At 39.2% G+C, this 48,078-nt stretch carries 41 protein-coding genes and 1 pseudogene; 8 read left to right on the top strand and 34 right to left on the bottom strand.

Annotated features, from left to right (window positions below):
• Positions 1 to 255: 255 nt before the first annotated feature.
• From EO122_RS08325 to EO122_RS04940, 6 genes and pseudogenes are all read right to left on the bottom strand, one after another.
• A complete protein-coding gene (locus tag EO122_RS08325; protein WP_240632661.1) occupies positions 256 to 2,433 on the bottom strand; it encodes an AAA family ATPase in 2,178 nt (725 codons plus the stop codon).
• Between the two features lie 109 nt (positions 2,434 to 2,542).
• Positions 2,543 to 3,493 carry a HaeIII family restriction endonuclease gene (locus tag EO122_RS04960; RefSeq protein ID WP_127009638.1) on the bottom strand — a complete coding sequence of 317 codons (951 nt, stop codon included), beginning with the start codon at positions 3,491 to 3,493 and terminating at the stop codon, positions 2,543 to 2,545.
• Positions 3,494 to 3,543: 50 nt separating this feature from the next.
• On the bottom strand, positions 3,544 to 4,527 hold the full coding sequence (locus EO122_RS04955; RefSeq protein ID WP_127009640.1) for a DNA cytosine methyltransferase: 984 nt from the start codon (positions 4,525 to 4,527) through the stop codon (positions 3,544 to 3,546).
• A 281-nt stretch (positions 4,528 to 4,808) separates the two neighbouring features.
• Positions 4,809 to 5,747: pseudogene (locus tag EO122_RS04950) on the bottom strand (2-hydroxyacid dehydrogenase).
• An 83-nt stretch (positions 5,748 to 5,830) separates the two neighbouring features.
• Positions 5,831 to 7,189: a PFL family protein gene (locus EO122_RS04945; RefSeq protein ID WP_127009637.1), complete on the bottom strand. Its 1,359-nt coding sequence runs from the start codon at positions 7,187 to 7,189 to the stop codon at positions 5,831 to 5,833.
• A 12-nt stretch (positions 7,190 to 7,201) separates the two neighbouring features.
• Entirely contained in the window at positions 7,202 to 7,471 is a 270-nt protein-coding gene (locus EO122_RS04940; RefSeq protein WP_126937741.1) for an ACT domain-containing protein, read from the bottom strand.
• 144 nt (positions 7,472 to 7,615) lie between these two features.
• On the opposite strand from EO122_RS04940, the gene pyrF reads away from it, so the two are divergent.
• On the top strand, positions 7,616 to 8,335 hold the full coding sequence (gene pyrF / locus EO122_RS04935; protein ID WP_127009636.1) for an orotidine-5'-phosphate decarboxylase: 720 nt from the start codon (positions 7,616 to 7,618) through the stop codon (positions 8,333 to 8,335).
• Complete coding sequence (gene pyrE / locus EO122_RS04930; protein ID WP_127009635.1) at positions 8,332 to 8,919, top strand: orotate phosphoribosyltransferase; 588 nt, start codon at positions 8,332 to 8,334, stop codon at positions 8,917 to 8,919. The genes pyrF and pyrE overlap by 4 nt, the downstream gene beginning before the upstream one ends.
• A gap of 221 nt (positions 8,920 to 9,140) precedes the next feature.
• Here pyrE and EO122_RS04925 read toward each other — a convergent pair whose 3' ends face one another.
• From EO122_RS04925 to EO122_RS04910, 4 genes are all read right to left on the bottom strand, one after another.
• Entirely contained in the window at positions 9,141 to 10,397 is a 1,257-nt protein-coding gene (locus EO122_RS04925; protein WP_127009634.1) for a Glu/Leu/Phe/Val dehydrogenase, read from the bottom strand.
• Positions 10,398 to 10,599: 202 nt separating this feature from the next.
• Positions 10,600 to 11,370: an iron export ABC transporter permease subunit FetB gene (gene fetB / locus EO122_RS04920; protein ID WP_127009633.1), complete on the bottom strand. Its 771-nt coding sequence runs from the start codon at positions 11,368 to 11,370 to the stop codon at positions 10,600 to 10,602.
• Positions 11,357 to 12,022 (bottom strand): ATP-binding cassette domain-containing protein, encoded by a 666-nt coding sequence (locus EO122_RS04915; RefSeq protein ID WP_127009632.1) that lies wholly within the window; start codon positions 12,020 to 12,022, stop codon positions 11,357 to 11,359. The genes fetB and EO122_RS04915 overlap by 14 nt, the downstream gene beginning before the upstream one ends.
• Positions 12,023 to 12,043: 21 nt before the next feature.
• Positions 12,044 to 12,799, bottom strand: a complete 756-nt coding sequence (locus tag EO122_RS04910; protein WP_127009631.1) for an exodeoxyribonuclease III — start codon at positions 12,797 to 12,799, stop codon at positions 12,044 to 12,046.
• Between the two features lie 329 nt (positions 12,800 to 13,128).
• Between EO122_RS04910 and EO122_RS04905 the strand changes: the two genes are divergently transcribed.
• Positions 13,129 to 14,196, top strand: coding sequence for a DUF389 domain-containing protein (locus tag EO122_RS04905; protein ID WP_127009630.1), 1,068 nt, complete (start codon positions 13,129 to 13,131; stop codon positions 14,194 to 14,196).
• Between the two features lie 211 nt (positions 14,197 to 14,407).
• On the opposite strand, the gene argH is transcribed toward EO122_RS04905, so the two are convergent.
• Both argH and EO122_RS04890 read right to left on the bottom strand, forming a co-directional pair.
• Positions 14,408 to 15,829 (bottom strand): argininosuccinate lyase, encoded by a 1,422-nt coding sequence (argH, locus tag EO122_RS04895; protein ID WP_127009628.1) that lies wholly within the window; start codon positions 15,827 to 15,829, stop codon positions 14,408 to 14,410.
• The gene (locus EO122_RS04890; protein WP_127009627.1) at positions 15,829 to 17,043 is read right to left on the bottom strand and encodes an argininosuccinate synthase; all 1,215 of its coding nucleotides are present in this window, start codon (positions 17,041 to 17,043) and stop codon (positions 15,829 to 15,831) included. Before EO122_RS04890 ends, argH begins: the two co-directional genes overlap by 1 nt.
• A gap of 238 nt (positions 17,044 to 17,281) precedes the next feature.
• Between EO122_RS04890 and EO122_RS04885 the strand changes: the two genes are divergently transcribed.
• Entirely contained in the window at positions 17,282 to 18,082 is an 801-nt protein-coding gene (locus EO122_RS04885; RefSeq protein WP_127009626.1) for a transglycosylase domain-containing protein, read from the top strand.
• Between the two features lie 153 nt (positions 18,083 to 18,235).
• Here the strand turns inward: EO122_RS04885 and EO122_RS04880 are convergent, their stop codons facing one another.
• Complete coding sequence (locus tag EO122_RS04880) at positions 18,236 to 19,015, bottom strand: hypothetical protein (RefSeq protein WP_127009625.1); 780 nt, start codon at positions 19,013 to 19,015, stop codon at positions 18,236 to 18,238.
• Positions 19,016 to 19,218: 203 nt separating this feature from the next.
• Here EO122_RS04880 and EO122_RS04875 point away from each other — a divergent pair, with 203 nt between their 5' ends.
• Positions 19,219 to 21,303 carry an OPT family oligopeptide transporter gene (locus tag EO122_RS04875; protein ID WP_127009624.1) on the top strand — a complete coding sequence of 695 codons (2,085 nt, stop codon included), beginning with the start codon at positions 19,219 to 19,221 and terminating at the stop codon, positions 21,301 to 21,303.
• A gap of 139 nt (positions 21,304 to 21,442) precedes the next feature.
• Here EO122_RS04875 and EO122_RS04870 read toward each other — a convergent pair whose 3' ends face one another.
• The 7 genes from EO122_RS04870 to EO122_RS04840 all read right to left on the bottom strand — a co-directional run bounded on the left by EO122_RS04870 (position 21,443) and on the right by EO122_RS04840 (position 28,276).
• Positions 21,443 to 22,282 (bottom strand): metal ABC transporter permease, encoded by an 840-nt coding sequence (locus EO122_RS04870; protein ID WP_127009623.1) that lies wholly within the window; start codon positions 22,280 to 22,282, stop codon positions 21,443 to 21,445.
• Positions 22,279 to 23,127 (bottom strand): metal ABC transporter permease, encoded by an 849-nt coding sequence (locus tag EO122_RS04865; protein ID WP_127009622.1) that lies wholly within the window; start codon positions 23,125 to 23,127, stop codon positions 22,279 to 22,281. Before EO122_RS04865 ends, EO122_RS04870 begins: the two co-directional genes overlap by 4 nt.
• 8 nt (positions 23,128 to 23,135) lie before the next feature.
• On the bottom strand, positions 23,136 to 23,885 hold the full coding sequence (locus EO122_RS04860; RefSeq protein WP_127009621.1) for a metal ABC transporter ATP-binding protein: 750 nt from the start codon (positions 23,883 to 23,885) through the stop codon (positions 23,136 to 23,138).
• Complete coding sequence (locus EO122_RS04855; protein WP_126937759.1) at positions 23,882 to 24,823, bottom strand: metal ABC transporter solute-binding protein, Zn/Mn family; 942 nt, start codon at positions 24,821 to 24,823, stop codon at positions 23,882 to 23,884. The genes EO122_RS04860 and EO122_RS04855 overlap by 4 nt, the downstream gene beginning before the upstream one ends.
• A 588-nt stretch (positions 24,824 to 25,411) precedes the next feature.
• Positions 25,412 to 26,587 carry a metallophosphoesterase gene (locus EO122_RS04850; protein ID WP_127009620.1) on the bottom strand — a complete coding sequence of 392 codons (1,176 nt, stop codon included), beginning with the start codon at positions 26,585 to 26,587 and terminating at the stop codon, positions 25,412 to 25,414.
• A gap of 22 nt (positions 26,588 to 26,609) precedes the next feature.
• Positions 26,610 to 27,752: an A/G-specific adenine glycosylase gene (gene mutY, locus EO122_RS04845; RefSeq protein WP_127009619.1), complete on the bottom strand. Its 1,143-nt coding sequence runs from the start codon at positions 27,750 to 27,752 to the stop codon at positions 26,610 to 26,612.
• Entirely contained in the window at positions 27,749 to 28,276 is a 528-nt protein-coding gene (locus tag EO122_RS04840; RefSeq protein WP_127009618.1) for an 8-oxo-dGTP diphosphatase, read from the bottom strand. The genes mutY and EO122_RS04840 overlap by 4 nt, the downstream gene beginning before the upstream one ends.
• 89 nt (positions 28,277 to 28,365) lie before the next feature.
• Here EO122_RS04840 and EO122_RS04835 point away from each other — a divergent pair, with 89 nt between their 5' ends.
• The 3 genes from EO122_RS04835 to EO122_RS04825 are packed head-to-tail and all read left to right on the top strand — an operon-like array spanning position 28,366 to position 30,088.
• Positions 28,366 to 29,148: a DUF4931 domain-containing protein gene (locus EO122_RS04835; protein ID WP_127009617.1), complete on the top strand. Its 783-nt coding sequence runs from the start codon at positions 28,366 to 28,368 to the stop codon at positions 29,146 to 29,148.
• On the top strand, positions 29,148 to 29,861 hold the full coding sequence (locus tag EO122_RS04830; protein WP_127009616.1) for a metallophosphoesterase: 714 nt from the start codon (positions 29,148 to 29,150) through the stop codon (positions 29,859 to 29,861). The genes EO122_RS04835 and EO122_RS04830 overlap by 1 nt, the downstream gene beginning before the upstream one ends.
• The gene (locus EO122_RS04825) at positions 29,858 to 30,088 is read left to right on the top strand and encodes a hypothetical protein (RefSeq protein ID WP_127009615.1); all 231 of its coding nucleotides are present in this window, start codon (positions 29,858 to 29,860) and stop codon (positions 30,086 to 30,088) included. Before EO122_RS04830 ends, EO122_RS04825 begins: the two co-directional genes overlap by 4 nt.
• 263 nt (positions 30,089 to 30,351) lie before the next feature.
• Here the strand turns inward: EO122_RS04825 and EO122_RS08435 are convergent, their stop codons facing one another.
• The 14 genes from EO122_RS08435 to EO122_RS04760 form a co-directional block, all read right to left on the bottom strand.
• Positions 30,352 to 30,432 (bottom strand): putative holin-like toxin, encoded by an 81-nt coding sequence (locus EO122_RS08435; protein WP_370447269.1) that lies wholly within the window; start codon positions 30,430 to 30,432, stop codon positions 30,352 to 30,354.
• Positions 30,433 to 30,925: 493 nt separating this feature from the next.
• A complete protein-coding gene (locus EO122_RS04820) occupies positions 30,926 to 31,606 on the bottom strand; it encodes a PepSY domain-containing protein (RefSeq protein ID WP_127009614.1) in 681 nt (226 codons plus the stop codon).
• A 334-nt stretch (positions 31,607 to 31,940) separates the two neighbouring features.
• The gene (locus tag EO122_RS04815) at positions 31,941 to 33,572 is read right to left on the bottom strand and encodes an L-lactate permease (protein WP_371413187.1); all 1,632 of its coding nucleotides are present in this window, start codon (positions 33,570 to 33,572) and stop codon (positions 31,941 to 31,943) included.
• 216 nt (positions 33,573 to 33,788) lie between these two features.
• The gene (locus EO122_RS04810) at positions 33,789 to 34,952 is read right to left on the bottom strand and encodes an Ldh family oxidoreductase (RefSeq protein ID WP_240632658.1); all 1,164 of its coding nucleotides are present in this window, start codon (positions 34,950 to 34,952) and stop codon (positions 33,789 to 33,791) included.
• Between the two features lie 365 nt (positions 34,953 to 35,317).
• Complete coding sequence (locus EO122_RS04805; RefSeq protein WP_164725965.1) at positions 35,318 to 36,412, bottom strand: M48 family metallopeptidase; 1,095 nt, start codon at positions 36,410 to 36,412, stop codon at positions 35,318 to 35,320.
• A gap of 172 nt (positions 36,413 to 36,584) precedes the next feature.
• Entirely contained in the window at positions 36,585 to 37,937 is a 1,353-nt protein-coding gene (gene dnaB, locus EO122_RS04800; protein WP_126937769.1) for a replicative DNA helicase, read from the bottom strand.
• A 46-nt stretch (positions 37,938 to 37,983) separates the two neighbouring features.
• A complete protein-coding gene (rplI, locus tag EO122_RS04795) occupies positions 37,984 to 38,430 on the bottom strand; it encodes a 50S ribosomal protein L9 (protein WP_126937770.1) in 447 nt (148 codons plus the stop codon).
• On the bottom strand, positions 38,427 to 40,451 hold the full coding sequence (locus tag EO122_RS04790) for a DHH family phosphoesterase (RefSeq protein ID WP_127009611.1): 2,025 nt from the start codon (positions 40,449 to 40,451) through the stop codon (positions 38,427 to 38,429). Before EO122_RS04790 ends, rplI begins: the two co-directional genes overlap by 4 nt.
• 15 nt (positions 40,452 to 40,466) lie before the next feature.
• A complete protein-coding gene (locus EO122_RS04785) occupies positions 40,467 to 41,414 on the bottom strand; it encodes a YybS family protein (RefSeq protein WP_164725964.1) in 948 nt (315 codons plus the stop codon).
• A 110-nt stretch (positions 41,415 to 41,524) separates the two neighbouring features.
• Positions 41,525 to 43,450 (bottom strand): ribonuclease J, encoded by a 1,926-nt coding sequence (locus EO122_RS04780; protein ID WP_127009609.1) that lies wholly within the window; start codon positions 43,448 to 43,450, stop codon positions 41,525 to 41,527.
• Between the two features lie 570 nt (positions 43,451 to 44,020).
• Positions 44,021 to 44,719 (bottom strand): uracil-DNA glycosylase, encoded by a 699-nt coding sequence (locus tag EO122_RS04775; RefSeq protein ID WP_127009608.1) that lies wholly within the window; start codon positions 44,717 to 44,719, stop codon positions 44,021 to 44,023.
• Between the two features lie 10 nt (positions 44,720 to 44,729).
• Positions 44,730 to 46,334 carry a glycosyltransferase family 39 protein gene (locus tag EO122_RS04770; protein ID WP_127009607.1) on the bottom strand — a complete coding sequence of 535 codons (1,605 nt, stop codon included), beginning with the start codon at positions 46,332 to 46,334 and terminating at the stop codon, positions 44,730 to 44,732.
• A 9-nt stretch (positions 46,335 to 46,343) separates the two neighbouring features.
• The gene (locus tag EO122_RS04765; RefSeq protein WP_127009606.1) at positions 46,344 to 46,937 is read right to left on the bottom strand and encodes a DedA family protein; all 594 of its coding nucleotides are present in this window, start codon (positions 46,935 to 46,937) and stop codon (positions 46,344 to 46,346) included.
• Positions 46,938 to 46,970: 33 nt separating this feature from the next.
• Positions 46,971 to 47,921, bottom strand: a complete 951-nt coding sequence (locus EO122_RS04760) for a cation diffusion facilitator family transporter (RefSeq protein ID WP_127009605.1) — start codon at positions 47,919 to 47,921, stop codon at positions 46,971 to 46,973.
• Positions 47,922 to 48,078 lie beyond the last annotated feature (157 nt).

The following is a 48,078-nucleotide window of genomic DNA, read 5'->3' as shown; positions in this document are numbered from 1 at the left end:
GGTTTAGCAACTTTCATTATAACAGAGAGCCTTCTTATTTTTTTATTTTTTTGTCACAAATGTATTATACCCTTACATATAGTACAATTACACTGAATTTTTAAAATGCCTAACCCTTCAGTAGCAGTTTCTGAAAGGCTAGGCATAATGTACATCTATGTAGTTATATATAACTTTGAATTAACCTCTACCATTTATTTTTAGCTAAATTTATCTATAATCCCTATTAATAGGCACCTCAATATTCACAAAAAATTAATTGTTCGGTAAATTTTTTAAAAAATCTATTATATCTTTAGCTTCTTTTTCTAATAGCTGATTTGTAATATCAATTGCAGGTTGAAAAATACTTAAATTTCCTTCAAAATGATTAAATTCATTAAGCAATGTTTTCTTAGTGGTAAGGAAAACTCTTTTCTTCATAGTATCCTTATCAGAGCTGTCAGGAAATGCTTTAGAAATTATTTGTCCTAATTGCTTAGCTCCATTTCGTCCCTCTGTATTTATCTTATATTTCGAAACCAAAGCTTTTTCTATCAATAACCTCAAATATAAATATATAAAAGAGTGTCTTAATGTACGATTTAATAATGGGTACTTTTCATTATCTACTATTTCACATTCCTCAATCGATTGATTCAAAATTGAATCAACCGACACCTCATATTGTTCATTAATACCATCATGTTTTCCAAATAATACTTGATAACATGCTCCAATATCTACAAGTTCATCTTTAAATCCATGCATAACTTGCGTCAGATTCTCTTTAACATCTTCATTATTAATAATCGTTGCATATCCACGCATAAACGGAATTAAAGAAATTAAAAATAACTCTTTATTTTTTACATATTTATAAATTTTAGTCCTAAATGCTTTTAACAATGTATCTAAACTTATGAGCATATCCCGCTCATCAGGTTTCAACGGTATAAACCCATTTTCCTCATTTTCAGTATTATTAAATAGAAAAAGATTAAAGCATTTTTTCAGTTGTCCATCTAACAATCTCAATAAGTCGACATTATGGGTTAAGATAACCCTTTTCTTTTTATCTAAAATTTTAATAATTGCATATACAATTTTATTTTTATAAATAGAGTCAAAACTAGAGATAGGATCATCTAAAATTACAATAGGTTTATCAGAATTCTTCGCTTTTAAAAACTCTAATGTTAATGACAAAAAGTTTTGTTCTCCCGAACTTAAAGGCAATTCCTCTCTATCAATTCCTAGAAACTCTTTATCCTCTATTAATATCTGAATATTCTTCTTATCATCTCTACTAATCTGAATCTTTTTAAACATACTATTATTAATAATCTGTTCAATATACAAGAAATCTTCATCATTAATTTCTGGCTTTTCATTTATTAATTTTTTATACTCTTCATTTTTATCCTTAATATCTGAACTATTCAATATTTCTAGTAATTCATTTATAACTTTTTTTACGAATATATCCCTATATTTTTGAATATCCTCTTTTAGATTATAAATTCCTTCTAATTCACCTGTTTCGATAGCTGCCATCAAGATATTTTTTATATCAAAAGGATCCTTATCTGCACTATTAGAGGATAATTTTTCTAGAATTTCTTTTATTTTAGGCTCTAATGTTTCTAGAATATTATTTTTATTTTCAGTTTTTCTAGCTAATAGATTTTCTCTACCTATATTTATCGAATCACAAACGATACACTCTTCTGTATCACAAAAGTGTGATAATATCCTAATCGCTTCCGTATTCCTTTCCACCTCACGAATACGTCTATTCTCAGTTAACGTCGTTGTATCTATACTTTCGACCTCAAGAATCAATGATTGTGAGGTAGACAAATCACTCATAAAATACTCTAATTTATCTTCATCATAAGCTGAAATCTCGTATAGGCTACATTTACTCCACTCTGCAATATATTTATCTACCCCTATGCTCTTACCTTTAGATTTATTATTAGACAATTCACTTATAGTCCCTTTAATATCATTTACTTTTGAAAAGCCATTTATTAAATTGCTTTTTTTGGAAGCAATTTTAAACTTTTCTTTTAAAGTTTTATTGCTAAGTTCACAGATTCTTCCATACTCTTGAGTAATATATTCATATAACTCATTCTCTCTTTTGATATTATCCCCTAGTAAAAAATCCGAGGTCTCACCTTTTATAATGTTTCTATTGTTTTGATCATTAATTACTATAAATTGCGAATCATCACTATACGCTATACCATTATATAAATATTGAACAGCAGTTCCTTCACCATTTGATAAAGCTTTCACTAGGCTAGTTTTACCGGTTCCATTAGGTCCATAAACAACAGCAATTCCACTATCAGAAAATTCTATTTCGTTGTTTTTTATAAAATTATCATAGTCTTTTGCAAAAATATTTTCATTTTTTATCTTTTTAAAGATAAGCTTATTCATTTTCTCTCCTTTATTTCTCTAAAATTTTATAAACACTAGCTGACTCCTTACACTTTTATTTTCTTTATTGTCATATTCTTTGCTATACACCAATAATATTATCTATGCCTTATTTCCACTTACAATCTATCGAAACTATCGATGTCGGCATACCGATAATTTGTATATCAAATTTTAAGCTCGATTCAACCTTACTCGATGCATTATGGATTCTAAATGTAAATTGCCAACCTCTATCTAAATATAACTCCAAAGTATTATTGCTATCAGGTTTAAATTCTAAGTTCACAATCCGTGTAGGCAATGAAGCGACAGGTAATTTAATACTTCTTTTTCGTTTTTTCCCTTCCTGATTTAAGGTTCCCCTTAAGTTATAGCTCTGAATCTGAGTCGTTCTTTTACTATCTATGCCAATAACCTTATAAAAATCAAATTCTCCAAGAAGATACTCAACTAACATTTTTGCAATATTTGCAAATTCCTTCTGTCTATCTAGCTCTTCTTTAAATGCTATTAGCAAAGGTTTATATACATCCTCTTCTTTATTTGGTAAATCTTTCCATAAGGTTTGTTTTGCTTTTTCTACATCCAAATAATCAAAAATAGGCTTTATATCTGACCAATACTTATCGGAACATTCTATTCCATACCATTTTTTACCAAAGTCTAACCTTTTTGATAATCTACTATGCTTAACTGCAAAATGATTATGCTTTACACTAATGCCAATTTCCCATTCAATATCTTTACGAATGATTAGAACATCCCTTACATCTCCATCTTCACCATTATCATCAGATTGAAGTTTTAATTCTAATTCTCCATCTCCATCGTCCAAGATTAATGGTTCAAGCTCTAAGATTGTATTAGTTCCTGCTAATGCACTGATTCTATATATATTCTTTTCTGACTCCTCTAACGTATTCCATGCCCGTTTTGCTACTTCATAGGTTGAATTTTTCTCAATCTTTGAAACTCTATACTTAGATATTTCTTCATGCAACGTATTCAAACACGCAAACTCATACGCTCTCCCTTGATTATTACTTTTAACGCTCATATTTGCCCTCCCATAATTAATTGTCTCTATCTTTACATCAGTTCTATTCTTTACTTTTCATTTAATGCTACTAAAATTGACTTCGCCATCTCATAAGCCAAATTTACGGGTACCGCATTACCGATCATTTTATATGCATCATTAAGATTTGTATAATAAAACTTAAAGTCATCTGGGAAGCCTTGAACTCTAGCACACTCTCTGATGGTCAACCTTCTATAAAGCTCTTCTTTTCCGGGCTCAAATATATTTTTATTTTTTTCTACTTTAGGCATTACTGGTGCTTGAGGGTGTAATTGACACTGTCTCCCTGACGCTTGAACCGTAAATGCTGGTTCATCCCATTGTCTAACTCGATTTCTACTCATAAACATAGGGGAATACGCTCCAGTAAAATATTCATGATTTAAAACTTTACACTTATCACCATTAGTTTTATTTTTTTCTAAAGCTGGAATTGCCGAATCTTTTAAATCAAAAATTGCATCCTTGAATGTTTTTTTAGTTTCATGCGGAGTAGGTGGCTCAAACTTAACATTTAAATCCTTTCTAAAGCCTACATAAAACACTCGTTTTCTGTCTTGAGGTACACTATAATCACTGGCATTCAACAAACAAATAAAGACATCATATCCAGCTTCTTCAAATTGAGAAATTATATTTTCCACTGCGGTACTATGACGTTTTGCCATCATACCTTTCACATTCTCTGCAAGAAAAAATTTAGGTCTCTTATCTTGTAAAATACGTATATATTGATAAAACAGCTGCCCTCTTGGATCATCAATACCTTTTAAAGACCCAGCCTCACTCCAAGATTGACATGGCGGACCACCTATAATGCCATCACATTCTGGAAACATATCTGAAGAAATATTGCAAATATCTCCTTTTATAAGTTCAGCCTCATGATTGTTCTCATAGGTTTCCCAAATTGTTTTATCATATTCATTAGCTGCAACTACATTAAATCCAGCTTTTTCAAACCCTAAATCTAATCCTCCAGCACCTGCAAACAAACTTATTATATTCACTCTAAATTTTCCTCCAATCAATCTTTAACTTTCATCCATTATATATTGATTTAAGTTTTTAATACTACTTTTTTTATTTATATTATAACACACAAATACGTATTTAAATAAACCTATTTCGAACATTTTTTCGAATTTATTTTGATGATAAAAAGAGACTATAACAATAGCATTCAACTATTATCATAGTCTCTTCCATTTTAGTTAGACACTAACTTTCAAACTATCTATTCAATAACTCTTATTGAAATAACAAAGCTAAATAGTTTATATCCCTCTATTTAACACACTCGATTGATAGGTTTCCCTTGTAAAAATGCCACGATATTATCCATCACCATATGAGCTCGTGTGACAAGCGCTTCTTGGCTCGCAAAGGCGATGTGTGGTGTTAACACCGTCCGTGGTGCATCACATAATAGATGGTCTGTCGGAATTGGTGGTTCTACTTCGAACACATCAATGCCAGCGCCTCATAATTTGCCTGCTTTCAATGCCTTAGCTAACGCTTCGTTATCCACTACAGGCCCCCGCGCTGTATTGATCAACACCGCTGTATCTTTCATCATATCAATACGCTTTGCATCGATTAAATGGCGTGTTCCATCATTTAATGGTACATGTAGGGATAAAATATCTGCTTCTCGCACCACTGCATCTAAATCAGCAAAGGCAAAGCCTTCCGTTACAAGTTCTGGTTTTTCTGAACGATTATAGGCCAGTACATTACAACCAAAGGCCTTGGCAATACGAGCTACAGCCACGCCGATAGCCCCCATACCTACGACACCAAAAGTTTTACCGTGCAGCTCAAATCCAGGTAGTCCGTCTTTTGTACCGCCTGTACGTGTACGGCCATCGCAAGGTAATACATGGCGAAGTACAGAGATAGCTAACCCAAACACCAATTCTGTAACGGCTTGCGTAGAATAACCGGCCGCATTGCTCACAACGATACCTTTTTCACGGCACGCCTCTAAATCGATGTGGTCCACTCCTGTGAAAGCCACTGAAATAAACTCCAAGTTTGGACATTGACGAATGATTTCCCCAGATAATGGTTGATTTGCCAAGATGATGATAGATGCCTCACGAACACGATCCAATAATTTCACTTGATCTGTTTCTTTCGTACCATGTACGACTAGTTCAAACCCTTCCGCTTTAAATGGTTCTGCCAAGGATTGTAATAACTCTTCCGAAACTCCCAATGGTTCCATCACGCAAATTTGTTTCATATCGTCACCTCACTATACTTTATAACATACAACTACTATGGAAGATTCCATATAGTTTAGCCTTATTAGTTCGTCAAACTACGGACTGGCGCAGGAATTCGGCCCCCTCGGCGAATGAACTCTTCCGAACTAAATGGATGCACTTTTATAATCGGCGCATATCCCAAGAGTCCCCCAAATTCTACGACGTCACCTACGGTTTTATTCGGCACTGGGATAAGTCGCACTGCTGTCGTTTTGTTATTAATCATACCGATAGCTGCCTCATCCGCAATAATAGCAGAGATAGTGGCTGCCGAGGTATCCCCTGGTACGGCAATCATATCTAATCCAACAGAGCAAACGCAAGTCATAGCTTCTAATTTATCTAAAGATAGACTGCCTAATGTAACCGCATCAATCATGCCTTTATCTTCGCTAACAGGAATGAAAGCCCCACTTAATCCGCCTACGTGAGATGATGCCATAAGTCCACCTTTTTTCACCGCATCGTTCAACAAGGCTAAGGCAGCTGTCGTACCATGCGTTCCACAGGCTTCTAAGCCCATTTCTTCTAGCACATGTGCTACAGAATCTCCTACGGCAGGTGTAGGCGCCAAGGAAATATCGATAATACCAAATTGTTTATTCAATCTACGTGACGCTTCTTGTGCCACTAACTGACCTACACGAGTAATTTTGAAAGCTGTCCGTTTGATCGTTTCTGCCACTACATCAAATGGTTCACCTTTCACAGCTTCCAAAGCATGTTTCACTACCCCAGGTCCACTGACACCCACGCTAATAGTGGTCTGACCTTCTGTGACACCGTGGAACGCACCTGCCATAAACGGATTATCTTCTACAGGATTGCAGAAAATGACAAGCTTCGCACAGCCTAAAGCATCTCTATCTGCTGTAAGACGAGCTGTTTCTTTCACAATGTGCCCCATTTCAGCCACTGCATCCATATTGATGCCTGCCTTCGTAGAGCCGATACCCACCGAGCTGCATACGATGTCTGTCGTCGCTAGAGCCTCTGGAATGGAGGCAATCAGTTTACGATCTCCTTCCGTATACCCTTTGGATACTAAGGCGGAGAAACCTCCGATGAAATTGACACCTACCGCTTTTGCTGCTTTATCTAACGTACGAGCAATAGGTACATAGTTTGGCAAGTTCGAAGCCCCACCAATTAAAGATATGGGTGTCACAGAAATACGTTTATTGATGATAGGCACACCTAATTCACGTTCTAAATCTTCCCCTGTTTTCACAAGGTATTCTGCTTCTTTTGTAATATGGTCATAGATACGAGTGCACATACGATCTCCATCTTCTGAGATACAACCAAATAGACTAATCCCCATAGTGATAGTACGCACATCTAATTTATTATTTTGAATCATCCGATTCGTTTCTAAAATATTTTCAATACTTAACATAGATACCCTCGCTTATCCCACACGATGCATGCTTAAAAAGATGGCCGCATTTTGCGCTAAAATTTGAACGCCTAACTGTTCACCTTCTGCTGCTAATGCTTGTTGAATATTGCTAAGGTCGGCAGAATCACTGACTTCACACATCATAATCATGTTAAAGATACCATCCAAAATCGTTTGGTTAATGGATACCACATTCACTTCATTGTCCGCTAACACACGGGTCACTCCCGCAATAATACCTACTCTGTCTTGTCCTACTACTGTCACAACTAATTTCATACGTTCATCTCCTATATACTATGTATTAAATTTTAGTTTCATTATAAATTATAGTCATTCAAATTTCAACGAATAATTAAAAAGTCTTGACTTTCACTATAAACTATGAAATAATAATACGATTTATGAAACAAGGAGGTTCCTATGGCAGATGATCGTTTAATTGTAGCCTTAGATGTGTCCTCAATGGAGGCGATGCAATCCATCGTAACATCCCTAGGCGAATCCGTCAGCTATTATAAAGTTGGCATGGAACTATTCTATGCAGCTGGTGAGCAAACTGTAGCCTATTTGCGAGACCATAGTAAATCGGTATTTCTTGATTTGAAACTACACGATATTCCGAACACAGTGGCGCATGGCATTAAGTCCTTAACACGGTTAGGGGCAAAGCTCATCACCATTCATAGCCAAGGTGGCAAGGTGATGATGGAAGCCGCTATGAAAGCAGCCAAAGAACAAGCTGCTGAACTGGGCATTGAACGGCCTAAACTATTAGCGATTACAGCCTTAACAAGCTTTGATGATGAAAATTGGTCCGCTATTGGTGGTTCTTTACCTATTTCAAACCATGTTGTGAAATTAGCAAAACTAGCCAAAGAAGCTGGTGTTGATGGTGTAGTAGCTTCTCCACTAGAAGCTAAACTCATTCGTGAAGCTTGCGGCGAAGATTTCTTGATCGTCACACCAGGTATCCGTCCATCTTTTGCGGCTACTAATGACCAAAAACGTATTGCTACCCCTAGTAGCGCTTTACAAGATGGTGCATCTCGCATTGTAGTAGGTCGACCAATTACACAAGCAAAGAACCCACAAGAAGCAGTTCGTTTAATTATTGAGGAAATGGAGACAGTTCAAAAATGATGACAGAAGACAATGTAAAACAACTATTAATCGACACACAAGCCATTTTAGAAGGACATTTCTTATTAACATCTGGACTTCATAGCCCAATGTATGTAGAAAAATTCAATGTCTTATCCCATCCAAAATATACAGAACAATTATGCCAAGAATTAGCTCGTCGTTTTGCAGATCAAAATGTAGAGCTTGTTATCGGACCTATGACTGGTGGCATCTTATTAGCTCATGAAGTTGGTAAAGCCTTAGGCACACGCGCTATCTTTACTGAACGCGAAAAAGGTAAAATGACATTGCGCCGTGGATTCCGTATTGAAAAAGGTCAACGTGTTCTTATCGTAGAAGACATTGTAACTACAGGCGGTTCCGTTCGTGAAGTCGTTGATGTAGTCAACGAAGCTGGCGGTGAAATCGTAGGCGTTGGTCTACTTGTAAACCGCAGCGGTGGTAAAGCTGACTTCGGTGTACCAAATGACAAAGTACAAGCTTTATTGAACTTAACAGTACCTACGTTCCAACCTGACAATTGCCCTCTTTGCCAAGATGGTGTGGCTATGACTGAACGTGGTAGCAAACATATTAAATAAAACGCTATATATACCTAATAGGTCCCTCTGCTAGTGAAAAGCACGTGGGACCTATTTTGCGTATAAAAAAAGGAACTATACAAGACCCTTAGGTCCTGTGTAGTTCCTTTTATTTATCTATATACTTTGATATTCCCTATGCAATTACAATGACAGATGTACATCTATGATGCAGACCTTTGTTATATTTAATCGTATAGGAAATTCTCTTTTACAATAAATTAGCCGTTATAGCCTTTAATTTTTAATGCTTCTACTAAGCGACGCAATGCCACCATATACGCAGCCAGTCTTGGGTATACTTTAAATTCTTCTTGCATAGCCCATACTTCTTCAAAGCTTTTCTTCATATTCTTCGCTAATTTTTCGTTTACTTCTTCCTCAGACCAGTAGAAGCCAGCTTTATTTTGTACCCATTCATAATAGGATACCACCACGCCACCGCCATTCGCTAATACATCTGGCAATACAGGAATACCTTTTTCAAAGAAGTATAAGTCTGCATCTTTTGTTAATGGTCCATTGGCCCCTTCCAAAATTAACTTAGCTTTTACTTCTTTCATATTCGCTTCGTTTACTTGGTTTTCTAAGGCCGCTAAGTATAGCACGTCTACGTCTAATAACAATAAGTCTGGATTAGGAATGCGTGTCATACCTGGCTCTTCGTATCCTTCCAAAGAACGACCATGAGAGTTTGCATATTCGTAGGCTTTTTCTACATCGATGCCATTTGCATTGTAAAGAGAACCATGTACGTCACCGATAGCAACGATTTTAGCTCCTTCACGGTGCATCAACAAAGCACCAACGGAACCGACATTACCAAACCCTTGTACTGCAATGGTTAAATCTTTAATAGATTTATTTTGTTTTTCCAAGTAGGAAAGTAATGTAAACATACAGCCACGACCAGTCGCTTCATTACGACCTAAAGAACCACCAATGGCTAATGGTTTACCTGTTACGATCCCTGGTGTCCATTGACCTGTTAACGCACTGTACTCATCGACAATCCAAGACATAATTTGTGGATTTGTGTTCACGTCAGGCGCTGGCACATCTCGCTCTACCCCAATGATAGGAGCAATTTTACGAACGAAACCACGTGTCAATCGTTCTAACTCTCTTTCACTCAATTTTCTAGGATCTACCTTAATACCACCTTTACCACCGCCATATGGTAAATGAGCAATGGCATTTTTGATGGTCATCCAAGCACCTAATGCACGTACTTCATTTTCGTCTGCATCAGGGTGAAAGCGCAATCCACCTTTAGATGCGCCAAGAACGGAGCTATGTTGGCAACGGTAGCCAGTAAATACTTCCACATGTCCATCATCCATTTGCACTGGAATAGCCACGTTCATTTCACGTTCAGGGTGACGCAATACTTCATAATCATTGCGTGGGATACCTAGTGTATCCGCTGCTAAGTCTAATGTTTGCAGCATATTTTCGTAAGGGTTGTAATTTGCCATAATATCACCTCGTTTTACATATAAATAGAATGTGTATACCCTAATAGTATCACAAGTATTACTATATGACTATAGGCTTTCAAGAAATCCTACTTAATTAATAGGTAAATTAATATTTTAAAAATATTTTGTAACTATTTCTAAGAAAGATACGAATGCTATCGTAGTAAGGGTACAGGTTACAAAAAAGCTGATTCCATCATCAATCAGATAGAATCAGCTGTTCTTTCGTATTGAAAAATTGTCGACAACTCAAGTATCCTGCTATAGCAATGGCAATGGATATGGTTGAAAAGGACATGAAAATGACGATAATCTGGTATTTAATGGCCTCCATAGGACTCATACCTGCCAAGATTAAGCCCGTCATCATCCCTGGCAAAGACACAATCCCCAATGTTTTCGCACTATCTATGGTCGGCTGTAAACTAAAGATAAGAGCCGCTCGCAAGATGGCTTTACAGGCCTGCATAGGCGTAGCTCCCAAGGCTAGCTTAATTTGAATTTCTTGTTGGCGACTCTTAAAGCTCGTTGTAATTTGGCGGAAACACAACCCTACTGCCACCATAGCCCCTGACATGACCATGCCTCCTACAGGAATCATTTGATACGGTGTAAAGGATAAGACGTTAGCACTCAATAATACTCCTAACGTAAGGACAGCACCAATACCAATGCTAGCGCCTGCAATCCATGAAGCATGTTTGATGCCAGCTCCTCGTTTACCTCCATTAATAGCGGCACTGATAAGCATCACCAACAATACGCCACCGGTAAACAAAGGATGGTCGGCACCAAAAATGAAATGGAGTACATAGCCTACGACTACTAGCTGCACTACCGCTCGCAAGGCACTATGCAATATTTCTAGTTCTAACCGCATTTTCTGCTGATAAGATACGATAACAGCCATGGCGATAAGCACAGTTGCCATCAACAAGGATTCATTAGATAAGGCATTAAAGCTCCCCATGTAGCACCTCACAATCTGCAATATGTCCATCTTTCACGGTGATACGACGTTGCCCCATACGAACACTTTGGTCTAGATTATGGGTCACCTGTAACAAGGTTACGCCTTCCGTATGCAACTGCACAAGACCTTGTTCTACCCATTCTGTATTTTCTGCATCCAAGGCAGATGTTACCTCATCTAATAGCAACACGTCGGGGGCAAACAGCACACTACGAATCAAGCAAATTCGCTGCATTTCACCACCGGATAACTCCGTATTCGACTTCTCTAACAATTGTAGATCCATATGAAACAAATCAAATAGATCTTTGATTCTTGCTTCGTCAACAGAACGACCTCGCATGGTAAAAGGAAATGCTAGATTGCCTCGTACAGTTTGTCCGAATAAATAAGGTTGCTGAAAACAATAGGCTACTCGTTGGCGATATTCTGTAGGGGCATACTGATCCATCGGTTGCCCTTGAAAATAAATAGTTCCCTCCGTAGGAGATACCAAGGAACTTGCCAATTTTAAGATTGTACTCTTACCGCTCCCAGAAGGACCTACAATAGTGATGCTTTCACCTTGTTGAACCTCAAAAGAAATATCCTGTAAAATCTGACGGCCATGAATCGCTAAAGAGATATGTTCAAAACATAATACTGACATAGTGCACGCTCATTATAAGAATTATAAATCGATAACTAGTTCTACTGGACAATGGTCAGATCCAAAGATATCTGCATGGATTTTCGCCTCTTGGATTTTATCAGCAATGCTGTTGGATACTAGGAAGTAGTCAATTCTCCATCCTACGTTCCGTTCACGAGCTTTCCCCATGTAAGACCACCAGCTGTACGCATCTACCGCATCAGGGTATAAATAACGGAATGTATCTGTAAATCCAGCAGCTAGTAGTTCCGTCATTTTTTCACGTTCTTCATCACTGAAACCAGCATTTTTACGGTTAGTTTTAGGATTTTTCAAGTCGATTTCTTGATGGGCTACGTTAAGGTCACCACACAGGATTACCGGCTTTTTCGCATCTAATGCTAATAAATACTCACGGAATGCCACTTCCCATTCCATGCGGTACCCTAAGCGAGCCAATTCACGTTGGCTATTCGGTGTATAGCACGTCACTAAGTAGAACTTTTCATATTCCGCCGTGATCACACGTCCTTCTTGGTCATGTTCCTCAATGCCAATACCATTCACTACGGAAATTGGTTTTTCTTTTGTGAAAATAGCCGTACCACTATAGCCTTTTTTTACCGCACTATTCCAATATTGTTCATGGTTTGGCAAGACCATTTCAATTTGCTCTGGTTGTAATTTTGTTTCTTGTAAACAGAACATATCTGCATCTAATGCATCGAATGCATCCATAAATCCTTTTGTCATGGCTGCACGCAAGCCATTTACATTCCAAGAGATTAATTTCATTGTTAGTACCTCATAGTATTTAGTAACAAAAATATATATTGATTATATCATAAATTTTCGATATGTGCTTTCCAAATATATCAGATGCCGGCGGTAAGTTTTTGTTGGAAAATAGAAGTTTCTTCCTTTTTCTATCTGTTAAATTAATAGATTTCTTTAAAGAAATACTATAAAATTTTGGTATAATGTTAAGGCTAGGCTGAGCGATACGTAATGGATAATTTTCAAAAGAATAACCGATAAGAATTAAAAATACGGAAGATTAGACAGAAATCTCTCTACCATCATCCATGCGGAAACAAGATTATATGAAATAAAAGGAGTACCCCATGACAGGAAACTATTCAGCACGTGAATACCGTGATAAATTATATGATGATCTTCATGTTCGATTAAGCGATACAGTCATTTTGATGTGTGCAATTTTTATTGCCTCTATAGGTTTAAATATGAATTCAACAGCTGTTATTATTGGAGCCATGCTGATTTCCCCTCTTATGACACCGATTGTTGGACTGGGATTCGGTTTAGCTATTTTTGATACCCGTTTAATCAAGCAATCTCTAGAGGTTTTAATCACTCAAGTATTAGTCAGTTTGCTTGTCTCAGCTCTGTATTTCTGGATTTCTCCCTTATCTTATGCAAGTAACGAGTTGATTGCACGAACCTCTCCAACCATTTGGGATGTTCTCATTGCTATTGCAGGTGGGATAGCAGGTGTAATTGGTTCAAGAAAAAAAGAAGCAAACAATATCGTGCCAGGAGTAGCCATTGCAACAGCTCTGATGCCACCTATCTGTACTGCTGGCTATGGATTAGCTAATGGAAATGTACAATTTTTATATGGGGCTCTCTATCTTTTCTTAATTAACTGTGTCTTTATCATGCTAACCAATATTGTTGGAACAAGAATTTTGATGAGAAAATCTCCCTTACGCTCATTTAAAGAGCTAAACGTTAAAATGAGAATTGGTTTGATATCTTTGATTGTAGTATTAATTCTTCCAGCTACCTATTCAGCAATCACGCTGACCATAGATCAGGCTCGAAAAGAAGGAATCAAACAGTTTGTAGGAAAAGAGTTCACCAATCATACGGTCATTAGTCAAGTCTACAAATCAAGCAAAAATGAATTGGTCTTGACGATTGTTGGCAATCCAATTTCAGAAGAACAATTAGAAACGCTCCGCCAAAAACAAGCCGCTTACGGTATTCAATCTGTTCATTTGAAAGTCAATCAAGTTAATCAAATTCATAATTCGACAAATTCGACAAAATTGGATAGTGAGACGACCAAAGAATTTTATGAAAATATTAATAAGTATATCGACCAAAAACTCTCTGAAAAAAATTCACAAAAAGATCTTCTAAAAGAAAATGAAGAAGATAAGGATTAAGGATATTGAACTTATCTCAAAAAAAGCAACGGATTTGCCGTTGCTTTTTTGCATAGTCGCGATAGTCTTGCTAAACCAGAATCGCCCAATATACCATTTACAGATGCCACTTTTATACGAATGAGAGATGACAACATGAATAACAGTCAACTCAATATCATGCTTTAATTTAAAAAAATTTCATCAGACTTTTAAACGACTACAAATCTATTTATTGTAAATGAATTTTATCTTTCCAATTCGCAATTTGCGTCATTTCTTCTGAAAGCACTTCTTTACCGATACAGATTTGACGCACTACGCACTCTGGTGCTGTACCACTGTAGTTACTACGTCCCGCTACGCAGGCTTCGATAGTGATGGCATCCAAAATATCCGCTTCAAAGTGATGGGAGATAGCTTTGAAATCTTCTACTGAAAGATCCAACAGCACACATCGTTTTTCGATGCAATGTTGCACGGCTGCCCCTACAATGGCATGGGCTTCCCGGAATGGTACACCTTTTTTCGCCAAGTAGTCCGCCATATCCGTAGCGTTGGAGAAATCATCATCTAATACCGATTTTGTACGATCTCCATTAACTTTCATATAACGTAACATATCCGCCGTAATAGAGATGGCGAAATGCAAGGTATCGATCGTATCAAACACTCCTTCTTTATCTTCTTGCATGTCCTTATTGTACGTCATTGGCAGGCCTTTCATCGTTGTAAGAAGTCCCATCAAATGACCGTAGATACGACCTGTTTTACCACGTACGAGTTCACATACGTCTGGATTTTTCTTCTGAGGCATAATGCTGGAACCAGTGCAATGGGCATCGTCTAATTCGATGAACCCAAATTCTGTGCTAGACCATAGGATTAATTCTTCGCTTAACCGGCTTAAATGCATCATCACTTTTGCCCCAAAGCTGAGGAATTCTAGCGCATAGTCACGATCACTGACAGCATCCATACTATTTTCATAGATGGCATCGAAATGCAACAATTCCTTTGTGATGTTTTGATCGATAGGATATGTTGTGCCCGCCAAAGCGCCTGCTCCTAACGGCATTACATTAGCATGTTTAAAGATCAACGGCAAATTATCGAAGTCACGGCTTATCATCGAAAAGTACGCCATCATATGGTGGCTAAATAGCACTGGTTGCGCCCGTTGTAAATGGGTATACCCAGGGATAATCACATCTTTATACTTCTCTGCCACTTCTAAGAAGGCTTGTTGCAAGTTCACTAGTTCCTCGCCCATGTGTACCACCGCTTTGCGGATATACATATGCAAATCCACCGCTACTTGGTCATTACGGCTACGACCTGTGTGTAGACGTCCGCCTGCCTCACCGATGGCATCGGTCAATCGCTTTTCGATGTTCATATGGATATCTTCTAAGGCCACAGAAAACTCGAAGCCTCCTGCATCAATTTGTTGTTCAATCGCCTGTAAGCCTGCTACGATGGCATCCTTATCTTCCTTAGAAATGATCTGTTGCTCTGCTAGCATTGTCGCATGGGCAATACTGCCTGCCACATCTTCTTTATACATACGGGAATCAAAGGAAATAGAGGACGTGAAGTCCTCTACTGCCTTATCCGTCCCTTTGGTAAACCGTCCGCCCCAAAGTTTCGCCATTATTTTAAACCTGCTTTCTCTTTCATTAATGCATTGATTGTTAAAGGCAATCCGAATAAATTGATGAACCCTTCTGCATCAGCTTGGTTATATACATCATCTTCTTCAAATGTTACAAATTCTTGGTTGTACAAGGAATATGGAGACGTAGAACCGGCACTCATAATGTTACCTTTGTACAATTTCAATGTCACTTGACCTGTTACTGTTTGTTGTGTGCTGTCCACGAAGGCTTGTAAAGCACTCATCAATGGAGCAAACCACATGCCGTCATATACAAGTTCTGCGTATTTGTTAGCCACTAATTCTTTATAATGGTATGTAGCTCTGTCTAGGCAAAGGTATTCCAATTCTCTGTGTGCATACATGATGATTGCTCCACCAGGATTTTCATAAACACCACGAGATTTCATGCCTACTAACCGATTTTCTACAATATCCACGATGCCGATACCATTAGCTGCGCCGATTTCATTTAAAGTTTGTAAAATCGTAAGCGGGGACATTGCTTGACCATTCACCGCTACTGGTACGCCTTCTTTGAAGTCGATGGTCACCATAGTTGGAGCATCAGGTGCTTCCTCTGGAGATTTGCTAACTAAATATACATCATTTTTAGGTGCATTATTAGGATCTTCTAAATCTCCACCTTCATGGGATAAATGCCATACGTTTTGGTCCATAGAGTACGGATGTTTTTTAGTAGCCACCACTGGAATATCATGTTTCGCTGCATATTCCATGCAATCTTCCCGAGATTTTAATTCCCATTCACGCCATGGAGCGATGATTTTTGTGTTCGGTGAAAGTGCCTTGATAGTCAATTCAAAACGAACTTGATCATTTCCTTTACCCGTAGCACCGTGAGCGATGGCATCCGCACCTTCTTGTTCTGCTATTTCTACTAATTTTTTAGCAATTAATGGTCTTGCAAAAGAAGTGCCTAATAAGTATTTACCTTCATATACTGCACCTGCTTTTACCACTGGCCAAATGTAATCGGACACAAATTCTTCTTGCGCATCAATGATATACGCTTTTGTAGCACCAGATTTGATGGCTTTTTTCTCTACTGCATCATAATCTTCTGGTTGACCTAAGTTCACACATACAGCGATGACTTCTGCGCCATAGTTTTCTTTTAACCAAGGAATAATAACAGATGTGTCTAAACCACCAGAGTAGGCTAATACTACTTTGTTAATGTTGCTCATAATTGACCTCTTTCTTTGTGTAAATGACTGCTACGCAGTACCCTGTTTCTATCTTATGAACGTATTATACATCTATGCGTATAATAATGCAAGTATTTTTTATAAAAATTCTTTTATATACATTTTTATTCTATTAGTATTTTATATAACACCTTTGCATAGTATCTTATATTCTATAGTATAGATAGTCCTCATCATCCCTATTGTTGATAACCTATATATATGATATGATGAAGCCATGAAAACACTTATAAAACTGATTGTATGTATTGCACTACTAGCTGGAGGTCTCTATTGGTTCGCAGGCTATGCGCCGGATGGAAATGAACCTTCTGGAAAACATGTGCCACATACAGTGAAAGAACAATCTATCGAACAGGTGGAGGACCAACTGTCGAGGACAGATCGTATTAAACGTCTCTTCAACTTTACCCAAGCTGTGGAGGAGGCCATGGAGAAACGGGTGCCTAAAGAGCATCGCGTCCGCAGCGAGGATATCAATCCTATTGTTAAAAAAGCTTTAATTGCAACGGAAGATAAACGCTTTTACGATCATGGAGCCGTCGACTTTTTTAGCATTGGTCGCGCCTTATATACAAATACAGTCGCTGGCGAAACCGTAGAGGGTGGTAGCACGATTACACAACAGTTAGTAAAAAACCTCTTCCTCTCCTCAAAACGGATTATGTCTCGCAAAGTAGAAGAAGTATTTCTGGCGTACCTAATGGAACATTATTACAGCAAGGACGAAATTTTGACTATGTACTTGAACACCATTTATTATGGCAATGATCATTACGGTATCAAGTCAGCCTCAGAGGCTTATTTCAAAACAGAGCCAAAAGACTTAAATTTGAGTCAAGCTGCCGTTATTGCCGGTATTCCACAAGCGCCGTCTTACTTTAATCCAGTGAGCAATTTCGATGCCACTAAGCAGCGACAACGCACCGTATTAACACTGATGGCACAACAGGGTATCATTGCCTACCAAGACATTGATAAGGCCTACTATAAACGATTAGATGTACCTAGCCATTAAGATATACACTGCCTACCACACAGTATCAACATACCATCTAGTCTGTATCACAATACCATATACAAAAAGCAGAGATGAGGTGAATCGCAATCCACCTTATCTCTGCTTTTCTATGTATATATTTTTGTGACAATCACAAAACTTCTGAGCAAACTATCTTCCTAAGTTACCTACAGGCACATGAATGACACCACTAGACATAGGCGCAATCGTTCCTTGTTGATAGATCAATACGATATCATGATTTTCACGAGCAAAGAACCCATCCGGTTTACCTACCACTGCATCTGCATAGATTGCCTTCTTACCTTCTGTTGGCAACGCTTTCAGTCCTTTTTCAATCGTTTCTTTCGAAAGTCCACCAAAATCATTCAATGTCAACGTGCGTCCTGTTGTAGTATTGAATGTAAATCCTTTTTCTACATTTGTTCCATGAGAGGCATTGTCTTCTACCGTATAGGAGTTAATAGTAACAGCAAAAATTCCATTTCCATCTGCTTTTACATCATAGTTAACGTACAGATTTTGCTGCTCCCCTTCTTTTGCTTTTTCGTTCACTTTGTGAAGATCTTTACGCAACTTTTCCACATAATCCACCAATGTTTTATTGATGGCTTTTGTCACATAAGGACTCACAGACTGTACTTTAGGGTACGTAATATCTAAATGATTTTCCTTAATCATCTCAGGGCGAACTGTTACTTGCAAACGATCAGTGAAAGCTTTCGCTGCAGGTGCTACGATTTGCTTAGTGCCTTTGCGAGCTTTTACCGTTTCCTCTCGAACCAATCGATTCGCCTCTGGAGATGCCGTAACCGAAATTCGTTCACCCACTGCCAATGGCATTTCTTTCACTACTGTCACATCTGCTGCTTGCAACGCCGCTGGAATCAATAGACTGGTCAATATGGCTCCTAATATTTTTTTATTCATCACTATCTCTCCTTATAATCTGCTAAATATACGTATTTTATACCTCTATATATACCACATTCTACATGAACCTACCATGAATACTTTCATTATAACCATAGAAATCACTCATGTATACACAATTTAGCACTTTACTTATTGAAAGTCCTTGAGAATACTGATACAATGGTTAAGATAGTAGTGTATTTTAAGGAGGTATAACTATGAAGCATGATTTTATGAGTCATGATATTAGCTTACCGGAATTAACAGTCAGAGGTATGCTATTAGGTGCGATCATTACATTGATCTTCACAGCATCTAACGTATACTTGGGTCTGAAAGTAGGTTTGACTTTTTCATCCTCCATTCCGGCTGCCGTAATATCTATGGCAATCTTACGCTTCTTCAAGGATTCTAATGTACTTGAAAACAACATGGTACAAACGCAAGCATCTGCTGCGGGTACCTTATCTGCAGTCATCTTCGTATTGCCAGGTCTTCTAATGATCGGCTATTGGCAAAACTTTGACTTAATGGAAACATTGTTATTATCCGCATGTGGTGGTTGTCTTGGGGTATTATTCACAATTCCATTACGCCGCGCTATGGTTATGAACAGCGACTTACCATATCCAGAAGGTCGTGCTGCTGCAGAAATCTTGAAAGTAGGCTCTACAGTTCCTGGTGAAACAGCAAAACAATCCGGCGGTATGAAAGAAATCGTATCTGGCGGCGCTTTAGCTGGTATCATCAGCTTTATTACACAGGGCTTACGTGTCTTCGGCGAGTCTAAATCTTTCTGGTTCCCTGTAGGCGCTGGTGCTACACAACTTCCATTCGGCTTCTCCTCTGCTCTATTGGGCGCAGGTTTTCTAATTGGTATTGCTAGTGGTATCGCTATCTTAATCGGTATGATTATTTCTTGGGCTGGTTTCGTACCATACTTGACAAATCATCTGCCAAATCCAGATGGTCTAGATGCCATCAAATTCTCTAGCACAGTGTGGAAAACAAAAGTCCGCTTCATCGGCGCTGGTACTATCGGCGTAGCTGCAATTTGGACATTGTTAACATTGTTAAAACCAATTGCTGAAGGTATTAAATTATCTATCAAATCCATGACGGCAAGTTCTGAATATCGTGATACACACCGTATGGATACAGATATGAAACCATCTACTATCGCTGTTGTATTTGCTTTAATTATTATTGGCCTAATCATTTGCTTCTACTCTTTCGTATCCTCTATTCCAATGTCTGCAACTCTTGCTTGGACATTAGTGGTAGCAGGTATCATAGTAGCATTGTTAATTGGCTTCTTCGTAGCAGCTGCTTGTGGCTACATGGCAGGCTTGATTGGTACTTCTGCAAGTCCAATCTCTGGTATTGGCATCATCGGTATCATCGTATCCTCCCTTGTAGTTCTTGGTATCGCTTCTGCTAACGACTTATTAGCCACTCCAGAAGGCGTTAAATTCTCCACAGCTCTTGCCATCTTCATGACATCTGTGGTAGTATCTATCGCTGCTATTTCCAACGATAACTTACAAGACTTGAAAACTGGTCAATTAGTAGGTGCTACACCTTGGAAACAACAGGTAGCTCTATTAATCGGTTCCTTAGCAGGTGCCGTAGCCATCGCTCCAGTACTTGACTTGTTATACCATGCATATGGTTTCACAGGCGCTATGCCTCGTGAAGGAATGGATCCTGCCCAAGCATTATCTGCTCCACAAGCTACATTAATGCGTCAAATCGCAGAAGGTATCTTCAATGCAAACATGGATTGGACTTACATCTTCTACGGTATCATCGTAGGTTTTGTGGCTATCGTTGTAAACTTGATTTTAAAATCTACAACAAAATCCTTAACATTGCCTCCATTGGCAATTGGTATGGGTATCTACTTACCTCCAACCTTGGAAATGCCACTTGTAATGGGCGCTATCATCGGTTACTTTGTAAACCGTTACATCTCAGAACGTGCAAAACAACGTGCTGGTGCTTACGCTGATGCAGACGTAGAGCAATCCAACCGTCGTGGCGTACTATTCGCTTCTGGCTTAATTGTTGGTGAAAGTATCATCGGTGTTATCATCGCTGGTGTCATCGCCTTCTCCGTAAGTACAGGTGGCAGCGAAGCTCCTCTTGCACTTGCTTTCACAGGCGACAAATCCTATGGTGATATCGCTGAATGGTTAGGCTTCGCAGCCTACATCTTCACTGCTCTTTGCTTAATCCGTATCGTTATCGCTACGAAATTCAATAAAGCAGAAGCTGAAGCTATCGAACAAATGAATAAATAACACACTACACATATCACAAAAGAGGCTATAACCATATGGTTATAGCCTCTTTTTTATGTTAAATACGGTTTTAAAATACTTGGAGATCTAGTAAACACTCTGCAAGAGCTGATTTATATATCGACTCTTGTAAACAATATTAACTCCTACCATAACGATATAGCCACACAATGCCATAGATACAACCTATGACAGTAGCAATCATACCACCTATGGATACATCCCATAGGAAAGATAAAGCCACTCCGATCGTGGTAGCAATGGTAGATACACATATGCTCACAAGGATCATGGCTTTCACCGATCGAACGAGCATAAATGCTGTGGCTGGTGGCCCGACCATACAGCCAGTTACCAAGATAGCCCCCACAGTTTGAAATGAGGCGACAGTGGTCAAAGATGTTAACGTCATAAGTCCATAGGACATCACTATCGGCATAGCTTGGTATACTTTGGCACACACAGGATCAAAGGTGATAAGTACTAATTCTTTTTTGAATAAGACAATCCAAATTATGTTGATAGCACACACGAGAAGACCAATCCACAGTAACATAGGCCCCACATCATAGCCACCTAGCGTAAACCGTTGGAATGTAGCAAAGGCTAAATCGCCCAAAATTGCCGTATCTACATCGAGATGTACGTGTTTACCAAACAGAGTGACTAACACAATAGCCAATGCAAATAAGAAGGGGAACACGATACCGATGGCCGCATCTGGTCGAATATAACGACGTCGCTGCATCCATTCCACCGCATATACCGTACCTACCCCCATTGCTGTAGCTCCTATAATCAGCCACGGAGAGTTTAAATCTTTTGTTACCAAAAAGGCTAGGACGATTCCTAAAAAGACTGTATGTGTAATGGCATCTACCATCATAGATAATCGGCGCAATACCAAGAATGTACCGATTAAACTACAGCTAATACCTGTTACTGTAGCAATGCCCCAAATTTCTAAGATATGGCTCATCGCATCCACCCCCTCACGAGGCGTTGTCCATTGGCCAACACTAAACTAAGTAAAATCATTCCTGTCATAACGATAATAATCATAGGTCCTGTCGGCAAATTACCCCACAAGGCACTAATCCATGTACCTAAGAAAGCTACTATACTCCCACTAACGGCACCTATGATAACTAACGTACGAAGAGAATGTGTCCACTGACGACCAATCATAGTCGGTCCTATAAGCAAGGAACTGATAAGGATAACCCCTACTGTTCGTATCCCAATCACAATGGTTACAATCAATGCAACACGATAGAAAAAGCGAACTTTCCGTATAGGGATACCCATCAATTGCGCTTCCACAGGATCGAATACAGTGAGGCTTAATTCTTTCCAAAGGAGTATAACGCCACCCACAATACAGGTGCCACAAATCGCCATAAGCCAAATGTCACTTTGCATCATGGTCACAGCCTGACCAAAGATAAATGTATTCAGTCCAGCTTGACCTGCATTTTCCATAGATTGCACTCGTGTCAAGAGGACTGTACCAAATCCGAAAAAAGCTGCTAATATCGTAGCTAAGGCTGCATCGAAACGAACGCCTTTTTGAGAAGTGCGATACATAATATATTCTGCTACACAGGCTGCTATAATAGCCCCTAATAGTAGCATAGCAGTATCTTTCACCCCAGTGAGTAGAAAGGCTCCTACCACCCCAGGCAGGGTAGAATGAGCCAATCCATCACCTAATAAACTTTCTTGTCTCAGCACCGCAAAGGTTCCGATGACACCACACACAAGGCCTAGCATCACCGTTCCCAAAGCGACAATCTGAAACGTATATTGTTGTAATAATTCCATAAGCCCTCCTAGTAAGAAAATGTCTCGTCTAAGAGGTCTGAACCTACCACTTCTTGCACCGTTCCCATGCCAACGAGCTTGCGATTCACACAGAGAACATGGTCAAAATAGGCTTCTAAGGTTTGCAAATTATGATGTACAATGAGCAAGGTTTTTCCTGCTCCTTGCATGTCCTTCATAATCTTCACTAGCACAGCTTCTGTTGTTTTATCGATACCTTTAAAGGGCTCGTCTAGGATATATACATCTTGATCTTCTACCAGAGCCCTTGCGAGGAAGACGCGTTGTTGCTGTCCTCCAGACAATTGGGAGATCGATCGTTCTGCATAATCTAACATACCCACCGTTTCTAGCGCTTTGGTTGCTTCATCTCGTTCCTTTTTCCCAGGGCGTTTAAACCAACCCAACCTACGGTACGTACCCATCAAAACCACTTCAAAGACAGTGATGGGATAATCCCAATCTACCGTCGATGTTTGTGGCACATAGGAAATGTGGTTGTATATACTAGTATTGTTGGAGCTTACATAGGCGGACTTACGGTCACTTTTCACCTCTAGTTGAATCTGTCCAGTCACAACGGGAATGAGACCTAGCACAGCTTTTACCAAGGTGGATTTGCCAGCTCCATTAGGGCCAACTATGGCCGTCATCGTTCCTTTTTCAATCTGAAAGGATACATCTTCTAGCACTACATGTTCATCATATGCGGCTGAAAGATTCTCTACTTTTAGAATACACTTGTTTTCACTCATCATTTAAGAGCGCCTACAATCGTATCAATATTAGCTTTTACCATGCCAATATATGTACCGCCTGGTGTATCAGGAGAACCTAAGGAATCAGAGTATAATTCACCACCGATAGCTACATCCCAACCTTTTGCTTTACATGCCTCTTGTACAGCTTCAATTGTTTTATGTGGTACAGAGGATTCTACGAAGATAGCTTTGATTTTGTGATCCACAATGAATTGCACCAAGTCATTCATATCTTTCGTACCAGCTTCTGTAGCGGTACTTACACCTTGTAAGCCTTTCACTTCAAATCCATAGGCACGAGCAAAGTAGTGGAATGCATCATGAGCTGTTACCAATACACGAGATTGTTCAGGAATTTCTTTCGTTCTATCCTTGATGTATTGATCCGCTTCCTCTAATTCTTTCATGTACGCTTCGTAATTAGCTACATAGTCTTTTTCATGAGCAGGGTCTTTTTCTACTAACGTATCTTTTACTACTTTTGCAGCTAGTTTCCAGTTTTGTACATCGAACCAAATATGAGGGTCTCTCGCATCTGGACCTTCTTCTTCAAAGGCTAAAAGTGTAGATGGATCCATATCTTTAGATACTTCTACTACTGTTTTATTTGCTTTTTTTAATTCTTGGAATACTTGGCCCATTTTGCCTTCTAAATGAATGCCGTTCAAGAAAATAATATCGCCTTTTTGTAAAGTAGATACATCGCCAGCACTAGCTTGATATAAATGTGGGTCTACCCCAGCACCCATTAAGCCTTGTACCTGTACATGATTACCACCGATTTTTTGTACTAAATCTGTAATCATCGTTGTTGTCGTTACCACTTGTAACGGTTTTCCTTCTTGCACTGTATCCGCTTGTTTACCACAGCCTGCAATCGCTAAAATACATACGGCGAATACAATACATAAACGCCAAAGTTTAAATTCTTTCATGGTCTTTCCTCCTTTACTACATATTTGGAATGTCCCGTCCATCCCCACATTAAAAATTCCATGAGTCTTGCTTATCTATACTATATCACAATTGATAGCATTTCTCAATATAAATTTTTAAATATATATTTCAAAGAATGAAAGTATTAGCTATTACCTCTATTATTATTTAAATTAATGATAATGAGTATTAACTTTAATGTATGTGAGCAGATATAGTATCGTTATGTCGCAAAAAGTCCCTTTTAAGATGACAATATACTTTTTTTATGATATACTACAGGTACAAAAGTTAATCAAATCCATTGAAACAAAGAACCCCCACAGTTGCCGCTGTGGGGGTTCTGCTTTTTTTAGAGAGCTATCTCTAGGCTAATTACCTCTAAACTTTCTATCTAGCCATTTACAGATATAGGAACTGACTATACCTGCCATAATAGAAATAATAAAGTTAATCAAAAGCTCCATTGAAACACCCCCTTCCTGTCACCAGTATCGGGGAGGTAACATCTACAGTATATCAAAATTTTACAAATTGCAAAATAATTAACTAACCACTTTCATGCTATAAATAAAATACACATAGCCTTATAAAATCGTAAACACTGTCACTTCTCTAGCACAGTTCAACCGCACTGGAAACCAATGTCCCGATCCACGGCTTACATAAGCAAATAGTCCCTGTTCTTCGTAAAGTCCTTTCCAATACGGCTTATACACGGGAACCAGATTCATGCCCCATAGATTGATTTGTCCTCCATGGGTATGTCCAGATAGTGTGAGAGGAATCTTCCTACGGAATGCTTCCGGGATAAAGTTCGGATGGTGCGCCAACAAGATAGGATATCCATGTTTTGGGATACCTTTCATAGCTTCATCTAAGGCACGAACATTTTCTCCTTGTACATCATCTTTAAAATGGTAGTCCATGCCCACCAAGTACACAGGCTTGGGGCCATCCAATATTTTCTTGTGACTATTTCGGTACATATGCATCTTAGTTTGGCTCAACCGCTTCCACACACGTTCCACATCCACACGGTATTCATGGTTACCTAAAATATAATCAATGCCATCAGGAAAGTCTTGTACACGACTATCTAGATAATCTGCCACTTCATCAAGATACCCTAAATCATCGATTAAATCTCCAGTGATAACCAGTCGATTCGGGTGTTCACTAGCAACGGCATCTATCATTTCTTTCAACTTGTCCCTGCCAATGAAAGGCCCTATATGAACATCGCTAAGTTGTCCAATCTTATATCCTTTCAGTACCTCTGGTCTATCTTTCAAAGCTAATTGTATCTTACGTAGTTGCAGTTCATTATTCCCTTGAAAGGCAGCCACTGATCCTGTAACTCCCACCACAGCTGGTACCACCACAGCCGTACGTTTGAAGAAGTTCCGCCGAGATATATCCACAGAATCATCGCAATTACGACTCCTATTTGCTAAGTGCATGAGCCCATAAAAGATACCGAATACGGACAATATTCCAAAAGTAGCTACCAAGCCTACTACAAGACCATTCAATTCTGTTAAAAAAATCCGTCCTATGGTAAGTCCTATTCCATCATGAACAGTATACAGGAACCGCTGCAATAGAATCGTCCCTATACCAATACCAAGACCTACCAAGAGTCCTCGCTTAAGACCTTTGCGTTTGTTTGCCTGTCTAAAAAGAGCTATTAAATATCCCGCAATGGCCCCTAGGATGGACATGCCGAATACTAAAATACCTACTAATATATATATTCTCATCTATATCACTCCTCGGTATAGATTAACAAAGATCAATAAATTTACCATGAGGTCCTGCCCATGGTAACACGTGAAAGGCTTCTTTTCGACAGAGAATCCAATCTTCTTTAAGCGGGATAATCTGACCTTCTGCTACAGCTTGTTGCACCGCTTCATCACCTTCTAGCACAATTGTATTCGACGAATCTATTGCCACCTCTGTAGCTTCACCTCGATAGCCTTTCATCGTCCATTTACGATGGCTAAAGATATGCGTTACTTCCTTTGCCATAGGCCGTTCCATAGTGATGGTAACCCCAATGGATTGTAATCCCTCAATTAATTCTACTTTGCGACTCTCTGCTGTGCCACCTTCTACACTTGGAAACTCCCACATATTTTGCAGTAATCCCTCTTTGGGTCTTCGATGCAATAGGTAGTACCCATCTACTGTAGAAATAATTCCTACGTATAATTGGACAGATTGTACCTTTGTTTTCTTAATCCGTATCGGTAATTGTTGCTCTGTTCCTGCTTCTTTTGCTGCACAATCCTGCACTAATGGGCAAGACTCACAACGAGGTGTTTTGGGAATACAAATAGAGGCACCGAAATCCATGAGGGCTTCATTGAAGTCGCCTGGTCGATCGTAGGGCATGGTCTCTTCTACCAATATGGTAATCGCTTTTTTTCCTACCGTGCCAAGAATATCTTCATGGATATTATATAGGCGAGCATAGACACGAAGTACATTCCCATCTACGGCCGGTTCTCGAAGGTTATAGGCAATGGAAAGCACTGCCCCTGCTGTATAGGAACCTACACCTTTTAAGGATTCCATTTCTTTCCGTGTCCGTGGCACTTGGCCCCCATAGGTTTCTACTACTTCTTTCACACCTTGGTGCAAATTGCGAGCCCTAGAATAATACCCCAGTCCTTGCCAAGCTCGCACTACTGTATCTTCTTCTGCAGATGCTAAACTTTCTAAGGTTGGAAATTGCAACACCCAGTTTTCAAAATAAGGCCGCATGGCCTCAATTCGTGTTTGTTGAGACATAACCTCAGACACCCAAATACGATATGGGTCTTTACTTTCACGCCAAGGCAAGTCACGCTTATGTACATCGTACCAATCTAATAAATGCTGTGTCCATGCCACTTGGCCTTGCTGTTCTACTTGTTTCACTTCATACCCTCATATATCCAAGCCGTCACACGGTTCACATCTTCACTCTCTAGGATTTCTTCTACAGCCATGAACTGCATGAATTCTATCGTACTATTATCTTCTTTGAAAGTAATAACACCTTTCAACTTCTCGCCACGCCAAATCCGTGGAATCCACTCTTCATCACCAGCCCACATATGGTCAAATGGCGTCTTCTCCAAGGTAAACCAATGGGGATCCATTTCTTCCGATTCCAGAGGAATCCCTTGAAACTGTTCTACTATGTATACATAACTAATATGGCTCAACTCAGGTGAGTAAGGAAATTGAAAGTCTAATAAGGCCACAGCCTGTAAGTCTTCTTGCTTCACTAGCAAAGAGACTTCCTCAAACACTTCACGCACAGCGCAAGCACGGAAACTTTCACCGTCCTCAATTTTACCACCAAATCCATTATAATAACCGGCTCCAAAGCCGCGTTTTTTTCGTCCTAATAAAAATAATTCTTCCCGTTTCGGAAAACATAATGTTGTAGGTCTCATAATTCCTCCTATTCTTTTTTTATTATATCATGTTTCACACTTTCATAAACATCGTCCCCTATGATACTATAGTACTAGTGAGGTGAACCATGAAAGAACCATTAATTTTTGATATTGCTCTGGGGCAAACAAAACCCGACAGCATGCACAATCGCGACGGGCACTGCCCATTTTGCGAGTCCTCGCAATTAACCGATATATTAGATACATCTGGGCCCATCATTTGGCTCATGAATAAATACCCTGTATTAGAACGTACATGGCCTACTGTTATCATTGAAACGCCACCCCATGTGCACACAGAATATTCTAAATTACCCTTTGCAGATGCGGTCCACATTTTAGAATTTAGCAGAACCAAATGGGAACAGGTGAAAGCTGACCCTCGTTTTGCATCCGTCTTATTCTTTAAAAACTATGGCCCTATGTCTGGCGGATCTATTTATCATCCGCACAGCCAAATCATCGGCCTAGAGGACTACGACTATCGCAAAGATATTCATGTGGAACATTTTGCAGGATGGCCTATCCATGAAGAAGATGGTCTTCGGATCACCTTATCGAATCGTCCTATCAATGGATTTTTCGAGTTTAATATGTGCTTCGATCCACAGTTAGATACGCCTATCTTGTCCAAATACTTGCAACGTATCTTACGCTACCTATTAGAAGGCTTTTCTAAATATGCAAAGTCTTATAACTTATTTTTCTACGACATTGGCGACGGCTTTCACTATACAAAAATCGTACCACGTTATGTGACATCTCCTCTCGTCATCGGTTACGGAATACCACAAGTATGCCATGAGGAACGAGCCTTAGAAGTCATTCGTCAAATCCAACCATATTTACACAATCCTTTGGAGGCTTAATGAAAGTTTTTGCCATTGGCGATTTACACCTATCTGGGCAACCACCAACAAAACCTATGACCATCTTCGGTCCCCACTGGGATAACCATTGGGAGCGCATCCAATCTCATTGGCGGGAACATATACAACCTGATGATCTAGTCTTTCTCGTAGGTGATATGTCCTGGGCTATGCGCCTCAAAGATGCGCAAATCGACCTAGATGCGATCTCTGCCTTGCCAGGCAACAAGTTTATGATTCGTGGCAATCACGATTATTGGTGGACGAGCCTACAAAAAATGAATACCCTTATGGAGGGACGTATTACTTTTTTACAAGGTAGAGGTCTCTACCACAATGGCATCGCATTCGGTGGCACAAAAGGATATATCTATCCCCAAGACCCTTTCTTTAAAGAAGAAGATCGTCATATATATGAACGGGAATTAATGCGTACAAAAGCTGCCCTAGATGCTATGGAAACAGCCATTACTGAAAGTGGCGATGATCCATCTCAGGTAACACGCATACTGTTACTGCACTACCCACCAACATTAGAAAATCATGCCAATGGATTTACAGACCTATTAGAACAATACCATGTAGATCACTGCGTATTCGGTCATTTACATGACAAAACGTCCTTTCAAAAAGTACCCTCTCATTGGGGGCATACACAATTACACTTAGTCTCAGCCGATGCTGCTAATTTTATGATGAAGGAGATACCATGAGCCGTATCCATAAAGAACACTTACAAGCAGGGTACATTTTTGGTGACCCTTATAACTCAGAATACCTATACCTACCAGCCGGAGAAGTTGGCTCTATCGACCCTCGATGCATATTCGAGCAAGGACCTACCAAAGAAGACCTTACCCTAGACGAAGCATGCCGTATCATCGACCGATATACATTAAAACCATGTAAACACCCTAGCTTGGGCAAACGGTCCTTTTAAGATACCATCTACCTATATTGGTTGTACTATGTTTTGACAAATTTATTTATGTATATACTATGACAATATCATATGTCATTCATAATAGAATACCACCTATAATAAAATAAGTAGTCTTACGTGACAAACTATGTTATACTAGACATAACAAAAGAAGAGCCATCAACGTGTCGTAGGCGTTAGGCTCATCTCAAATACTAGAAATTTGATTTGCCTAACGTGTTAAGTACTTGCAATACTTATCTTTACGTTAGGCTTTTCACTTACATATTTAAGTAAGTTAAAAATGCTATCACTAACATTCCAAATTGTATTAGTAAACTAAAAAATTCGAATGGTGTCATAGTATCACCTCCTCCTATTACTTAGGAAGAGATGAACCCAACTCACGTTGATAGTTCTTCTATATGTATAGTATAGCACTTTTTTACATATCGTTGATATATATATTTAAAATACGTATTAACAAAAATTCCCAAGGAGCGCCGTTACGTATAGAACACTAGTTGCGTTCCTTTTTTGGTCCAAATTTAGATAAACTAGAAGAGCACGACATCCTTACCCTAGAGGAACGCAGTTATACGTAGTAGCCTTGTGTCGTTCCTTTCTGACTGAATAATGAAAAACTAAAAAAGCGTGACATACTCCTGAACAAACCTACCGTAGGATCAGTTTGAGAAGGAGTGTGCCACGCTTTTCCCTTTGCCCCACTTTCTATCAAAACAAAACGCCACTAGTTTCATAACGAAACCAGTGACGTTTTATAGTAAGGGTATTTTATTTGTGTTTTATTTATGTTTATATAGTAAGGGAGTTTTAAGGAGAGTAATACTAGGATTAGTATTTGCTAGTTTTCATTTTTACATTGATAACTTCGCCAGTCATTGCATCTACTTTGACTTCAGCTTCTTTACCACTGCCATCGATCATATCTAATTCATACATTAAACGACCATTATCTTTTTCTACAGACCAATCCATCGCTTCGAAAGTACCACCCACTTTTTCTTGGGCTTTTGTTTCTGCTACTTCTGGTATGATGATATCATTTACATCAAATGCTTTAGACATTCCATGCATACCTTTCATAGCTTGACCATACATCATAGAGCCATGTTGTTTCATATGCTTACCATTGCTACCGTGTTTCATAGGTTTTACTTCTGTACCTAAAATTTCACCAGTCTCTCTGATGTGCATTTCAATTTTTTGTCCGCCTGCATAGCCTTCTACTTCGTATGTTGGGTTATGTTTTCCATCATAAGAAATAGATGTAATTTGTGCATCTGGATAGATGGATTTGAAAGTCGTTACGACACCTTTATAATCTACATCGCTTAAAGGCAATACACTAGGAACTACGCTACCTACACCATTCCAAGAGCTAATTTTTGCCATTTGATCTGCTGGCATGCTTTGCATCGCAGCTGTATTCGCAGCATTTGCTACACCTGCTGCCATCATAAGTCCAGCACCAAAAGCCATTACAGTTGCACCTAAACGAAACATTTTTTTCATAGTTTCCTCCTTCACGTGTCATACTAGACCGTGCATCTTAATTTTTTTACCAAGAAACAGTAGCTGTTTCTAACTTGCTTATATCTTACCTCTTCTCTATGAATACATCATGAAAAAAATATGAGCCTTCTATGAAATTATCATGAACAATATATGAAGTTTTACAGTATCATATAGATACTATATTCACTGCCCTATATCATCTAGCATCTAATAATACACCATTGTATTCTCTAAGATGCATTGGACATATAAGCTAATCAACAGAGTAACACAAAAAGAGACAACACCGAAATGTTGTCTCTTTGTCTGTTTATTGTATGCTAGATAGTAATTAGTGCTTAACCATTGTTAAGATGCCTTCCAATTGTGGGAAGAAAGCTTGTCCAAAATAAGTTAAAATACCAAAAGCGATTAGATATAACAAGAAGTATTTAGATACATGAACCATGATGGAACTTGCATCAATGGAGTGACGTAACTCATCCGCTTTTTGTGCATCAATTTTATTTTCTTCGATGAATGTATTCAAAGCAGGACCTACGGCACCAATCGCAATGGCAATACTTTGTGGGGAGAACATTTTACCAACACCAGCAGAGCCAGAGTTAGTTGCTGCTAACCATAATGCCAATGTATCATGACCTGGAGTCAATTGATGAGCTGCCGCTGTTTGTAATGGTCCAAACAATACGTTTGCATTTGTACCAGAACCTGTCAAGAAGGCACCTAGTGCACCGATAACAGGAGCAAATGCAGGATACATAGAACCAGTTGCTGCTACTAAAGCATTCGCAATCATGCCAGTCATACCAGAGTATGTCATCAATTTAGCTGTAACAACCACAGAAATAATTGTTACATATGTCAATTTTAAAGTTTTCAAGGTATTTGTCAATACTTGTTTTTGAGTTCCAAGACCTGCTTTTTGAATGAAACCACCAATCAAAGCAGAAATGAAAATCATAATACCAGGCGTTGCAATCCATACGAATGTGTAAGGTTTTGCATTTACACCAGCATGGATAGGTACAGATGTTTTAAATACCATCAATGCATTATATACAGGTGGTACTAATTTGGAAGTACCAATCAACAAGATAAAGATTAAAATAAATGGGGATGCTGCAATTAGGCCTTCTTTAGCAGATACTTTTTTTGCTCCCATATCAACTTTATATTCTGGGTCGTTTACAGGCATAATTTTTGCAATAGCTATAATAACAGCCATGATAACAATAGAGGAACCCATAACAGCAAGTTCTGGACCACCTGCATACATATTAATTAATAACTCAGGAATGGCTAATGCAAAACCCGCTATAATAGTTTGAATAAATACGCCCTTAATTGCTTTCACGCCACCAGCAATAATACCAACAATAAAGAGTGGAGTCACTACATTTAAAATGAATAATTGCGCTGCAATGAATGTACCTAATTCAGCTGGTTGTAAACCAGTTAAAGATGCCAATGTAGTTGTTGGAATCGCAATAGAACCAAATGTTGTTGGAACGGAGTTCGCTACCAAACAAGCCAAGATAGATTTTAAAGGATCAAATCCTACTGCCACCATCATCGCTGCTGGAATCGCAACGGCTGTACCAAAACCAGCCATACCTTCCATAAAGTTACCAAAGCCCCAAGCTAATAATAATGCTAAAATACGCATATCACTAGTTACGGAAGACAACATAATTTTAATTGTGTCCATGGCTTTTGTATGAACTACTAATTGGTATGTAAAAATCGCTGCTGTAATAACCAAAAGAATTGGCCATACTGCAAGAGCTACACCTTCCATAGCTCCAGTATACATAATATATGCATTTTCTCCATAATAGAATACGGCTAAAATATATGTACCAATTGCTGCTGCCAAACATGCTTTCCATGCCGGCATTTTTAATATTGCCAATGCTACGATAAGCCATAGAATCGGCAAGACTGCTAAAAATATATCCATATTAACAATCCCTTTCTTTTTGTGAATCACTTAAATTCATCTCTAGCATACACACAGAGTGATATAAACAAATAGAGAGGAAATCCACAGATTCCCTCTCTCATATGTTCTAAGATATTGACTGTTACCAGTCTCTAAGAAGTATTCCTTAGGGATACAAAACTACTGATTCTGCATCGATAAAGATTTTTAAATTGTCAGTACGTACACTACGGATTAGTAGTTGGATGCTACTGCTTTAGGTGGCTCATAGTCGCCGAAGTATTTTTTAGGATCCAATTTTAACAAGTGACATACGTCGAACAATTCAGCCACAGTTTTGTCGATAACTGGCACGCCTTCTTTACGACAAACTTCGATAGCTTCTGCTTCTTTTTCACCATGAGTGTAGATGCGGTCAGCGCCTTCAGCTTTAGGAGCTTCACGAAGTTCTTGTAAGAATGTGGAGAAGTGTTTTTTAACGTCTTCTGGGTTACCGAAGATAGCTGGATTGATAGCCATGAAACCATGACAGATATTGGAACGGCCACCAGTCATACATTTATTGGATGTACCACCTTGAGAGAAGATAGATGCGAAGATTTCGCAAAGCATACCGTAACCATAACCTTTGTGGGAACCTAATTGTTCAGTGTTACCACCTAGAGGCATGATACCGCCACCAACGTGATCGGAGATGTTACCCAATACTTCGCCAGCATTTTGAGATGCTTTACCATCTTTGTTCAATGCCCAACCGTTAGGTAATTCTTTACCTAATTTGTTGTACATTTCTAATTTACCACGAGTTACTACTGTTGTAGAAGCATCGAAGAAGAAGTTGAATGGTTCAGCTGGCATTGTAAATGCGATTGGGTTAGAACCAAGCATTGCTTTACGAGCAAATGTAGGAACCATGATCGCTTCGGAGTTTGTGCAAGAGAAGCCGATTAAGCCTTCTTTTAATGCAAGGTTAGCATAGTAACCAGCGATACCGTAGTGGTTAGAGTTACGAGCAGATACGATACCAACACCAGTTTCTTTAGCTTTTTTAATTGCTAATTCCATTGCATAGTGACCAACTAATTGACCCATTGCATCATGGCCTTCGATAACTGCAGATACTGGAGTTTCGAAAACAACTTCTGGTTTTGCCTTAATGTCGATAAGACCTTTTTCGATACCTTTGTGGTAACGAACTACACGTTGCATACCATGAGATTGGATGCCATACATGTCGGACATCATCAATACGTCTTTGATGATACTAGCTTCTTCAGGACTGAAACCAAATCCTTCGAATGCGTCTTGACAGAATGCATTAAGTTTTTCTTCTTGAATGTAAACAAAATTTCCCATCTTTAAAACCTCTTTCCCTAACCATAAAAATACTTGTGACATCTACGAATACTCCTCAACAGATTGTCACGACTCTTGATACTTAAATTATAGCACACATGTACACCACATGGAATAGAAAACGCGTAGTTATCGCTATTTTTCCCTTATCATATATGCATAGTTACACCCAATTTATGTTATATTTATCACACGTTGATATGAAAAGTAGTATTCTTAAGCCTTTAATTAATTATTACTTTTAGTTATACATTACTCATATTCTTCATCATATCCTCATGTAATTTTTCATGCACATCGAAGAATATAAATAGAAATCTAAGTTTTTCGTTCTTCTATATCGATGTCTTTCTATAACAACACCTATCAAGAATGATTACATATGAAAGTTTTTTCTATTTCTTGTTCTATTTTTTTCCTTTTTTGTTATCTTTTTTTGATCCAGATTCATCGCTAATAGCAGCATTCATGTTTTTTGCGATTTCAAAAGCTGCATCATAATTTGGCATCGTTACAATATTCGTACTACCAATGGCCACTGTCGTTCCATCTACACGGGCGCCACCAATTGCATTATCATGGTACAACCGTGCTAGCTTGCCGGCTACTAAATAAGCCCTCATAGTAGGTGTATATTTACCACTTTGCGTACCTTCATAGACAGACTTGCCATTGATGAACACAATATTTTTATCTACTTTTACATGCTTACCAGAAAATTCTTCTAAGCGTTTTAAGTTATCTAGTATACGCTGTGACGTTTTAGGGTGATTATTTGGTGCAATCACTTGTGTAATTCCATCTGTATACAATTCACCATATTTATTTTTAATCACTTCCATGGCTACCGCTGCACCGCCTACATTGAAAGAAGAATCAGCTAGCAATTCAAATCCAAACTCATCTGCTTTTTTCTCTTGAGAAACGCTAAAGATTTGATTTTCCAAATAGTTTTCAGCAACACCAGCTGCCACTAGTCCCATGTCACCTGATTTATAGGTAGCAGCTGATAAAGCCGTTGATAATACAGCACTCTTTTTGGCACCATTCACAGAATCCTTATGTTCACCGTGACCAAGTTCATGTCCAATAACCGCTGCCAACGCATCATCATCTAGCATATCCATAGTTCCTTTATTGATAGTCATAACACGACCTAATGCCATGGATGCGTTAAACTCTTCTTCGGGATTAACGTATACTTCATAGCTTCTTTTTACTAGTTTAGATTTAGTAAGCTCATCTACAATTCGTTTGGCACGCATTTGATAGGCATAGTTATTATAAACTCCAGTTCGATCTTTTCGTTGTTTAAGCATTGCCGCTTGCCCTGCATCCGTATTGTCTAGTTCATTTAACTGATGATGCTCAGCTATACCGCCTAGAATACTTTTACCAATAGACTCTAACAACGCATGCGCCTCCACATTTGACATTCCACCCGCCAAAACCCCCAAGGACAACGCACTTACACACACTAAACGTTTCCAATTCTGTTTCATAATGCACCCCACTATTATAACGATATGTGTTCTCATAGACACACTTTCAAATATAGTATACTGTATCCTCTAAGATTTTGGCTAGATTCAAGATAGAAAAAGACTATCTTCATATAGATGCCACTTACACCTAAAAAAGATAGTCTTGTATATAGCATTATTCAGTTGTTGATTACATACCAGGATCATCTTCTCGATACGCTAAGTCCCGGAATCTTGTATAAGAACCTTCAAACCATAGGCGTACCACACCTAATTCACCATTACGATGCTTACGGATGATAACTTGTGTTTCTACGCCGCTACTAGTATCTTCTGTATCTTGATAGTTTTCACGATTTAAAAACGCTACAATATCCGCATCCTGCTCCAATGAACCAGACTCACGCAAGTCACTTAACATCGGCGTTTTGTCTGCACGGCTTTCAACACCACGGCTCAACTGTGAAAGTGCAATGAGCGGTACATTAAATTCTCTGGCCATAATTTTCAATTGACGAGAAATAGCAGATACCTCTTGTTGGCGATTGTCAGCCAGTTTTTTACCACCATTTTCCATCAACTGAATGTAGTCTACAACCACCAAGCCTAGTTCACCGTGTTCTTGAATAAGTCGACGCAGCTTTTTCTTCATGAGCTGTGGAGTCAGTCCTGATGTGTCATCAATATACAAAGGCGCTTCTGACAAATCATTCAATACGGATACCACCTTGCCCCAATCTTCTTGGCTCAATTGACCATTGCGAATCCGGCCAGAATCAACGCCTGCTACCGAAGCTAATACACGGGCCACTAGCTGGCTCTTAGACATCTCCAAGGAGAAAAAGGCTACATTCTTTTTAGAGCGCATGGCTACATTTTGAGCAATATTCAAAGTAAATGCTGTTTTCCCCATGGATGGACGGGCTGCCACCAAGATCAGATCTGACTTTTGTAAGCCGCTCGTAAGGGTATCCAAATCCCGAAATCCTGTAGAAACCCCTGTCAAAATTCCTTTATGTTGTTGCAGTTCGCTAATGCGACTCACCGTCTCATACACAACATCTTTCATGGCAGAAAAGGAAGATTCGCTTCTCGTTGCACCACTGATATCTAACACTAGCTGTTCCGCTTTATTCACGATATCTTCGGTCTCTTCTTCTTCCCGATAAGCCATAGCTTCTAGAGAATTAGCTACATGAATGAGGCGACGCAATTGTGCTTTTTCACTGATAATACGCGCATGCTCTTCCACATTATATACATCTAACATATCTGCCGTTAAAGACGTGATATAAATAATGCCACCCACGGCATCCAACTTTTGCAATCGTCGTAATTCTTCTGCTAATAAAATATGATCGGCCCTGCGATTTTTATTGACTATCGTCACTAGTGCTTCGTAAATAACCCTGTGATTATCACGGTAAAAGTCCTCAGCTTTCACGAGAGAACTCACCGTATCAAAGGCATCCTCATTGAGCAGAATCGCCCCTAAGACAGCCCGCTCTGCTTCCACGCTATGGGGTGGTATTCGTCCTTCCATACTTGTCTCCTATCATAGAAAAGAGGGGCCTCAGCCCCTCTTTCGATTACCCTGCTACTACTTCTACAGTAATGGTAGCTGTAATTTCTGGATGCACGCGAATCAATACTTCATGAGTACCCAATGTTTTGATTGGCTCTTTTAAGTCGATTTTCTTTTTATCTACATCAACTTTCACTTGTGCTTGTAATGCATCAGAAATGTCTTTACCTGTCACAGAGCCAAATACGCGACCACCATCACCCATTTTCACTGGAACAGTAACAGACACTTTAGACAATTGACTAGCCAATACAGTAGCTTCATCAGAGTCCACTTGTTTTTTGTGCGCTTGAGCACCTAATTTTTGTTTTGCATTATTTAAATTTTGTGGAGTTCCTTCTAGACCTACACCTTTTTTAATTAATACATTACGACCGTATGCTTCAGATACTTCTACGATTTCGCCCTTTTTACCAACTTTTTTTACATCTTCTAATAAAATTACTTTCATTCTAATTCCTCCTCAGATTCACGTTGTAATTCTGTCATATAAGAAACGGCTACATCAGTCACCCAACGGCGGGCTTCTTTCAGAGATTTATTATAAATCTGAGCTCCCGCCACAGTGCGATGACCTCCGCCACCGACAGCTTCCATAATTACTTGCACATTGACTTTCCCTTGCGACCTAGCGCTCACACCAATGCCACCATCAGGCAGTACATAGAATACAAAACTAGCTTCTATGCCTTCCAAGGTAATCAATTTATCCCCTGTTTGTGCCGCAATCACAGTAGCATTTTGTGCGTTTTCCGGTGCTTCTGTGAAAGCCATATTCGCAACCTCTTCTGCAGATGCCAACATAGCTGAGCGCATACGCATACCTTCAAAACTGTCCATAAACAAATGTCGAACCAACGATACATCGGCGCCCGATCTTCGCAAGAAAGAGGCCGCTTCAAAGGTACGCGCTCCTGTTTGGACCACAAAATTCTTCGTATCCACCACAATACCAGCATATAAGCCACTGGCCTCAATATTCTTGAGCGTCACATGGTCAGGGAAATATTGAATCAATTCTGTCACCAACTCACTGGTGGATGACGTAGATGGTTCTAAATACGTAAGTAATGGAGAGGCAATGAAGTCAGACCCCCGTCTATGATGATCGATGACAACACGACGTGTTGACTTTTTCAAAGCCGCTGGAGCCGCTACCATTTCAGATCTATGTACATCGGTAACAATCACAACCGTATTATCTGTCACAAATTGCTCCGCTTCTTCTCCATCAATAATTAAGCCTTTAAAGTCTGGATGATCTACGAGAACTTCCACTAATTTACGAACTGCCGTCGAGTTTGGACTCAACGCAATATGTACAGGTTTATGCAAAGCTCTCGCCATAGCTGCTACCCCTACAGAAGCGCCAATACTATCGTAATCTTCTCGATCATGCCCCATCACAAGAACACGGTCAGAATCCAGCATAATCTCATGCAGCGCATGAGACACCACCCGAGCACGTACACGAGTATTTTTTTCATTCCCCGATGTTTTACCACCAAAGAATTTTACCTCTTCCCCGTGGTACACACACACTTGGTCACCACCACGGCCCAGTGCAATTTCCAAGGCAGCCTTTGCCTTTTCCCCTTGTACTTTCACAGAATCCGTAGTCAAAGCAATGCCCATACTAATAGTCGGCGGAATGTGCTTTGATGTTGTTAAAGCCCGTATTTTATCTAACAGATTAAACCTTTTCTCCATCATTTTCAGCATTTCTGCTTTACTAATACTGAAAGAATACGTATCTTCTGTAGCGTTGCGAATAAATCCATCGTGCTGATCTATTTCCGTCACAATCAATCGATTCATATCTGACCACAATTGGGTATATTCGATATCGCTGAGACCTGTCCGCAAATCTTCAATATTATCCATAGTGATAAACCCAAGAGCTGGCACCATAGCCATAGCGTTGTTCTTTTCTCTTTCAATATCTGAAATATCATCGAAATAAAAAGCCATGTAAGATTCTAGTTCATCACTATCTACGTCGGAATACCTAGACTTAGGAGCTTCCAAGGTTTTATAGAGAACGCGGTAATATTTACCATCAATCTCCTCATGAAAGAATCCAGATTTACCCCAATACTTATCAATTCGCAGGGTAGGAATAAATCCACTTAATTTCATAGTTTTATTGGAATCATTAGGCAGCCAATCTTTGAATACACTATTGCTCCAACAAATCACATTATTTTCATCAATAATGACGATACCTACTGGTAAATTTTGCAATGCAAAGGTCGATGCTTGGGTGATCCCCTTTGCCATTCTATCAAATTGCGCCTTCCGACGATGTCGTCCTCTACGAATCGTACGACCTACAAACATATAGGCCCCTACGACTACGATGAAAGCCAACATAGCTAGCTGCCAATTTAAATATAATATAATGCCTAATAACAAAATAACGATGACGGCAGCAGTAATTTCAATTGTACTGTATTCAGTTTGTATATCCATGCTACCTCCTTTGTATTACTCATTTCGTTTTTTCCACCGGTTTTCTAGATTCATGAATACATCTATGGCCCCAAAGATAGCTGCAGATTGAGACATGAACAATAATACAATGAGAACTAACCATTGTACGAATTTAGGTGGGTTATAGGTCTTTGTAATACGCCATGCACAAGACAAACCTCTTATAAATAGCATTATACCACCTAAATACATCAAATTATAGCCTATATATTCAAGACCTGGTACATATTGTTTTACAAAATAAGAAATCAGACCTACCAAAAATAGATGCAATGCCCAATCTGGGATACGCCATCCTTGTATCGTTGGCATCTCTGGTACATCATAGGTACCAATTCGATTCACTACCATATACGTTAATCGGTTAATAATATAAGAAATAGCAATGCCAGAACAGAATAGGCCTGCTACTAGTACTTTTTTCATAATATCGATTTGCTGTTGCAGTGTTGTCATAACTAGGCTGACTTGATCTTCACCGAGACCTTGCTGTACATAGACTTCACGCATACTTGTTTCTATTTCTTGCTCTAAGGATGTCCACATCTGTACAGGGTCCATATGTACCATCCATGCAGACACCCAGAATTGAAACGCCACAGATATCATCAACACAATGGCCGGTAACAAAAGAAGCTTTGAAATCGACCACTTTTGGCGCAATCCATATCCAATCAAGATGCCGATAACACCAAAGACTCCTCCTTCAATCAGTGCCGTTAATGGGCCTAATAAAAAGGCAATCACGATGACTGCAGCTACCACAGATAGCACACTCCATCGAAGTCCATGTCGTACGCCTACAATCGCAATTGTCATAGGCACTAAGATCGATCCAAAGAACCCTAACATAGGGACACTCAGACCAATCATAGCAAAGATAATCATCAAGGCCGTTAATAAGCCTGATTCTACAATCGATCGACTACTTGTTTGATTCATATTGATTACTCCATAGTATCTCGGCCACCGCATGTCTTTGCAGGTCTGCCGTTCAATCACTAAATAAATAGACATATGACTGCTGTCATATGCCTATTATATCATATTCTTTATACGTCTTGAATGATTGGTAAAATCATTGGACGACGACGTGTTTTTTCATAGAAGAATTTGCCTAATGTATCGCGTACTACTGTTTTAATCGTAGTCCAATCTTTGATATGATCCATTTCACATTTTTCTACAGCTGCATCCACACGACGTTGTGCTTCGCTTAACAATTCTTCTGCATCTCGTACATACACAAAGCCACGAGATAACATATCAGGTCCTGCTACGATAGTACCAGATGCACGGTCCATTGCCATAACAACTACAACCATACCTTCTTGTGCCAATTGTTGACGATCGCGGATAACGATATTACCTACATCACCTACGCCTAATCCATCAACAAAGACTTTACCCGCTGGCACACGACCTGCCAATCGACCTGTACGTGTAGTGAACTCGAAGATTTGACCGTTATCGCCAACTAATACATTGCTAGGTTTTACGATGCCCATAGATACTGCAAGTTCACCATGTTTTTTCAACATCCGATATTCACCATGGACAGGGATAAAGAATTTAGGACGCACTAGATTTAGCATAGTTTTTAAATCTTCTTGGCTACCATGGCCAGATACGTGGATGCCACGATCCTTACCATATACTACATGAGCGCCTTGGCGCAACAAGTTATCGATCGTACGACCTACTGCCGCTTCATTACCTGGAATCGGTGTCGCAGAAATAATCACTGTATCATTAGGGGTAATCTCTACGGTGCGGTGGTTGTTTGTAGACATACGAGATAAGCCAGCCATTGGCTCACCTTGGGATCCTGTCGTTAAGATCATGATTTCATCAGCACGATAACGATTCATTTCATCATCACCGATGATAGTACCTTCTGGCACAGTCAAGTACCCACGCTCTTGAGCGATTTCTGTCACATTTACCATGGAACGGCCTAACACCACTACTTTACGTTTTGTGGCTACCGCTGCATCAATAGCTTGTTGTAAACGAGATACGTTAGATGCAAATGTAGCTAGGATAACACGACCTGTAGCTTCTGCTACAGCACGCATGATCGCTGGTCCTACGGAACTTTCAGATGGTGTAAATCCAGGTTTTTCTACGTTAGTAGAATCAGACATTAATGCCAATACGCCTTTATTCCCCAATTCAGCAAATTTATGAACGTCCATCAATTTACCATCTACCGGCGTTTGGTCCACTTTGAAGTCACCTGTATGTACAACTGTACCTACTGGTGTTTCTAAGAAAATTGCGCACGCATCTGGAATGGAATGGTTCGTTTGGATAAAGCCAACCTTAAAGCATCCAATTTTAAATTCGTCTCCAGCTTTTACGATTTGTAATTTTTTTGCCTTTACATGATGTTCTTTTAATTTACCTTCAATCAAGCCGCATACTAAGTTCGTAGCATATACAGGCACATTGATTTCTTTTAATAAATACGCCAAGGATCCGATATGATCTTCGTGACCATGTGTAATCACAACAGCGCGCACTTTATCTTTATTTTCGATTAAGTACGTCATATCAGGAATTACGATGTCAACGCCGAGCATATCATTCTCAGGGAATGCCAAGCCCGCATCTAACACAACGATATCATCACCATATTGGAAGATGGTCATGTTTTTACCAATCTCACCTAGACCACCTAATGGAATAATTTGTAATTTATCTTTGCGCACATGAGTACGTGGTGTCTGTTCTTGCTTTTCCACACTTGTATTCGTTCGTTGTGGTCGGCGAGGTCCACGATTCCCTTGACGACGTTCCGCACCTTCACCTTGCACTCGTTGGCGCGGAGCTCGTTCTCTATCACCTTCTGCTTTCACAGTGACACGACGATTTTGTCCTGTTGTACGTCGTGTACGAGTGGTTGGACGTTGACGTTGTTGTGTGCCTTCTCCTGCTGTCGCAGTCAAAGTCGTTCTTTCTTCTTGTATATTCAAAATTTCCTCCTACGGGACTATAGTTGTACTGTCTATACATACTACCATAGTCCATGACTATATAATCCCATCCACCGATGGTTGAGCATGTATCGGCATGTAAGCACAAATAGATATCTATTCCTGTCTGTATTGGTATAGCAAAACACTGTGAGAAACTTTTCTCACTATCTATGTCACATTTTTCTACACAGCTAAACATATACCTACCATATATGCTTAGGCACTGTGAGTTCTGGTGGAACCCGGTGGGTTCATAAGCCGATCAAAATAATTACTTTAATTATACTATACTCTATCTTTTCTAATCAACTAAGGCCCTTACAATTCAGCCCCAAAAATTTGCAATTCAACGTTGCACTTTACGCATTCCTTCCGTCGCTTACCTCGACTCGCTAAAACAACAACTATGAAAGTAAATGTGGTCGATTCGAAATCACTATGTTACGGTTTCGCAATACAACAACCATCAAAAAAATCCGCATTACTTACTAAAAACATTAACACAGATTTGTTGTTAGCAGTAATGCGGATTTTTCTTCTATTTTTATAAATGATACAGATTTATATCTACAATGTTTCGCAAAACTCTTTAAATTGTTGTTTATATAAACCTGCCCCTCCATTAGCGGGGTGGCGCAACGTAACTTGTACGTTCACACCATAGTCTTGCAAGGTTTGGCTCGATTTTTGTCCCACCCCCAGAATCTGGGCATCCGGAAATAGCTTCATCAACTCTGATGTATATGTCCATCCTTGATCTAATTCTTCTTTGGTAGGCGTTCGATTCGTCAATCCATCATCCACCTTATAAGGGTGAAACGGAAAGATATTCCATAGCACAACTTCATAGGGATTAATATTGGCATCTAACATAGCATTCCAGACCACAGAATCGGTAGGTTCATTAAACCCTTTCTCTCGTTGCGTTTGCTTCGTTATACATGCACTACTTCCATTGCTCGTTCGCGTCGGTTCTACTGCTGAAAATACCATAGATGGAGACACTGTCGGATGAAATCCTAAGAGCATTCTTTCACAAGTCATAGCAATCCCCGTAAAGCGCCCGCCTTGATAGCCTACTGCTTCCGCTATAATCAGCATTTTAGCTTTTCCAATGCGTTCTTCCAAATAGGCCGATAATTGACGGCGCCGAATCAAACTCGATCGCTTATGTATATCATATCGCTCATCATAGTCTTTCCAAGGATTAAATACTTGCGGCGCTGAAAAAGCTTGCAATCGTTTCATAAACCGTTCTACTGACATAGTAATTCCTTTACTTAGTTCGCAAAATAGCTACTTTATCCGTTACATCTTGTCGGTGCAACAGTTCGCCTACTTCCGAGGCTTTCAGTGTATTTGCATCATTCATATTCGTAATGATCAGCAAATCTTCTCCAGCTTTCACACGGCGATAGAATTCTGACCGTGGCATTTGAGGCATCACATCTTTACCTTTCCACTTATCACTACGTGATTCCTTAGACGATGCATCCTCGTCATCTCCATAGACGCGAACTGGCGTTTTATCAAGATAGTACGGAATCGATGTTGCATAATCACCATAGTAATACATAGCGCCTTGATAGGATGCAATATGTTGATGATATGTCACAGAAGACCGTATTGCTAGAAATGGCACTAATGCTTCCATCAGCACAATCCCTAAGATAGCAAGGGTTCCTACCCCAACAGTGATAGGAATCATAATACGCTTTCGGTACCAATAGCACCCCAATAAAAATAACGTAAAGCCTACTACTAAAGCACGCAATATCCACCAAAATCCCCACGGTGCATAAAAGGATCCGATCCCCAAAGCCCACCAAAGGACAAAGGTCGGTCCTAATAGCCACCACCATAGGTGACGTGATGCATCACTTCGCATCATTTTAATCAATCCCCATGAGCCAATAAAGCTAAAAGGTATTACAGATATAAAGGCATAGGTCGGATATTTCGTAGCCATCACTGTATAAAACAGGATCGTTCCCCAACCCAAGATCATAGAATAGATATAAAAAGATGGCTTCTTTTTCCATCCCTGATACATGCCGTATAGAATAGCCCCCGTCCAAGGTAAAGACCCACCTAAGAATATCGGTAAGTAATACCACCAATGATTCACTTCTGGATGTTCCGATTGGGTCGCTCTCGTCACATTATGTAAGCCCAAGAATCCATTGATGAAATCCATGCCATGTGCACTATACATATAGCCATACCACGGTAAAACAACGAGGATAAAGGCTACTATCCCCTGCCAAGGAAATAGAGCTTTTACCGTCGTCCATGAACGGCGTATACCTGCATATACTAAGAATAAGATGCCTGGCAACACTAACCCTACAGGTCCTTTAGTGAGTACTGCTATCCCAGAAAACACATAGGCTGCGGCCATGTGCCATGAATTATGGGTCATAAACCCTCGATACGCATAGTAAAAAATACCCACTGTGGCAAACAATAGTACCATATCTGTTACGATACCATGTGCCATCACCCAAAATATGAGGGAAGTTCCCATTATACAAGCTGCGCCTAATGCTAATAACTTACGTCCCGATATAGTCCGTACACCTTGATATAAAAAGGCCACTGACAACGCTCCAAATAGGGCCGATGGAAACCTCGATGCAAAATCTGTAAAGCCAAATACAGAATAAGAAAGTGCTAATAGCCAATAAATCATGATGGGTTTATCATACCAAAAGTGACCATAAATTTGTGGTGATAGCCAATTACCAGACAGTACCATTTCCTTAGCAGTCAATGCATAGTTTGATTCCACTGGGTCAGTAACTGGCAACAAGTGATTGCCTAGCACATATATACCTATAAAACATATCCATACTATATAGGTAAGTCGATGTAGTTTCATAGGTTCCTCCTATTTTTGTTTTCGTTTCTTCCATAGCTTAACACCATAGAAAACAGCCAGCACCACAAAGACTGCTATCATGACCAATAGTAGCTCATGGTTATATTCAATCACATCTTTCCAATGTTCTCCTAGTTTCATTCCCAACCAAACCAACAAAATCGTCCACGGGATAGTTCCTAAGGTTGTCCAAATAATAAATGGCGTCATTGGGTATCTTGCCACACCTGCAGGGAAAGAAATGAATGTACGTACACCTGGCAGTAATCGGCCAATAAAGACTGCTGCTCCACCGTATCGATTGAACAATTTCTCTGCAGCCCCAAACTTATCTTCATTAAATAAAATATATTTCCCATATTTCATTAATACAGGACGACCACCATATTCTCCCAGCCAATAAGACAGAATAGACCCTACAATACCAGCAATAACCCCTACGATAATAGCTGTATTTAAATCAAATACACCTTGGAATACAAGATATCCTGCAAAGCCCAAAATAATTTCACTTGGAATGGGAATATTCGCATTCTCTAATACCATTGTCACAAACATGGCAAGGTATCCATATGTTTCCATAAAATTCAATAAATAATCCACTGTACTCTCCTTGTTTATATGGACTCTACCTCATTATTCATCATCATCTTCATCTAATAAATAATCTTTTGCCATCCATTTTTTGGTAGATGTAAACGTAATGGTTACCCATTTTTCATTTGGGTCACCACCGATGGCTAAATCAATTTCATTTCGTATTTCATCAAGTTCGACAATTGTTTGTTTAGCAAAGTTTTTCGGAATCAAAATATCAATTTCAATCATCTTTACATTACCATAGGCTTGTACGCTTGATACATAATCTTTAAATTTATATTTTTGCATGAAAGAATCCATAATGAATTGAATCCGATTATGAAGTTTTAAAGGAGCAACCCCCATAATTTGTTTGACAGATGGAATAATAATCTTCAATGCTGATGGCATCATTTGTAAGGACAAAATAATCAATACAATCGGGTCAACATAGACTGCCCATTCAGCATAGCCGAATCTCTCTAATCCAAAAGCTACCAGGAAGCTCACTAAAATACCAGCTTCTAACATAGCATCGATAGACCAACTAATATTATCAAACTTCACAAGATTGGACTGTAGCTTTTTATTTTGTTGATGTACATATAAATAATACGCCGTATCAGCAATAGTAAATACCGTTGCATAAATAATGGCTGGTCCTACATGAACAGCACGGCCTCCACCTAATAAATCTGTCAAACCAGACAAGAAAGCATAGCTTACGATTAGTAATGTAAAACTACCCTCTGCAATCAATACTAATGGCTCAAACTGCCAATATCCAAACTGAAAGCGCTTACTCGTTTCATTAGAAACAAGACGTGACGTAATGATCATCATCACTTTGATAATAACAGCGATGAACGACACAACCCCATCTAGCAAAATAGCACTAGAACCACTAAATACACCCATCATGGTGCCACCAATAGCAACAAATGACATCAATATAGCAGATTGAAGCAACAGCCTCTGCTCTACTGCATGTTTATCTTGAATCATCATATACTTTTATATCTCCTTTTTAGGTGCCTCACAAAGACGCTTCACCTATACATGAATACAACTAAGAAGTCCATGTACGTTCAAAACCAACTATTTTATAGCCTATAGGCATGATATCGGGTCTACACGCTATGAAATAGTTACATACACTTATATA

It is taken from the genome of Veillonella sp. CHU110, from assembly GCF_003992255.1.
Lineage (GTDB): Bacteria > Bacillota > Negativicutes > Veillonellales > Veillonellaceae > F0422.
The sequence above is the reverse complement of the archived record's forward strand: the minus strand, read 5'-3'. Positions and strand labels throughout refer to the sequence as shown.

What these genes read in the sequence shown, in the direction of transcription:
- EO122_RS08325 (WP_240632661.1), bottom strand. Translation starts at nt 2,433, where the DNA reads ATGAATAAGCTTATCTTTAAAAAGATAAAAAATGAAAATATTTTTGCA.
- EO122_RS04960 (WP_127009638.1), bottom strand. Translation starts at nt 3,493, where the DNA reads ATGAGCGTTAAAAGTAATAATCAAGGGAGAGCGTATGAGTTTGCGTGT.
- EO122_RS04945 (WP_127009637.1), bottom strand. Translation starts at nt 7,189, where the DNA reads ATGTTAAGTATTGAAAATATTTTAGAAACGAATCGGATGATTCAAAAT.
- EO122_RS04940 (WP_126937741.1), bottom strand. Translation starts at nt 7,471, where the DNA reads ATGAAATTAGTTGTGACAGTAGTAGGACAAGACAGAGTAGGTATTATT.
- pyrF (WP_127009636.1), top strand. Translation starts at nt 7,616, where the DNA reads ATGGCAGATGATCGTTTAATTGTAGCCTTAGATGTGTCCTCAATGGAG.
- pyrE (WP_127009635.1), top strand. Translation starts at nt 8,332, where the DNA reads ATGATGACAGAAGACAATGTAAAACAACTATTAATCGACACACAAGCC.
- EO122_RS04925 (WP_127009634.1), bottom strand. Translation starts at nt 10,397, where the DNA reads ATGGCAAATTACAACCCTTACGAAAATATGCTGCAAACATTAGACTTA.
- fetB (WP_127009633.1), bottom strand. Translation starts at nt 11,370, where the DNA reads ATGGGGAGCTTTAATGCCTTATCTAATGAATCCTTGTTGATGGCAACT.
- EO122_RS04915 (WP_127009632.1), bottom strand. Translation starts at nt 12,022, where the DNA reads ATGTCAGTATTATGTTTTGAACATATCTCTTTAGCGATTCATGGCCGT.
- EO122_RS04910 (WP_127009631.1), bottom strand. Translation starts at nt 12,799, where the DNA reads ATGAAATTAATCTCTTGGAATGTAAATGGCTTGCGTGCAGCCATGACA.
- EO122_RS04905 (WP_127009630.1), top strand. Translation starts at nt 13,129, where the DNA reads ATGACAGGAAACTATTCAGCACGTGAATACCGTGATAAATTATATGAT.
- argH (WP_127009628.1), bottom strand. Translation starts at nt 15,829, where the DNA reads ATGGCGAAACTTTGGGGCGGACGGTTTACCAAAGGGACGGATAAGGCA.
- EO122_RS04890 (WP_127009627.1), bottom strand. Translation starts at nt 17,043, where the DNA reads ATGAGCAACATTAACAAAGTAGTATTAGCCTACTCTGGTGGTTTAGAC.
- EO122_RS04885 (WP_127009626.1), top strand. Translation starts at nt 17,282, where the DNA reads ATGAAAACACTTATAAAACTGATTGTATGTATTGCACTACTAGCTGGA.
- EO122_RS04880 (WP_127009625.1), bottom strand. Translation starts at nt 19,015, where the DNA reads ATGAATAAAAAAATATTAGGAGCCATATTGACCAGTCTATTGATTCCA.
- EO122_RS04875 (WP_127009624.1), top strand. Translation starts at nt 19,219, where the DNA reads ATGAAGCATGATTTTATGAGTCATGATATTAGCTTACCGGAATTAACA.
- EO122_RS04870 (WP_127009623.1), bottom strand. Translation starts at nt 22,282, where the DNA reads ATGAGCCATATCTTAGAAATTTGGGGCATTGCTACAGTAACAGGTATT.
- EO122_RS04865 (WP_127009622.1), bottom strand. Translation starts at nt 23,127, where the DNA reads ATGGAATTATTACAACAATATACGTTTCAGATTGTCGCTTTGGGAACG.
- EO122_RS04860 (WP_127009621.1), bottom strand. Translation starts at nt 23,885, where the DNA reads ATGATGAGTGAAAACAAGTGTATTCTAAAAGTAGAGAATCTTTCAGCC.
- EO122_RS04855 (WP_126937759.1), bottom strand. Translation starts at nt 24,823, where the DNA reads ATGAAAGAATTTAAACTTTGGCGTTTATGTATTGTATTCGCCGTATGT.
- EO122_RS04850 (WP_127009620.1), bottom strand. Translation starts at nt 26,587, where the DNA reads ATGAGAATATATATATTAGTAGGTATTTTAGTATTCGGCATGTCCATC.
- EO122_RS04840 (WP_127009618.1), bottom strand. Translation starts at nt 28,276, where the DNA reads ATGAGACCTACAACATTATGTTTTCCGAAACGGGAAGAATTATTTTTA.
- EO122_RS04835 (WP_127009617.1), top strand. Translation starts at nt 28,366, where the DNA reads ATGAAAGAACCATTAATTTTTGATATTGCTCTGGGGCAAACAAAACCC.
- EO122_RS04830 (WP_127009616.1), top strand. Translation starts at nt 29,148, where the DNA reads ATGAAAGTTTTTGCCATTGGCGATTTACACCTATCTGGGCAACCACCA.
- EO122_RS04825 (WP_127009615.1), top strand. Translation starts at nt 29,858, where the DNA reads ATGAGCCGTATCCATAAAGAACACTTACAAGCAGGGTACATTTTTGGT.
- EO122_RS08435 (WP_370447269.1), bottom strand. Translation starts at nt 30,432, where the DNA reads ATGACACCATTCGAATTTTTTAGTTTACTAATACAATTTGGAATGTTA.
- EO122_RS04820 (WP_127009614.1), bottom strand. Translation starts at nt 31,606, where the DNA reads ATGAAAAAAATGTTTCGTTTAGGTGCAACTGTAATGGCTTTTGGTGCT.
- EO122_RS04815 (WP_371413187.1), bottom strand. Translation starts at nt 33,572, where the DNA reads ATGGATATATTTTTAGCAGTCTTGCCGATTCTATGGCTTATCGTAGCA.
- EO122_RS04810 (WP_240632658.1), bottom strand. Translation starts at nt 34,952, where the DNA reads ATGTCACAAGTATTTTTATGGTTAGGGAAAGAGGTTTTAAAGATGGGA.
- EO122_RS04805 (WP_164725965.1), bottom strand. Translation starts at nt 36,412, where the DNA reads ATGAAACAGAATTGGAAACGTTTAGTGTGTGTAAGTGCGTTGTCCTTG.
- dnaB (WP_126937769.1), bottom strand. Translation starts at nt 37,937, where the DNA reads ATGGAAGGACGAATACCACCCCATAGCGTGGAAGCAGAGCGGGCTGTC.
- rplI (WP_126937770.1), bottom strand. Translation starts at nt 38,430, where the DNA reads ATGAAAGTAATTTTATTAGAAGATGTAAAAAAAGTTGGTAAAAAGGGC.
- EO122_RS04790 (WP_127009611.1), bottom strand. Translation starts at nt 40,451, where the DNA reads ATGGATATACAAACTGAATACAGTACAATTGAAATTACTGCTGCCGTC.
- EO122_RS04785 (WP_164725964.1), bottom strand. Translation starts at nt 41,414, where the DNA reads ATGAATCAAACAAGTAGTCGATCGATTGTAGAATCAGGCTTATTAACG.
- EO122_RS04775 (WP_127009608.1), bottom strand. Translation starts at nt 44,719, where the DNA reads ATGTCAGTAGAACGGTTTATGAAACGATTGCAAGCTTTTTCAGCGCCG.
- EO122_RS04770 (WP_127009607.1), bottom strand. Translation starts at nt 46,334, where the DNA reads ATGAAACTACATCGACTTACCTATATAGTATGGATATGTTTTATAGGT.
- EO122_RS04760 (WP_127009605.1), bottom strand. Translation starts at nt 47,921, where the DNA reads ATGATGATTCAAGATAAACATGCAGTAGAGCAGAGGCTGTTGCTTCAA.